We start from the raw sequence: 57671 nt of genomic DNA on the forward strand, positions 1-57671 counted from the left end.
GAATACCCAAGCAGGCTGGCGGGAAGAATGAGGTGGTTTACCGCCGACCAGAACACATCCATGTCACCGGCAAGCAGGCTGTCGATCAGCAGGAAACCTGTCCGCTCATCGACCAGACCGATATAGAACTGGTCCATACGGCCACTGCCGCCAACCAAGCCAAGATGGGCATAAAACACGATCAGCGCGATCATACCGGTCCAGAAAATCGGCATGGAATGGCCGAACAGACTGACGACACGCACGGCATGGTCCTGCCAGCGATCCTTGTTCACAGCCGCAAACACGCCAAGCGGCACACCAAGGCCTGCACCAATGATGATGGCAAAGGTTGCCAGCTCCATCGTCGCCGGCATGACATGCAGGATATCCTGGATGACCGGCTGACCGGTGCGAATAGACGTGCCGAAATTACCCGTCAGCACATCGCGCAGATATAAGAAGAACTGCTCCCACACGGGGCGGTCGAGACCGAGCGAACGAAAGACCTGCTCATAGGTCTCCCGTGTCGCATCTTCACCGACAATAGCCCGCACCGGGTCGGCGGGCATCATGCGGCCGATAAAGAAAGTAAGCATAAGCAAGCCGAGCAGGGTGACAGCTATGGTTCCAATCTGCTCGGCCCAACCATTAAATTGTACGCGACGTGATGACATGTTTCCTCCGTTTGCCAGCCGCGGGAAGCGCGCCTTAACAGGCTCCCGTCCTGTCTGACAAATTTTGACCAACCTGTCACAGGTTTATAAATATGTCAAGTTACATCGCTTACAGGAAATCGTCCCGGCGGGGTGTAAAGCAGTCGATTAACTCCCCCTCTTCCAGGCATTCACAGCCATGTTCAATGTTTCCAGGAATGACGAGACTGTCGCCAACCTTCAATTCATAGGCTGCGCCATCACGGAAAAACCGAAATTTTCCTTTGGAAACATAGGTGGATTGGACGTGTGGATGCTTGTGAAGCTTACCTTCTGCTCCAGTTTCGAAGCGGAATGAAACAACCATCAACTCTGGGGATTCGGAAAGGACCTGACGGAGAACGCCGGCGTCCGGTGAAACAACCGGGAACTTGGGAAGGGTCATATAGGCCTCCTTGATGACACTAAACATGTCATCATACATATATCTCAGCCTGTCTGACAATACGACTGTTTATGCCTGAGTGATTTCTTCACTTTCCTTGGCTTTTGAGCGCAACAACACTTTGTAGCGATCCAGACTGCCACGCAGATGTGCGCGCATGCGTTCTCGAGCCAGATCAGGATCGCCCTCAATGATCGCATCAACGATCAGGCCGTGTTCTTCTTGGAGGTGAAGATTGTAGTCTTTCGGCCGAGAGCCCGGAGCAGATCCCTGCAACTCGCCACGCGGGATGATGCCAGAGCGGATAAGCTGCAGAAACTCCGGGAAACGCCGGTTTTGGGTAGCCTCGGCAATGGCGAGGTGAAGATTGAAGTCGGCATCACGGGTCGGCATGCCCGTGGCAAGACACTCTCCAATATTCCGGTGAGCATCAAGAATCATTTCTATCTGCGCGGCAGAGCGTCGTGACGCCGCCAAACCGGCCGATTCGACCTCAAAAACAGTCCTCAGTTCAAGCAGTTCGATAACCGATGAAATGCGTTCAGTCGTCAGATCCTTGAAAGGCTTGTCCTGCTCCTGCGGCAATTCAAGCGCATATATTCCAGCACCTTTGCGAGCGTGCACAAGGCCATCCGCACGCAGGATGGCAACCGCTTCACGCACAACCGTGCGACTGACCGAATATTCGCGGCTCAGAGCGCTTTCGCTGGGGAGTCTGTCTCCCGGGCGGAAAACACCCTCCATCAGATCACGCCGCAGCGCAGAGCTGATTTTTGACGCCAGCGACTTACCGTGTTCTACGCCCGCTCTGCTTTCCACGTCCATTGCCGCCTCACCTGCACAAAATCTGTCTGGTATGTTACCGGGTACTTGGTCTATTGCAAGCAGATATGGAAAGTGCTGCCACTTTGCTGAGTGGCAGAAGACAAAATACAACAAATTTGTTGCGATTCCGCTGGAAACGACCAGACACACCGCAACAATGATCAATTAGAAATCGTTCTGGCGAAAAGTCCCGTCTGGTAAGAAGCAGAAAGACCCCGACGCATCACATCGGGGTCTTCATTGTGGCTGGGTTCTGCTTCGCTATCAGAACTCTTCCCAATCCGCCTTGAGCGCCGCATTGCCGACAAAGGCCGTTGCAAGCTTGTTCGTCAATGAACGAACGGGGGACGCGCTATATTTTGGCACATTTGCCGATGGTGCAGCCTGTACCGCGCTTGCTGCGTCCGACGTTGTCTTGAACTGGGCGAGCAACTGGTTGAGCGATGAAACCTCACGCGCAAGACCATGACTTGCAGCAGTGCTCTCCTCGACCATGGCCGCATTCTTCTGCGTGTCCTGGTCCATCTGGTTTACGGCAGTGTTGATCTGCTGCAAACCGGATGACTGCTCCTGGGAAGCGTCAACGATAGCAGAAACATGTCGATTGATTTCCTGAACTTCGGCAACGATGGTTTCGAGTGCCTTGCCTGTTTCATCAACAAGTTGAACACCCTCCTGAACCTGATCAGTCGACATCAGGATCAACGCTTTGATTTCCTTTGCTGCGGCAGCGGAACGCTGCGCCAGCTCACGCACCTCCTGTGCGACAACCGCAAAGCCCTTGCCTGCCTCACCGGCGCGCGCAGCTTCTACACCGGCATTCAATGCGAGAAGATTTGTCTGGAAGGCGATTTCATCGATCACACCGATGATATTGGAAATTTCCGTCGAGGATTTTTCGATCTTCTCCATGGCGATAACAGCACTGCGCACGACATCCCCGGATTTCTCTGCACCTGATTTGGCGCGAGCAACCAGTTGCCCGGCCTCATGTGCCCGCTTGCTGGAATCCTTGACGGCCGTGGTGATTTGTTCCAGTGCAGCAGCAGTCTCTTCAACAGCGGCCGCCTGTTGTTCCGTACGCTTGGCGAGATCGTCAGCGGCGGAACGGATTTCATTTGCGCCGGCATCGATCCCGCGCGCGTTGTTTGCGACGCGACCAAGCGCCAGCTGAAGCTTTTCAGCGGAGTTATTGAAGTCAATCCTGACGCCATCTAGTGTGGCGACAAAGGAGTGGTTGATACGGTAGGTCACGTCGCCATCCGACAGCCTGGACAGGCCAGTTGCCAGATTATCCACCGCGAACTTGACGTTGGCAGCATCTTCTGCGGCTTTGCGCTCCCGCTCCATACGTTCTTTTTCACTAAGTGAGCGATTGGCATCGGCCTCCGCTTCAAGCCGCAAGCGCTGGCGCGTATTTTCCAGGAAAACGACCACAGCTTTTGCCATGCTTCCAACTTCGTCTCGACGGTCTTCACCAGGAATACCGATTTCAACATTTCCGTCGGCCAATGTGCGCATGCGATGCTGCAATGCTGCAATCGGGCCACTGATGCCGCGAGACGCAACAACGAGCGAAGCGGTGATGACAAAAGCGAACAGTATCGCCAACAAACTTAATGTCGTTGTGATTGTAGATATGGTTTGCGCTGATAGGCTGTCAGATTCAGCAGCAATATTGGCGTCATTTTCTTCGTTTGCAGAGCGCAAGTCACTGCGTAGTTTAACGATAAGTGGATCGACTTGTTTAAGTGATTTGACGGCCTCGTCATTCATATCCTTGCTATCGAATGCGATCGCCTCATCAGTCAATTTGATAATGTCGTTTGCAAGGCGAATGTAGCCGTCGATAGCCCCCGACTGATTTTGCGACATCATCTTTGCATTGTCTAATCTGCTTGTCAGCAAAAGCTTATCAGCTTCGTATTGCTTCAAAGCAGCGATGGATTCCGCAGAACCTGTTTCGTAAAATCGGACTTGGTTGGCCGTATAGGCAATAGACATTGCTGCAATCGTTGAACGGTTCAGCGTGGTGGCAAGAACGACATCGCTGGCAAGCATATCGGAATAGGCCGCATCTGTTTTCATATACGTATAGGAGACCACAGACACTCCGCCGACTCCGAGAAGACTAAGCGGCAAAATTAGCGAAAGAATTTTGGTTTTGATCTTTGAATTTGCGAGGAAGGACATGAATTACCTCAAAATAACAAGTCCAACTTTCTCGTGCTGAAAGATTGCAAATCTGGACCATAAGCATGCACGTGCAGCAACCAATCATTGGCCACCTCATCTCCCCGGCGGCACACAGAAAGTAGTGTTGAGAAACGGCGAGAAGATATGTGAATCACTGAACTTTAGAGGTTCACGCGACACGTCATACTTTACAATAATCACAATCAGGACTGGTTTGGTAACCAGTTGTAAACCACAAACAACCTAGGGTATACCACCACAGATTTACTCTTTCGGTGAACCTTGAGGGCCGTGTCGGCCCAGAAGGGCTGCGGCTTGCACTTTACTGGCCACACCCAGCTTTTTGAGTATCTGCTCCATATGATACTCCACGCCACGCCGCGATAGACCTGTAATCGTCGCTATGTCGGCATTTGATTTCCCCGCCGCAGCCCATGTGAGAAGGTCAAGTTGCTGCGCTGTAAGTTTAGCGAGCAAAGGGCTATGGGGGCTCTCATCACCTTTTTGTATCTGCGGCGATTGATCCGCACAATCCGTTATTAGACCAATCCAGCTTTCAACCTGACCAGCACTGTCGAAACTTGGCTTAGCAGCACTGCGTACCTGTCGCCAATGCCCTGACACATCCCGAACCCGGAAGTTTGTCTCAAAAGGCAATTTTGACGGCAACCATTCCAGCCACTTTTTGCGGACTCGAATATGATCATCTGGGTGCATACGCCCGTACCAGTCCTTGATACGGTCCTCCATGCCAACACTTTCAGTCGCAGACAGCGTCGGCCCGAGATAGTCGATGGTCCCTGCACTGTTTGCCGCCCAGATGATATGAAGTCTTTCCTCCGTCGCCAACAACCGCGCATAACCCTCATCGGCTTTCAAGACTGCCTCAACCTGCCTGAGGCGACTAATGTCGGTTAACGCAAGTGAAAACCCGATGAAACCGCCATCGTCGTCGTTGACGCGTGTGCAATTCACGACGAAAGTTTTACCGGAGCGACGATCCTTGACTTCCTGCTGTCTGATCTCACGCCCACGCGCCATATGGGCCAAAATTTGCGTGATCCTAAAGGCGTTCTTTCTGTCAAAGTGCTGCGCAAAATGCGAACCGATTGATTGCTTTTCAACCAGACTCATGACGTGGGCGAATTGCTCATTCATTCGCAAAATCCGTCCATCCCCATCAAGAAGCGCTAGCGCGCACGGGCTGTTTTCATAGATGGCCTCAGAGTGGAATTTGCGTTGATAACGAGAGGCCCCGGAGGAACCTTTCGCACGGCCGCCGAAAGGATAACGAAGCTCTCTTGGCAACTTTCCCAATGTCGGGCGGCCAAGGTGATACCCTTGGCCCAAATTGCATCCCATCCGTTGCAGCAAAGCCAGTTGGTGTGGCGTTTCAATCCCCTCAGCAACAACTCTCATACCCAAACTTTGGCCAAGATCGATTACAGAGGCCACGATGCGTCGGCTCGCCGGGTTCTGGTCCATGCTGCCAACAAACTGCTTATCTATTTTCAGCGTGTTGAAAGGCAGGGAATGCAAGCGCGTGAGACTTGAAAAACCGGTCCCGAAATCATCCAGCGACAGCAGAAAACCTTCGTCTCTGAAACGTTTTGCAACCTGGTGAGCGGTTTCAATATCATCGAGAAGCGCATTTTCCGTCAGTTCGATTTCTATTTGAGATGGAAGCAGTCCCGCATTTGAGACAACCCCACCAATCAAGGAAACGATTTCGTCATTCCGGAACTGTACCGGAGACAGATTGAGAGCGAGCGTTAAATTTCGCGGCGCGCAGGAAAGCTCTCGGCATGCCTTCTCCAGTATCTGCAAAGTAATGGAGTTGATGGCACCGGCAGCTTCGGCTGTCGAGATGAATGCATCCGGATTTATCACACCGTGAGCAGGATGATCCCAGCGCGCCAGAACCTCAAAGCCGATCGTCTTTTGTGTTTCAAGATCGATAAATGGTTGGAATGCTGGCACAAACTGACTTCCTTCGACTGCAGCAAACAGATCGTCGATGGAAGGAAAAAATGTACTCGTCATAATCACTCAATAGCTCGGACGTGGTGGAGTTGTCTGACTTAGAGGTCGCTGGATAGGAAAGTATGAAAACCAGATCAATTATCACGCGTTTGTGAAAACCATCACCATCTTAGGTAGATCTGAATTAAGCCACCAAGCACTGTTGACCGCAGCGGGAAAAAACTAGCGCCCCCCCAGTGCGAAATTATCTCTGGCTGGCCTCGGCTGACATCTACCGACACTCGCTGTTCCGCATTTGCAAATATCGGCGTCAAAGATTTACGCGACTGCGAGGCCGCCATAAGGAACCGGCTGAGCGTATCCTGCTCGGTTTGAGTTTCGAAGATTACACGGCAGCCGTTGAAATCCTGTCTATTGCGTACTTCTCGAGGTTAGAGGTAAGAAAAAAGTGCCTCGAAATACCAAGGCATCATGGATGAAGTGCTGCGAATGCTGACCGACAGTCAAAGTTTCAAAGCGATCTATCGTCATAACGCTTTGATTACCTTGTATTTCGTTATGCTATCCCACCTCTACCTTGGCGATTGACTGGTGCTGATGCTGCAATAAAAGGCAGCCATTCGCATATTCAGGGTTGCATGCATGATTTCGCGCTTACTGTTTCCAGGCATGGTTATCGCTCTTACCGGATTAACCGGTTGCCAGACTGGAAAGCCACTTGCCATGAGCGTTGCCGCCACACCGACTGCCTCGGGCATACAGCACGGAGATATGCTAGCTCCTCAACGTGCAGCTGGCCAAGATATCCCTGCACTCAAAGGCAATGAAATTGTGACCATCCGTACATATGAATATGTGAACAAGGGTGGTGCGGAATTTAGTTCCCGTACGGAGATTGAGGGTGTTAGTTGCAAGCTGGAAAGCGACGGCTACAGCGCATCTATAAAAACTCCGGCCGAAGTGCGTGTTCCCGACTACGGCTATGCATCACGCCCGATTTCAGTGAGTTGCAACGCTGCGGGCTACAGGACCAGTTTCAGCAACGTGACTGCAATCAATAAGTCTGCCGAACAACGCATGGCTTCAGGTAGCAATGGTGGCCTGATAGGTGTTGTCATCATGGCGGCAGTAAACGCAGGTTCCGACCAGAAAAAAGATGATTTCGCATATCCCCCTGTCAACGTCACGATGAACCGTATCGGTTGCGAGAAGACTAAAGTTCGCTGCCGTTAAACTGGCTTGCCAACGGCCACCCAACTGCCGTTTAAGACTGTGCAAATACCATTTGCGCAGTTTTTCTTCACCGTCAGCAACATATGATGTGGCTCACATAGGCCTATCATCTGCTATGCGTCGTTCGACAGATTTTAGTATCCGTGAAAGATCCCGTTTTTTGCCGGCCGCAACCTCAATTGCTGCAACGACAAGATCGCCCGCGATGTAATCCGGCTTGTGTCCAAGATTGTGCACGACAAGCAGCTTCGAGCCTTTGATGGCGCGTGCCAGCTGTTTTGAGTGTATCTCCGGCGACACAACCTTATCAGCATCACCTGTGATGATAATTGTCCTCGCTTTTATCTCGGAATATTGGCGGGATGCCGTTTTGGCCCACGCATTCAAAGATGCGACTTCCAATGCGTTGTGACGGAAGGCAACCGGGCGCAAAGCCTGCAGTGCTTTGGTTTGGGCTATATAGTTTTGTGGTACGGGGTTTGGTGCAAACACTGACTTTGTCGCTGCGCCAATCGCCAACAGCCCTGCCGGTGGCGCAACAAGGGTGCTGAACAAAACACCGGTAATCGGGACACGCGCAGCGTCATAATACCACGAGACGCCGCCCGGCCAGTCATAAACCGCAGGCGACAGGAAAACCAGTCCCTTCACCTTCTCTGGATGACGCAAAGCAAGCGCAGCAGCAATTGCGCCGCCGTAAGAGTGACCAACCACGATTGCACTTTTGATGCCACGCTCGTCCATCAGACTTGCAATGGCATCCGCCTGTCCATCCGGCAAAATGTTGCCCTTGCCGCCGATCTGCGAACGACCATGACCAGGCCTGTCAACAAACAGCAGTGTGGCTCGCCCCTCCAAACTGGAGCGAAAGGCGAACAATGGATCATACAGGCTGGTGCTGGCACCGTGAATAAAGACAATCGGGGGCAAATCAGCCTTGTGTGCGGGTTCCAGCAAAAGGCTGTTCATCATGAACCCGCCAACATCAATAAGGCGTTCGTCCTCGACCGGATTTGCGGAAGTTGGAGCTTTCATCCCTGATGCTAACGTCATCATGAGAGCGCCGAGAACCACACAGAACACGCCCCGAACGACCATTTTTCTCCTGACATTCTCACTGATTGGCATTCATGTCGATTATAGTCATGACGTCAATCCAGCCTTGTCCATTGAACGCCCTTGCACAGCAAACCGGCAAGGACGCAGCCCTTGGTCGTCATGTTGTTGCCCTTCACATCAACGCTGATCTTGTAGGTAAGATCGCGCTGCGGATCGAAAGCGGTTCCGGAATATTTCCCATCTGAGGCAGGCGAAATGGTCATGACAAGCTTGTCACCGGTTTTTTCTTTCGGTGTACCCGGTTTTATCCACGTATTCGTCGCACAGATATTGGCTCCACACTGGTCGATCTTTACCCGGGCATTGCCATCACCGCGCGACCATTGCCCGAAAATATCCTCTGCCATTGCAGAGTTCGAGCCAAGGCAAAGGATGATTGAAACTGGTAATATCCATTTCATACCCTACACTCCTCTTCACGCTCCAATCGCATTGAACCGACTGGAGCAACAGGTCGCGGACAGCGACTGGTGCGAATTCACATATACAGAAGCAATACGAGTGACTGTTGGAAACGGTTCAGTTCCGCCAGGAATCTTTATTTGAATATTTTGCCCATTAAACGAAACCAGAATGCCGTCAGTTCCGTAGATAGGTGATGAAAGCAGTGTGACATTGCTGTTCAACAGGCGGTAGAAATGGATTTCAGTTTCCTCATTTTCGCAGCAGGTGGTCTTTCTCTTGCAATGATCGGTGCATGGGCCACGCAGCGCAGGACCGGCAACAGCGGCTGGATCGATACAATCTGGTCATTTGCGGTCGGACTTGGTGGCATTGCATCGGCAATTTGGGCTGATGGCGCAAGCGAACGCCGCATCATGATCTTCATCATCATCGCATTGTGGTCGTTGCGACTTGGAGCCCACATCGGGACGCGCTCAAAGGGCGCCAAGGAAGATCCCCGCTACGCCAAGTTCATTGAACAATGGGGAAAGGCAGCCTCGTTCAGATTATTCTGGTTCTTGCAGATACAAGCTGTCGCAGCATTTGTACTGGTTTTGGCAGTGTATCTAGCCGCCAGCAACGAAAGCCCGTTTCCTCGGATTGTTGATTTGATTGCACTTGGCATCGCCGTCATAGCTCTCGCAGGCGAAAGCCTTTCAGACGCTCAATTGGCGGGTTTCAGAAAAACACCAGAAGCCAAAACGGGTGTCTGTGAAATTGGATTGTGGCGTTACTCTCGCCACCCGAACTACTTTTTTGAATGGTTATTCTGGTGCACCTGGCCGTTGCTGGCAATCAACGCGAACGGTTGGAGCTGGTTGGCGTTGCTCGCGCCCGCCATGATGTACTGGCTGCTGGTTCATGTTTCCGGCATTCCACCGCTTGAAGAACATATGATGAGAAGTCGCGGTGAAAAATTTCGAGCCTTGCAGGCACGTGTCAACGCTTTCTTCCCCGGTCCACGCAAAACGAACTCCGCCACTGAACAAGGAGCAACACAATGAACATGCTGGCCTTTGCCATCAATGCCGCGGAGAGAATGCCATTATCAGACGGTATGACACTTGCTGGAATTGACTTCCTGTGTAACCGCACCAAACGCCGTCTGGAAACCATTCCCCATGGCCGGGAAATTGAATTTGTGTCTGAGATGGCTAAGTTTCCCGTTGCAACACATACGAGTGATGCCAACCGGCAACATTACGAAGTGCCTGCGGAGTTTTTTTCGCTGGTGCTCGGTCCGCGGCGAAAATATTCGTCCTGTTTTTATCCTGATCTAAACACCTCCCTTGCTGACGCGGAACGTGAGGCGCTGAGACAGACAGTCAAACATGCCGGAATTGAAGATGGCATGACAATCCTCGAACTCGGCTGCGGCTGGGGTTCACTTTCCCTCTGGATGGCCGAAAATTTCCCGCGCTCCTCGATCGTATCTGTCTCCAACTCGGCCTCTCAACGTGAATACATAAACGCCAAAGCCCAGGATAAGGGTTTGACAAACCTGAATGTTGTCACGGCCGACATGAATATTTTTGAAACCGAAAGAACGTTTGATCGGGTGGTTTCGGTGGAAATGTTCGAGCACATGTCAAACTGGCACACGCTTCTTGAACGCGTGCACGGATGGCTGAAACCGGACGGAAAATTGTTCCTGCATGTTTTCACGCACAAGAACCGCTCCTATCGTTTCGACCACCACAATCCTGCAGACTGGATTGCGCATCATTTCTTCACCGGCGGCATCATGCCCGCTTATGATCTGCCTTATCGCTTTGGGGAGAGCTTCACCGTTGAACAGGATTGGCGTTGGTCTGGCCAACATTATCAACAAACGGCTCTCGATTGGCTGGCAAATTTCGACCGCGAAATCAACCAGATAAAACCGTTGTTCAAAACCGTCTATGGCAAGGACGCTCATCTTTGGGAGCGTCGCTGGCGATTGTTCTTCCTCGCAACAGCCGGCCTCTTCGGTCACGACAATGGCGACGTCTGGGGGGTTGGTCACTACTTGCTTGCACCAACGCACCGGTGAATGCATTTAAAAAAACCAGATTTGAATGCTAGCTTTCGACGTGGGACGAGCGGACATCACAGTTGGTAGTACTGCCGGAACCAGGCGACAAATTTCTCAATTCCCTCCTCAATTGAGGTTTGCGGCTTAAAACCGATGTCGGTGACAAGATCATCCACATCGGCGAAGGTTTGAAAAACGTCACCCGGCTGAAGAGGCAACATGTTCTTTATAGCGGTTTTACCAACCGCTTTCTCAATGCATTCGATGAAGTAATTCAACTCTACCGAGGTGTTATTGCCGATATTGTAAAGCCGATACGGAGCCGTTGAACTGCTTGGGTCCGGGTTCATAGCGTCCCAAGTTTTGTTTGGGACGGGAATAGCATCCAATGTTCCAACTACGCCCTTGGCGATGTCATCGACGAACGTAAAGTCTCGCAAGTGATTGCCATAATTGAAAACATCGATTGGATCTCCAGCGAGTATTTTTTTCGTAAATAAAAATGGAGACATGTCCGGACGACCCCAAGGACCATAGACAGTAAAGAAACGAAGACCGGTCACGGGAAGCCGATACAAATGCGAATATGAATGAGCCATCAACTCATTCGATTTCTTCGTTGCCGCATACAGACTCAACGGGTGATCGACAGTATCGTGAGCACTGAAAGGCACTTTCAGATTGGCACCATATACCGAACTGGAAGACGCAAAAGTAAGATGCTCAATTGCGTGATGTCTACATCCCTCGAGGATATTGAGAAAACCCACAATATTGGAGTCGATATAGCTGTGTGGGTTTTGAGAACCGTACCGTACACCAGCTTGCGCCGCGAGGTTAATGACCCGCTGCGGTTTGAAGCCAGCAAATGAGTTATCTACGGCGTCTCGGTCTGAAAGATCGGCTTTGATGAACGAAAAATTCTTATAGTTTTTTAGCAGAGAGAGGCGGGATAGTTTCAAATTGACGTCGTAATATTCATTGAGGTTATCAATCCCAAGAACCTCATCACCCCGCTCCAGGAGAATGACAGCCGTATGGTAGCCAATAAAGCCGGCTGCACCCGTCAATAACACTCTCATCAATTATCCTTCGACCTGCTGAATAAACGCGCTCTTAGGTTTAGAGCCCTTGCCTCTATAACCACAACAATCCCTCGCCGTGAATAGCTCTACAGTAGGTCGCGTAAAAGTGTGCAGCAATTACGCAAAGCAGATATCAAAAACATCAATTGGCTGAATTTTTTGCCAGTTTTAAAACGACATAAGGGCAAGGCAGTCGCCAAATATAAGCGACTGCCTCTCAGCATCAGGCGGTAAAAGCGGCGTTCATCAGCGTTTGCGTGTACGTCTCTCGCGGTGCCTCGAAGATTGCATCTGTCGTGCCTTCCTCAACAACCTTGCCGTCCTTCATCACCATGACGTAGTCTGACATAGCCTTGATAACCGACAGGTCGTGGCTGATGAAAATGTAGGACAGACCATGCGTTTTCTGCAGGTTGCGCAACAGATCTATAACCTGCCCCTGAACCGAGCGGTCAAGGGCTGACGTCGGTTCATCAAGAATGACGACATCGGGCTTCAGGATAATGGCACGCGCAATTGCGATACGCTGTCGTTGGCCGCCTGAAAACTCATGCGGATAACGATTGCGGGCGTCGGGATCGAGTCCAACCTCCTGCAGCGCCTTGATGGCACGCTGGTCTCGCTCTGCCCGACTCAATTGTGGCTCATGCACGAACAGGCCTTCAGTGACAATTTCACCGACCGTCTGGCGCGGCGAAAGAGAACCGTATGGGTCCTGAAACACCAGCTGCAGTTTCTTGCGCAGGGGCCGCATGGCTTTTCGATCGAAACCGGAAATATCCGTCTTTTCGAATACGACCTTTCCCTTGGCTTCTACCAGCTTCAACAGGGCACGGCCGAGCGTGGATTTTCCGGAACCGGACTCCCCGACAACACCAATTGTTTGTCCCTGTCGCAACGTGACATCGACACCATTGACAGCACGGAACGCACTTTTTTTGCCCGACAGGAACCCGCCAGCAATCTGGTAATCGACGGTTACGGCTTGCCCGGACAGCACAACCTGCGCCTCATCGGCCACGTCCGGCTTGCGTCCGCTTGGTTCGGCATCCAGCAGCATTTTCGTGTAGTCCTGTTGAGGACGTTCAAAAATGTCCGATGTGGAACCAGCTTCAACAACCTCGCCCCGACGCATCACCGTGACACGATCAGCAAAGTGCTTCACCACTCCGAGATCGTGCGTAATCAACACGATGGCCATACCAAAACGCTGCTGCAAGGATTTAAGCAGGTCAAGGATCTGGGCCTGGATTGTCACGTCGAGTGCTGTTGTCGGCTCGTCGGCAATCAGAATGTCCGGCTCATTGGCCAGTGCCATTGCAATCATGACACGTTGACGTTGGCCACCAGAAAGCTCGTGCGGATAACTGTCGATGCGACGTGCCGGATCCGGAATACCAACCAGTTCCAGCAATTCCAGAACACGGGCGCGTGCCTCTTTGCGACTGCCTCCGCGGTGATGCAGGATAGGCTCGGCAATCTGCTTGCCGATCTTGTAGAGCGGATCAAGCGAGGTCATCGGCTCCTGGAAGATCATGGTGATCTTGGCGCCGCGGATGGTATTGAGCTCATCCGAACGCAAGCCGACAAGTTCATGGCCGCGATATTTGGCGGAACCCTGCACTTGGCCATTGGCTGCCAGAAGTCCCATTATACCCATCATGGTCTGGCTTTTTCCGGAACCGGATTCACCTACGACAGCGAGCGTTTCGCCTGCCCGGACGTCGAGGTCAATGCCCTTGACGGCATTGACCGTTCCGTCAGGCGTGGCGAAATCAACCTTCAGTCCACGAACGGCAAGAATGGTTTGTGATGTGTCATTCATGTCAGCGGTCCTTCGGATCGAGCGCATCGCGCAGGCCATCACCAACGAAGTTCAAAGAGAACAACGTCAGAACGAAGAAGGTGGCCGGGAAAATCAAAAGCCATGGTGCAGACTGGATATTGTTTGCGCCTTCTGAAATCAACGCTCCCCAACTTGTCAGCGGCGCCTGAACACCGAGACCAAGGAAGGACAGGAAGCTTTCAAGAAGAATGACCTTTGGAACAACAACGGTAACGAACACCACAACGGGGCCAATCGTGTTAGGGATAATGTGACGGCGAATGATCTGCCAATCCGTCAATCCCAACGCCTGCGCTGCACCGACAAACTCACGCCGCTTCAATGCAAGCGTCTGCCCGCGCACGATACGCGCCATATCCAGCCACTCGACCGCACCAATCACCAGAAAGATCAGGATGAAGCTGCGGCCGAAAAACACCACCAGCACCACAACGAGGAACACGAATGGCAGTGAATAGAGGATCTCGACAATACGCATCATGACGTTGTCGACACGTCCGCCGATGTAACCAGACGTCGCGCCGTAGATAACGCCAATGCCCAGTGACACAAGGCTCGCGAGAATGCCGACAGCAATCGAAATCTGACCACCGAGCATGACACGCACCAGAAGGTCACGGCCGTTGGAATCGGTACCGAAGAAGAAGTATTCGCGGTTAACATTGCCTTCCAACTTCAGCGTACGGCCATCGTCTTCGGTTGCTGTTACCTTGGTGTTTTCGAACTCATTGGCGCGATCGAAATAACGCGTGGTGCGCGGATCGATCTCGCTATCCGAGGTTACGGTCGCGGTAAAAGATTGTCCGCTGACCTCGAACTCTTCGAGATCAACGCGCGCACGCGAAGCAATTCCCTCAACAACACCCTGAAGATTGGTGACATCCGGACGTGGCTCAAGGCTCGGCGGGATGGACACATAGGATGGGAACACCTGGTCATAGGTGTGGTTCAGGAAATGTGGACCAATGAAGGAAAAAAGCGCAATCAGCGCCAGCATGATCGAGCCGGCCATTGCCGCACGGTTTCTACGGAACCGCAGAGCGGCAAGCTGGAAAAGGCTGCGACTTTTTGTAGACGGCAGCGGAGCCGTATTTGCAGACATATCAGTCATGGCGAACCCTCGGATCAAGAAGGCCGTAAAGGATGTCGACCACAAGATTGAAAACGATGACGAAGATCGCAATGAGAACAACGGTGCCCATAACAAGCGTATAATCACGGTTGATGGCACCGAGGACGAAGTAGCGCCCGACGCCTGGAATGGTGAAGATGGTTTCAACGACAGCCGAACCCGTCAGCAACGCTGCGGCGCAAGGCGCAAGGTAGGAAACAACCGGCAACATGGCGGCACGCATCGCATGGATGATGACAACCGTTCTTGCAGGAAGACCATAGGCCTTGACGGTGCGAATGTGGTCCATCCTCAGTGCTTCGATCATCGAACCACGCGTCAGACGGGCAATCACCGCCAACTGAGGCAGGGCAAGTGCAATCATCGGCAGGATGAGATAACGCAGCGATCCGTCGCCCCAGCTACCGGCTGGCAACCAACCGAGCAGAACGGCAAAAACCAGTGTCAGCACAGGACCGACAACGAAGTTCGGTACGGTAATACCAACGGTCGAAACCGACATCAGTGAAAAATCAAAGGTACTGTTCTGCCTCAAGGCAGCCAATGTACCAGCCAATACGCCGCCGACGAGTGCCAACAGCAGCGCGTAAAAGCCGAGTTCGAGCGAATACGGCAGACCTTTTCCGATCAACTCGGCGACAGTGTTGTCCTTGTAGATATAGCTCGGCCCGAAATCACCGGTCACGGCATTCGTGATGTAGTGAATGTACTGGCGCCACAATGGCTGATCCAGCTGATAGGTCCTCATCAGATTTTCCATCGTCTGAGGCGGTAACGGACGTTCAAGGTTGAAAGGTCCACCCGGCGCAAAGCGCATCAGGAAAAACGAAATGGTGACGACAATAAACAGTGTCGGCACCGCGCTCGCCAATCGGCGCAGAATAAATGATAACATGGTACGTTAACTCCGGTATGGCACGGCGGGGACGCCGCCGTGCCACTTATTGTTACTCAGAGATGCTCAGGAAACGGCTCAAGTGCTCGTTTGCGGCATTATCTTCCCAGCCCTTTACGCGGCTGGAAACGAGCCAAAGATCAGCCTGAGTCAGAAGCGGAGCAACCGGCTGCTCGCGAGACAGGATAGCCTCTGCTTCGTGCAGGATTTTTGCACGCGCAGTCATGTCGGCCTCTTCATACGACTTCTTCATCAAGGCATCATATTCATCATTCTTGAACTTGCCGTAGTTGAACGTCGTATTTGTGGAAACCGAAAGCGCAAGGAAGTTTTCAGCGTCGGCATAGTCAGCAACCCAGCCAGCACGGGCTACGTTGAACTTGCCACCTTCCTGCAGGTAAGCGTAGTGCGAGGACACGTCGAGGTTAACCAGGGAAACCTTGGCACCGAATGTGTTTTTCCACATATCCGCGATAGCGGTTGCCACACGCTCGTGGTTCGGGTTGGTGTTGTAGCGGATTTCGATTTCCAGCGGCTTTGCGCCTTCACCGTAACCGGCTTCCTTCATCAGTTCGATAGCCTTGTCTTCGCGATCAAGCTGTGAGAGCGAAGCAAAGTCGGCCTTTGATGGCTCACCATAGCTGTCGATACCAGGAGGAACCATGGAGTAGGCAGGAACCTGCGAACCGCTGTAGATTTCCTTGGCAAGGAAGTCACGGTCAACGGCCATGGACAGGGCCTGACGCACGCGAACATCGCTATAAGGCTCCTGGCGGGTGTCGAAAGCGTAATAATAGGTGGCCAGCGTCGGCGAAACGTGAACCTGATCGCCATAGGCCTTTGTCAGGCGGTCGATCTGATCTGCCGAGAAGTTGTAGGCCAGATCCATTTCCTTGGCTTCAAAACGGCGAACCGATGCAGCTTGGTCCTCGATCGGGTAGAAAACGACCTTATCGATCTTTACGTTTTCTGCGTCCCAGAAATTCTCGTTCTTAACAACAGTCAGGCTGTCGTTTGGAACGTGTGCCTGAAGTTTGTAAGCGCCGTTGGACACCATCACGCCGGGCTTAACAAAGTCCTTGCCGTTCTTTTCAATGCTTGCCTGCGAAACCGGCAATGCAGTCTGGTGAGCCAGAAGCTCGAGGAAGAATGGCGTCGCACGCTCAAGCGTGATTTCGAGCGTCTTTTCGTCCACGGCCTTTACCCCAAGTTCGTCAACAGGCGCTTCACCCTTGTTGACCTTCTCGGCATTCTTGATCGGATAAAGAATATTCGCGTATTTCGCTGCAGTCGCCGGGTCTTCAACGCGTTTGTAGGAGAAAACGAAGTCCTGCGCGGTTACAGGCGTTCCATCCGACCACTTTGCGTTGGCACGCAGCTTGAAAGTGTAAACGGTGCCATCATCAGAAACGGTCCAGCTTTCTGCCGCACCAGGGATGATCTTGCCGTGAGCATCGTAAATCGTCAAACCTTCATAGAGGTCTTTGACAATGAACGCTTCGATATTGATCGAAGTCTGCGCCTGATCGAGGGTCTGTGGCTCACCCGAGTTGCCACGATGAAGAACGGTCTCAGCCAAGGCTGAACTTGCGCCAATGAGGAGGGAACCGAGCAGAACAGCTGCTCTTGTTGTTGTTTTGAATGAGTTCATTTTTTATCTCCCAGATTTTTCGAGGAATGGGCAAGGAATGACAGTTTTGAATGGAAAGCAAGATACTTCCCATCGAATGACATCAATTCAGCGCTGAACCCGCAGCATTTAATCCCTCATAGGTTGCATAAGTGTATGGTCATTTATTTGAAGGCAATTTATACAAAGCGCCTGAGTGGATAACACCGACGACGAAAACAGCCGTGACGCGCAACAAAAATTCAAACGCCCACTAGAGTTCGCAACAATAGGCGATTCACCCGGGCGCTCTTGAAACATTCATACCCACTGCAACGTTTCAGTCAACGAGACACAAATGACAACAGGCCTGAAATACAGTTTTGGATTGTACTGTGCTCGCAAAATCGGCCGTACAGTTTTCCACAATTCGGTACGCATTTTTTCCGCCCCCGGACCAAAAAATGCGCCAAAGCCCACTGCACAGCAGAGATGAGACGATGCCTGCCTGACAAATCGCAGCATCGAACAAAAAAATCGAGCAGCGCATGGAACGAAAATACGCTCCACGCGTTATTTTGGGTCGCATTAGGTGAAACGGGCAAGGACATGAGACGAACAACACTTCATTAGATAACCACGCAACATTCTTGACAGAAGTGTGATACGTCCCTCCCTCATATCGACCCTCCCCTTGCCTCTAGATATTTGAGGCACTCACCCGACCCGGATTTTTCATGGCACGAATCACAAACTTTGCACGATCAACCCTGCTCATGCTGGTCGCAGGCATTGCTCTGCTTATCGTTATGGTTGGTTCATCGTTATGGCTCGTTAACGCCAACAATGATTATTCCCGGGAAATTCTTCAGCTTCGCACCATCCGCGCGCACGTTCTTAACATGCTGACATCCATGCAAGACGCTGAAACTGGCCAGCGGGGTTATTTACTTTCGCGTGATGAAAAATATCTCGAACCATACAACGAAGCAATGGCGCGACTGCCGGATATCAGGCCGAAGCTGCGGGAAAGCCTTTCCGACAACCCGGTACTTGCCGCAAAGCTGCCAGAACTGGACAAGCTTACAGACGCAAAAATTGAAGAGACAAACCGCACGCTTGCCCTGGCCGAGAACGGCGATTTTGACGGCGCTATCTCGCTACTCAGGACGGATTCTGGTCTCCGGTACATGGATGAAATTCGCGATATCCTCTCCACCTACCAAACCACGGTAGACGACAGGTTACGCATCATTGTTTCTGAGCAGATTGATATCGCGCGAATATTGCAATGGCTAACAATAACAGCTGCTATTGCCATACTGGGCGTTGTTGGTGGTGCGCTTGCGATCATCGTCCAGCACATTCGTGCTCTTTCAAGCGCTCAGGAGGAACTGGCATATCTTAACAAGGGGCTGGAAGAACGCGTGAACGAACGCACCGAAGACCTTATTCGCGCCAATCAGGAAATCCAGCGTTTCGCCTATATCGTTACCCATGACCTGCGTGCGCCACTTGTCAATATCATGGGATTTTTGAGCGAGTTTGAAAGTTCGGTCAAACACCTCACCGCCTATGTTCTGGCGGATGAAAAAAAGCCTGACGAGCAGGACATTCGCAATGCTCGCCTTGCCGTAGAAGAAGACCTGCCGGAGGCAATCACCTTCATTCGTTCATCGACGCGCAAGATGGATCAGTTGATCAATGCCATCCTGAAGATATCCCGCGACGGACGCCGCAAACTAACCCCTGAAAAGATAGACCTTCAGTCCTTGTTGGATACGGCATCAGCCAGCGTCCATCACCAGGTCACCAGTTCAGGTGGCGATATCTCCATTTCGATGGACGTGCGTCACGTTATCAGCGATCGCATTTCGCTAGACCAAATCTTTGGCAACCTGTTCGACAACGCAGTTAAATATCAGCAACCTGGTCGACCCTTGCAGCTTTCCGTCAGAAGTTACAGCAATGGACATGGCCGTGTGCGCATTGACATCAAAGACAATGGTCGCGGGATCGGACGTCAGGACCTGGAACGCATCTTCGAACTGTTCCGGCGTGCGGGTGAGCAGGACCAACCAGGCGAAGGAATTGGACTTGCCCACGTCCGGTCACTAATAAGAAATTTAGGAGGAGACATTACGGTGGATTCTGAACCAGGCAAAGGCAGCACTTTTAGGCTGATTTTGCCTTCAGATTTGACCAAAATCCCAAGGAGTAACGAGCTATGAAAGCTTCTGGCCAGGAAGTCACTATCGTCATGATCGAGGACGATGAGGGACACGCCCGTCTTATCGAGAAAAATGTCCGCCGCGCCGGCGTCAATAACGAGATCGTCCCCTTCACCCTGGGCAAGAAGGCGCTCGACTACATCTTGGGCGAAAACCGTGATGGTCTGCCGAGCAAGGACCGCTATCTGCTCATTCTGTTGGATTTGAACCTGCCGGACATGTCAGGCATCGATATCCTTGAACAGATCAAGACAAATGAACACACGCGCCGGCTTCCGGTCGTGGTGTTGACAACAACTGACGACGAACGTGAAATCCAAAAATGTTATGACCTTGGCGCAAACGTCTATATTACCAAACCGGTCGATTATGATGGATTCGCGACCGCCATCCGCAATCTGGGCCTGTTTTTCTCCGTTATTCAGGTGCCTTGAGGAATTCAATGCCGGCTCGCATTTTATACATTGACGACGATCCGGCATTGGCAAGGCTGGCGCAGCGTATTCTTGGCCGCTACGATTACAGTGTAACTCATGCAGCCTCCGTTGCAGCCGGCATTGAGGCCTTCATGGCCGACACCTATGACGCCGTTGTCCTGGACCATTATTTTCAGGACAAGACTGGCTTACATTTTCTAGAGGAAATTGGGTGTAAATCTACACTGGTTCCCATTCTCTATGTAACAGGGTCCAGCGATGCGCAGATTGCAATTAACGCGCTTAAGGGCGGCGCTGCGGACTACGTGATCAAAACGGTAACCGACGACTTTTTCCCGCTCTTGGCCAGTGCCATCGATCAGGCACTGAACAATGCCAGACTACGACGGGAAAAGGACGAGGCCGACCGGTTGCTGATCGTTGCGAAGGAACGGGCAGAACTGATGGTGGCTGAGATGAACCACCGTGTAGCCAATAGTTTGTCACTTGTTTCGGCCATGATCCGCTTGCAGACCAACACCGTCATCAGTGATGAAGCCAAGAACGCGCTTCAGGAAACCCAAAGTCGCATTGCAGCGATCGCTGGCGTTCATCGCAGTCTTTACACCTCGGAAAATGTCGGCGCTGTCGCCCTCGATGTCTATCTCGGCGCTTTGATCGACGACCTGCAACGCACCGGTGGCGCATCCCCTGAGATCATTGTTACCACCGACCTGAGGGCAGTGTTTGTCACCGCCGATCAGGCCGTGGCGCTGGGTGTGATCGTGACCGAACTGGTCTCCAACGCCCTCAAATATGCCTACCCGGAAGGCAAGGGACAGATTGGAGTCACGTTACGCCAGACGGAGGACAACCAACTTCAGCTGTGTGTCGATGATGACGGGATCGGTTTCAATCCGTCGGAACCTCCCAAAGGCACCGGTCTTGGTACCAAGCTTATCAAGGCAATGTGCAAGACACTGGATGCGACACTGGATTACGATGAGAGTGCACCCGGCGGGCATGTTCGCCTGACCTGGGCAGTACCGGTCGTAATCTAGCGACACAGGTTTCATCCCGAAAACAGAAAAGGCGCGTGGTAACACGCGCCTTTCTTTGCCTTTGGGAGGATAAGGCGGGATCAACGATCCTTGCTGATGCTTTCAAAACGCGAAAGCCAAGGGCTGACAATCATACCTTTCACGTCACTGCGGAAAGCAGCGGTATCAACGACTTCCGAGAACGGCTGGATCGACATGACGATTTCATCCATGTAGGTCTGAATGTCCTCGTAGAGCTTGCCCTGCTTGGCGATATCACGCTCAAGCAACGCATCTTCGATCATCTTGTTCAGCTTCTCGTCGTAAAAGCTGGTGCGCCATCCCTGATAGTTGGTCAGCTTTGCATCGTCTGCGTTATTCGGGTTGTAGGCGATAGAACGCAGATTGTTGTCAGGGTGTGGCTGCTGACCGCCACCACCGCGACCAAGCAGCAGTTCAAACTTACGCTCACGCATCGCACCGTAAATCTGGTCGCCGGAACCGCTGATGATTTCAGCCTGAATACCGGCCTGTGCCAGTGTGTTCTGGATGGCTGTTGCGGCTTTCATGAACGGATCTTCGGAGAGAACACGCAGTGTGGTCTTGAAACCGTTCGGGAAACCACCCTCGGCCAACAGAGCCTTGGCCTTTTCGATATCCAGCTTGTAACCTTCATCCGGTAACGAGCCGAGGAAACCGGTGCTGATCGGGCGCTGATGCAGTTTGCCGTAATACGGCATGATTGCCTTGTCGAGACCTTCGTAATCGATCAGGTAACGCAGTGCTTCGCGCACTTTCTTATTGGCGAAACGTTCGTCTTTCATCGAGACGCTGAGGTAATAGAAGCCCGAACCGGGCGTCGATTCAATGGCGATATCCTTGTCTGCTTCAAGCGAACGCAGGTCAGGTGCCTGCAAGGAATACGCGACGTCGATATCGCCCTTTTCAAGCATCAGGCGCTGGGATTGTGATTCCGGCAGATGGCGCATGAGAACGCGCTTCATCGCTGGCTTCTCACCCCAGTAGTCGTCATTGCGGGTAAGAATGATAAATTCGTTCGACTTCCACTGTGTCAGTTTGAATGGTCCCGAACCCGCCGAATTCAGTGTCAGCCAACCAGCGCCAAGATCGCCGTCTTTTTCATTGGCCAGAGCTGTCTTGCTGTCGATGATGGAGCCTGGACCGTTCTGGGCAAGGATCATCAGCAGCAGGCTCGGGTCATCCGGCTGCGGCAGGTTGAGGACAAATGTGGTGTCATTTTCAGCAACAAACAGCTTGTCAGCGTTCTCAACCTTGTAACCACGGGTCTTGAGGAACGAAGACTGCGCAAGATTGCGAACAAGCAGACGCTTCAGGCTCCAGGCAACGTCCTGTGCAGTCACGGCATTGCCGGATTCAAACTTGGCATCGCTGCGCAGATGGAAGCGAATGGACATGCGGTCTTCGGCGACTTCCCAACGCTCTGCGAGACGCGGCTGGATGCTGCGGTCTTCTGGCGACAGAATGACCAGAGTGTCATAGGTATTGTTGAGAACCTGAACGGTTTCACGGCCGGTGATTGCGGCGGGATCAAGCGTCAGGATATTGCTCATTGTTGTCGCAACGACGAGCTGATCCTTGGGTGTTTCGGCAAACGAATTGATTGGCAAAGCACCGATCAAAAGCGCGCCGAGGGCCGCGGTAGCAAGAAAGTGTCTCATATTTCCTCCCAATTTGCCGTTTCCTTTGGAATGACGGCTCTCCAAGTTTTCAATATACAGACCGGCCTGTTCCTCCACAGGCCCGGATGGATCAGCGAAGGATCTCACCAACAGGTGCTGCCAGTGCTTTTCCTATCTTTGCAGTTTCGTCAGCCTCCAGATGAACACCATCAACCGGGGATGACTTTGCTACAGAACCAGCATCGAAGAAGAAATGGCCAAGTTCTGCGGCAAGTTTGCGATAAAGGGGGCCAAGACGCTGCGATTCCGCGATATCGCGACCAGCGGCGGGAACGCCGCTCGCACCGGCAACACAGGCAGGTGGCGCAACGATCATCAACTTCGGTTTTGCATCACGCGGCTTGTAAGGAAACGTATCAACGATCTGCGCAAGCCGGCGGATGCCGGTCACGGCGGGCTCGGCACGCCCGCCATGGGTTGGCTTGATATCATTTGTGCCAAGCATGATGATGACGAGGTCCAGCGGCATATGGCTTGCCAGCGCAACTTCCAGCGCCTTGGCACCATTGCGGCAGGCCGGCCCGGCATGGTCATCATAACATGTGGTGCGGCCGCCAAGCCCTTCTGAAAGGATCTTCGCCTGGCCACCCAGTTCTTTTTCCAGCACATCCGGCCAGCGATAGTCGGCCGGATGGCGCAGGCCGGTCGTTGGGTCGGCACCCCATGTAAGACTGTCTCCGAATGCAAGAACCGACTTCATGATGCGATCACCGAACCCTGTTGTTCTCAATGAAGTTGAAGTCGATGTCTTCACCGAGACCCGGACGATCCGGCACATGGACGTAACCGTCACTATCCATCGGGTCTGACAGCGACTTCAGATAATCGTGACCGTCGTCATATTCGAGGAATGGATGCAGCAGGCCACGCTCGTACCAGCGGCAATTCTTGGTCGCGGCGACCACATGCAGGTTCATGGCGGTATTGCCGTGCACTTCGCATTCAACGCCGAATGCTTCCGCCAGATGCATGGTCTTCAATGCTGGCGTAATACCCCCGACATCGTTGACACCCGTTCTGAGAATGTCGCAAGCACCTGCCTTCAGCCACTCAGCGCGATGCCAATGTTTGCCGGCTGCACTTTCTGGCCCGACAACCGGAATATCGAGATTATCGGCAAGCCACTTGTAGGACGACATGGATTGCTCATCCATTGGTTCTTCAATCCAGTCGAAACCAAGCTTTTCAAGTCCGCGGCCCAGCGCCAGCGCATCGGTGCGCGAATACCAGTGAAACGCATCGATCATCAGGCGAATATCAGGACCAACAGCTTCGCGAACTGCAGCGCACGCCTTCAGGTCCATTTTCACGTCAGGCGCCCAGCTGACAGGCGGCATCCAGGTGTGCAGCTTGATGCCCTTGTAGCCACGCTTGACCAGCGTTTCGCCAAACCGACCGTAATCTTCCGGAGTCGCCAGTCCACCTTCAAGTTCGTCACCACACATGATCGAACCATAGGCGAGAACCTTGTCGCGATAACCGCCGATCAACTTGTATACAGGTGTGTTCAAAGCCCGGCCGGCAAGATCCCACAATGCGCAGTCCACGACCGCCAGAGTGCGATCTGTCAGCTGCGCGGCAGAGCCGCGCTGCCAGTGCGCAAGGTCTTGCCACAAGCGTTCACGATCACGGTAGTCCTGACCGATCAGTACCTTTTTCACGAATTTTTCGATGACATGCGGGCGCACAATTTCAGGCGCCGTAAATGAGTGGCCTTCCAGACCATCCTCGGTGCGAATGGTGAGCATGGCCTGCTCCACCTTATGCGCGGGTCCGGGATGTGCATGACCGGCACTATCCGAATGGCGACGGGTCGTCGTTTGGAAAACGCGCACTTCGACGTCGGTGATGATCATAATTCCTCCCGTATGCAAGCATGGGCGCAGCACGCCCTCATCATTCTGCCTGACATAATTAGACAGAAATATCAGATTTTGTCAAATCTGTACGACAGATTTTTTATTCTGGATGACAGGTTGGTCTACATCATTGGAAAACCTTAAAAAAACCTCCAACCTCGCCCGGACAGCTGCAAACAAGTCTGGAAAAATCATCTGCAAACGGTGACGTAATTGGCTTTGGACAAGCCTTCACATGCGATAACGTTGACAGGTCGCAGTGTGGCATCACCATATTGCGCGGCAAGAATCATCGCAGTGACGCCACCGCTGCGACACCAACGTCCGACAAAACCATAAGTGAGATTTCAATGAAGCCTGTTTCCACCGACGCCGCACCAGCCGCCATTGGCCCATATTCACAAGCTATCGCCGTGAACGGACTGCTTTTTGTCTCAGGACAGATCCCAATCGACCCGGCCACCGGTGAATTTTCGTCCAACGACCCGGTTGAACAGACCCGCCAGTGCCTGCGCAATCTCGCAGCCATTGCAGAGGCCGCTGGTACGGATCTTTCCAGAACCGTCAAGACAACAGTGCTGGTACGCGACCTGTCGCGCTTTGCAGACATTAACGCCGCCTACGCAGAATTCTTCAAGGCGCCCTTCCCTGCCCGCGCGACCTTCGAGGTTTCGGCGCTGCCAAAGGGTGCCCAGATCGAAATCGAAGCTGTCATCGCCCTCAAGGACGCCTGACATGACTGACATGTGTTGCGAACATCACTTTGAACTGCCGATAGCAGCGGCTGACCGCGAATGGACGCGACGCGCATTGAATATTCTGCAGGGCGATGGACATCGCTCTGCAGACACGCACCTCGTCAAACCGATTTTTCCCGGCCTGAAAAACATCAGCGTATACCTGAAGGACGAAAGCACACACCCGACGGGCAGCCTCAAGCACCGTCTGGCACGCTCTCTTTTCCTTTACGGGATTTGTAACGGCAGAATCGGTCCGGGCACAACGCTTGTTGAGGCATCTTCCGGCTCGACCGCAGTCTCAGAGGCCTATTTTGCGAACCTGCTGGATCTCCCCTTCATCGCCGTCATGCCGCGCTCCACCAGCCCGCAGAAAGTTGAGGCGATCGAGCGCTTCGGCGGCAAGTGCCATTTCGTAGACCATGCTGGCGACGTCTATTCCGTGGCGCAGAAACTCGCCACTGAATCTGGCGGCCATTATCTGGACCAGTTCACCAATGCCGAAAGAGCAACGGACTGGCGCGGTAACAACAACATTGCCCAGAGCGTGTTCGAACAGATGCAATATGAGGGTCATCCCGTCCCGGACTGGGTAGTGATGAGCGCTGGCACAGGCGGGACATCGGCAACGATTGGTCGGTTCATCCGCTACAAGAACCTCGAAACGCGCCTCGCGGTCGTCGATGTTGAGGGTTCTGCCTTCTATGATGCCTGGGCAAGTGGCGACATGGAAAAAACTGCTCCGGGCAGTCGCATTGAAGGCATTGGCCGACCACGCGTCGAGCCTTCCTTCGTACCCGGCGTGATCGACCATATGATCCGCGTGCCGGATGTCGCTTCAATTGCTGCCGCCCACGTCCTGTCCGACCGGCTTTTCCGTCGTGTTGGTGGTTCAACCGGCACAAACTTCTTCGGTCTTTTGTGCATTGCCAGCGAAATGATGCGCCAAGGCAAGGACGGATCACTCGTATCCCTGATCTGTGATAGCGGAGACCGTTACTCCGCAACCTATTACAATCCGAAATGGATTGAAGAGCAGAAGCTGGACATCAAGCCGTGGCGTGAGCGCATTGAGGCATTCATCGACCACGGCACACCACTAAAGTATTCCACACAGCAATCTGAGCCCAGTACATGAGAAAACGGCCCAAAGGGAAAGTCGCGAAGTTTCTCTTTGGGTCGCTATCAACCTCGTTGGAAGTTGGCTGTTTTCTAAGGTTGCTGATCAACACAGAACGACCGACGACGAAATCATTGCCGCCAGCCTTGACACCCGTAAATGTGAGAATAGCCGGGTACGGATAAAGGCAAATCCTCCACAAACAGAACTCGTCCTTTCGAGGGCTTTGGAACGTCCTCTTCACCACAAAGTGTCATGTTATTGCGTCACTAACGAAGGACGGCAGCGCAGGTGACTTGTCTTTACGCCCGCGGGCTCTTTTTTTGAGCCAAAAGGACCAGTCCCGCTATGAGCACGGTTCCCACAATGAACAGCAATGCTGCAGCAGCAATTGCAGGGCTGATGTTTTCCCTGATTGTCGAAAACATCTGGCGGGCAACAGTGCGCTGATTGGGGCCCGCGACGAACAGCGTTAGAACAACTTCGTCCAGGGATGTGGCGAAGGCGAAAACAGCACCCGACACAATACCCGGCATGGCAAGCGGCAAGGTCACTTTCTGAAGGACGACAACTGGCGATGCGCCAAGGCTTGCTGCGGCATTCTCAAGCCGTCGATCAATGCCTTGCAGCGCCGCAGTAACGTTGACCACGACGAATGGGATAGCAATAACAGTGTGCGCGATGATAACCCCAACATATGTGTTGGCGAGACCATACTGAGCAAACATCAATTGCATACCCACCCCCAACACGACTGCCGGAACAACCATTGGTAGGAGGAACAAAGTCCGGAAGAAACTAAACAACAGCGAAACTGATTTTCCTCGCAATCCAAGAGCTGCAACAGTTCCCATGATGGTCGCTAAAATAGTCGTTCCGCTTCCAATCAAAAGACTATTGATTATGGACCGACGCCACGCGTCAGCCGTGAACAACTCATGGAACCACCTGAATGAAAACCCAGGGATGGGATAGTTGAGAAATATGCTGTCTGTAAAAGCGAGCGGAAGAATTGCGAACAGCGGTGCCATAAGGAAGAAAATTACGGTCGATCCGAATACGGCTTTGCTGGCGGTAAGCGTTTTCATGTGCGCGCCTCCTCGGAGGAAAGGCGAAGGTATACAACATAGAGGATCATCGTTGCTGCCAAAAGAACCATACCGAGAGCGCCAGCCATGCCCCAGTTTGCCGCGCCAGTCGCGTAATAGGCGATAACCGAGCTTATCATCTGATCTTGTGCTCCACCGATAAGCGCAGGCGTGATGTAATAGCCGAGAGCACTCATGAAGACGAGCAGCGCGCCTGATACGACACCGCGAAGGCTGAGCGGAAGTAAAACCAACAGGAATGCGCGGATAGGTGAAGCGCCTAATGAGGCTGCCGCTGGCATAAGGTTCTTGGGAATACCGATAAGAACGCTAAAAATTGGTAGGACCATGAAAGGTAGGAGCACATGGGTCATCGCAATAACAACGCCGAGCCGGTTGAAGATCAGAGGAACAGGCCCGCTCGTCAATCCAAGCGTTTGAAGAGTCAAGTTGATGAGACCGTTGTCCTGAAGGATAATGTACCAGGCGGCAGTGCGCACCAACAATGAAGTCCAGAGTGGAAGAAGTACAGCTCCCAGAAGCAGTTGGCGTTTCCACCCGGTCGTTGATGCAGCAACCATTGCGAACGGCAAGCCCACGGCGATGCAGCAGATTGTCACGATGCCAGCCATGATCAATGTACGGATCAGCGTAGTGCGATTGGCCGAGGTACCCTCTGGAGCGTTCGCAATGTTGCCGCTGGCGTCTCGTTGCAGATCGACAGCTGCCAGCAGGTTTCTGTCTGTAAGGGAAGCGCTCGCGGCGTCTTGGACGGCGATCCAGAATGCCGGGTCGCTCCACCGCGCATCAACGGACACCAAGTCGGTAACTGTCTGGTCAGCTACAGCATTACGTGTCTTGGTCATCAGAGTGCGGAAACCGGACTTAGCACTGTTCAGTCGACGGACGAGATCACCAAATAACTGATCGTCACTGATATTACGTATATCAGCGGCCAGCGACGCTTGTGCCTCTGAAGAAGGTGTCGATGACCGATCCCAACCTTCCAACGCCTCTGAAACCGTAGGAAGAGCATTTGACGCGACCGGATCAGAAACAGCGGACTTCATCATCGTGAAGAGAGGCGCCACGAAGAAGAAAACTAGAAAAATTGCGAGTGGTGCAATGAGCGCAAACGACTTGGTTTGTTTGGAGAGCCACGATGTTTGCGTCATGTGACGATCCAACATTGTTCGGGGCTGAACGACGCTACAATGTCTTGCCCAATCTCTGGAGCCACTGCCTTTCGATTGGCTTTGACGACAAGCCTCCGACCACCAGCATTGACCTCCACTTGAAGATGGTCTCCGTGGTAGACAATGTCAGTCACTCTCACCTTGAGCTCGTTTTGGCCCTCACCGACCGCGCCGAGCTCAATACGTTCTGGGCGCACCGATACCTTAACGTGCTTTCCAGGTTCATAAGTTGCGGTAGAAGCTACCTTTATCGGCTGACTGCCTTCCAACGTAACGTTAAGAAGGCCGTTAGATGAAGACGTCACCTTTCCAGAGAGAAGATTTGTTTCTCCAATAAACTCGGCGACGAACTGAGTTCTTGGCCTGTCGTATATTTCCGACGGACCTCCGATTTGCTCAATTTTTCCATGATTGAAGATAGCAATCCGATCCGACATTGTCAGTGCTTCTGTCTGGTCGTGCGTAACGAAGACAATGGTAAGCCCCAAGCGGTGATGAAGATCGCGAATGTCCATTTGCATCTGCTCGCGAAGCTTTTTGTCGAGAGCGCCCAATGGCTCGTCCATCAAGACGACCTCTGGTTCGAAAACCAATGCGCGGGCCAAAGCAACGCGCTGCTGTTGCCCACCGGACAGTTGTATGGGCTTGCGTTCCTGAAACGCACCGAGCTGAACCATGTCGAGCGCCTTCGTCACCCGTTCAACGATCTCACTCCTGGAGGCGCCACGCATTCTCAACGGAAACGCCACATTCTCAGCAACGGTCATGTGGGGAAAGAGTGCATAGTTCTGAAAAACGACACCCATATTTCGCTTATGGGGTGGAAGGGAATCGACGCGCTTACCAGCTACGGAGATCGCACCGCTGGTCGGGCTCTCAAACCCTGCCAGCATCATGAGAAGCGTCGTCTTTCCAGACCCGGAAGGCCCAAGCATACTGACGAACTCGCCCTTGCCGATAGACAAGTCTAGATTATCAACGACAGTCATGATGCCGAACGCTTTGCTGACTTTGTCGAAATTTATAAACGCGTCGCTCATCATAACCTACGCTCGTATTGGATAACGCAACCTCCCTCCTCTCTCTGATGAGGGAAGGTCCGTTGCCCTTTTTCGGGCAACGGATATCAGGACATGAAAAGGCTGGCGCTTACTGCGCGAGCCAGGCGTTGAAGCGTTGCGTCAGCTCCTCCGCGTTGTCGGTCCAAAAGTCTACATCAAGCGGGATTGCGTCACTAATGTTTGCCTCAGTCGTCGGAAGTTCTTCCTGGAACTGCTGAGGGACCAACTTGGTCGCTCCCAGGTTGGGCAGACCATAAGCAATATACTCGGGCAGCTTGGCCTGATTTTCGGCCTTGCTCGCATAGCTAATGAAATCCATGCCTGCGTCCTTGTTTGGGCTGTCTTTCAAAATCACCCAGCTGTCGATAGCGTAGATGCTACCCGGGAACACAAAGCCGAACTTCTTGCCTTCCGAGCGGTTGATACCGCTGATACGGCCATTGTAGGCCGTGGTCATGACCACTTGTCCCGACGACAGGAGCTGCAGTGGCTGAGCGCCTGCATCCCACCAAATGATGTCGGCCTTCAATTCATCGAGCTTTTTAAATGCGCGATCAACACCACCTTCACCACTGAGAACGTCGTAGACCTCTTTGGCAGGTACACCATCAGCCATCAGAGCGAACTCGAGAGCGTATTTCGGACCCTTGCGGAAGCCGCGCTTGCCAGGAAACTTCTTGGTATCCCAGAAGTCTGCCCAGGTCTTTGGGGCTTCCTTCAGTTTTTCTCCGTCATAAGAGAGACCAGTCGACCATACGATGTTGCCAACGCCGCAGTCACTGACCGCGGCAGCAAGGTAGGCGTCCTTACCGCCAAGTTTTTCCCAGTCGATTTTTTCATATATGCCATCGGCGCAACCCAGCGCCAGTTCTTCAGCCTCAACTTCGACGACATCCCAGTTGGGCACGCCAGCCTTGACCTTGGCCTGCAAAACGCCGTAGCCACCATCCCAACTTTCGTCGAGAACCGGCTTACCAGTTTCGGCTGCATAGGGTTCGAAGAAGATTTTACGCTGAGCATCCTGAAAGTTTCCACCCCAAGACACGACTGTCAGATCACGTGCCTGCGCACTCAAACTGCCTGCCATCAGGATGGTGGATGCAATGATTGTAGCTTTAAAGATTTTCATCGGACGCTCCCCTTTGTGTTATCGACCGGCCAATAGGAAAGCACGTTTCCAAACTTTGAAAAGCGGGGTTAACCACCTTGTTCACTATACTCACCACCCTTCTGCAGGTTTGAACATCAGTAAGTCGGTGGTGTAATAGCGCTCAGGATTTCGCTAGGCCCTTCATCAACATTGCGGAAGCGATGGGGAAGCCTGCTATCAAAATAATATCCGTCCCCAGGCTTCAGGACCTTTTTAACATTGCCCACAGTGATCTCAACCATTCCCGACAGCACCATGCCCGCTTCCTGGGCTGCGTGAGTGAATTCCTCGCCGGTGTCTGCACCAGGCGCGTAGCGCTCATGCAACATCAGGAGTTGCCGGTTGGGATGGTCCAGTCCGATAACGCGATATGAAATTGTATCAACCTTTCCAATCTCCACGAGGTCTGCGGACGAGTAGAAGGGTGAATACGGCAGACTGGATTGCAGATCAGAGAAAAAACCGGGAAGTGTTGTACCAAGTGCATCCAGAACCGCACCAAGCGTATCTATAGACGGGCTCATCCGGTCACGCTCGATCAAGGAAATCGTCGAATGCGATATTCCCGAGCGCGCTGCCAGCTCCCTAACGCCCAAGTCTCGGCGGCGGCGGAGCTCTCGAAGTTTACTCCCAATTTTAGGCATCAGTCAGACCCTTCTGTTTCAGCATGCGGACGACCATGACACCCCAAGCCCGGGTGAGATACCCAGCCCCAGCAAATACACTTCATGTGGTGAATATAATGAACAAGTGGTTTAGGGGCAATTGCCGGAAAGCTCGTCGTGGAAGATGCTCACGTCAATCATACCACATAGGAGGTTTCGATGACGTCGCGTCTCAATGCGCTGAAAGGCAAATTTATAAAGATTAAAGAACCCACGCGAGACGCTGTCTCCGACACGGCTCCCGTTGAAAAAACGGTGAAGGACATTATCGCTAATGTCCGCGAGCGTGGCGACGCAGCGGTTCGTGAATACTCGCTCGCTTTCGACAAAGCCGATGTCGCTACCTTTGAAGTCACAGAGGAAGAGAAGCAGAAGGCTGTTGCTGATCTTGACCCACAGACACGCGAAGACACCGAGTTTGCCATAGCAAACGTCCGCCGCTTCGCAGAGGCTCAGCTCGGCACCATTCTTCCGCTCGAAATCGAGAGTCTTCCGGGCCTGCACTTGGGGCACCGCGTTATTCCCATTGAGATCGTCGGTTGCTATGTGCCAGGTGGACGCTATCCACTTCTTTCGGCACCGGTTATGACGATAGTCCCCGCTAAGGTAGCTGGCTGCGACCAGGTGATTGCTTGCCTACCCCCAAATGCACATCCTGCCATGATTGCTGGCTGCCACCTCGCTGGCGCAGACCGTATCTTCCGAGTGGGCGGTGCACAGGCTATTGCAGCAATGGCTTACGGGACCGAGACCATTCCTGCCGTCGATAAAATCGTCGGCCCGGGCAACGCATTTGTCAACGAAGCGAAGCGTCAGGTCTTTGGTCAAGTCGGTATTGACCAGTTGGCGGGACCGAGTGAAATCTTCATCGTTGCCGATGAAACTGCCAACCCAGCAACACTCGCGACCGACATGCTGGCCCAGGCCGAACACGATGTGCGTACTCGTGTTGGTCTTGTAACGACCAGCCGTGAGATCGCAGATGAGACCATAAAGGAAGTCGAGAAGCAGCTCGAAACACTGTCGACGGCTGCTGTTGCCGGTGTCGCGTGGAAGGACTACGGCGAAGTTACCCTCGTAGAGGACGAGGAAACGATGATCGCCTATTCCGATTACATCGCAACTGAGCACCTTCAGGTCCACACGCGCGACGCGAAGGCAACAGCGAAGAAGCTGCGCAACTATGGTTCCATCTTTATCGGTGAACTCGCAAGCGTTGTATACTCAGATAAGTGCTGCGGAACCAACCACACGCTGCCAACGATGGCCGCGGGTCGTTATACTGGAGGCCTTTGGGTTGGTTCGTATGTAAAGATCGCCACCCACCAGTGGCTGGATGAGCGTGGCGTTGCTGCGGTTGCTCCTGCCGCTGTTCGCCAGAGCGCGACAGAACAGCTTGAAGGTCACCGCCGCGCTGCGGCGTTGCGCCTGAGCCCTAAGCAGCTTGCAGCAGAATGATCTGATCCCGCCGAAAGTCTGAAGCTAAGGAAAACCGTCGAAAAATTTCGGCGGTTTTCTGCCTAAAAAAACATGATTGTGGCGTCGACTAGTCGTATCCGCCAAAACAAATTCCGGCCATAAATAGACAACGACAAAACGCCGTGACAGCGATATGTCACGGCGTTTGTTTTTGGTGAACTCTATCACCGCACCTATTGCTGTATCACCACTCAGCGACGCTGCCATCTTCATGGCGCCAGACGGGGTTGCGCCAGCGATGCCCTTCCTTGGCGCGCTCAATCACATAGGCTTCATCAACCTCAACACCGAGGCCAGGTCCCTGCGGAATGCCAACAAAACCATCGGCATACTGAAACACGTCCTTGTTGGAGATGTAATCAAGGATATCGTTGGACTTGTTGTAGTGAATGCCGAGGCTCTGCTCCTGAATGAAGGCATTGTAGCTCACGGCATCAACCTGCAGGCAGGCAGCAAGAGCGATTGGACCAAGCGGGCAATGCGGAGCAAGCGCCACGTCATAGGCCTCCGCCATCGTCGCGATCTTTCGGCACTCGGTAATGCCGCCAGCATGGGACAAATCCGGCTGTAAAATATCGACATAACCGTCAGATAGAACAGACTTGAAGTCCCAACGTGAATAGAGACGTTCACCAAGCGCAATCGGCGTCGAGCAATGGTTGGCGATTTCCTTCAGCGCTTCCCGGTTTTCAGACAGCACGGGCTCTTCAATGAACAGCAGGTTATAGGGCTGCAATTCCTTGGCCAGGACCTTGGCCATCGGCCGGTGCACACGGCCATGGAAATCAACGCCAATGCCGATATGCGGGCCAACGGCCTCGCGAATTATCGCGATGGTTTCAACGGCCTTTTCAACCTTTTCCCAGGTATCAACGATCTGCATTTCCTCGCAGCCATTGAGCTTGATTGCCTTGAAACCACGGGCAACCACATCACGGGCATTGTTGGCCACATCGCTCGGCCGGTCACCCCCGATCCAGGAATAAACCTTGATCCGATCACGAACCTGTCCACCCAGCAAAGCGTGAATGGGCTGGCCCAGCGCCTTGCCCTTGATGTCCCAAAGCGCCTGATCGATACCGGCAAGCGCACTCATGTGGATGGCACCACCGCGATAGAAACCACCGCGGTACATGACCTGCCAATGGTCTTCGATCATCATTGGATCTTTGCCAACGAGATAATCGGCCAGTTCATGCACAGCTGCTTCAACGGTCAGCGCACGGCCTTCGACAACCGGCTCACCCCACCCGACAATTCCCTCATCCGTTTCTATCTTCAGGAACATCCAGCGCGGAGGGACAATGTAGGTCGTCAGTTTCGTAATTTTCATGAAGCTTCACTCATCTAGCAATAAAGTCCGGAAGGGAAATCCGCGATCAGACGGGACAGTGATCGGGATGTTTGCGCACAGCGATTGCAAGATCGCGCGCTGCAATTTCGAGCATGTGGTTGGCGCATGTCCGTGCCGCATTGGCATCACGCAAACGCAAGGCTTCAACAAGCTGATAGTGCACATCCAGCGCCTCGACCCGGGTATCCACTGCCTCGTTGGAGGCGTGCAGGGAAAACTCCAGCGCGGCGCTAATAATGCTCGAAAGCTGCATGAAAACCTGATTGTGACTGGCTTTGAGCAAAGCGGCATGGAAGGCAACATCCGCCTGCGTGAATTTCTCCACATCACCTTCAGAATCACGCATCTGCTGCCAAGCCTGCTCTATCTCGGCAATCTCCTGCATGCTGGCGCGTTGCGCGGCAAGTTCGGCGGCAAATGGTTCGATTGCCCGGCGGGCATCGAGCACGCATTGCAAAAGATCCAGTTCAAAAATGCGCGGACCGATCCACTCCAGAACCTGCTGATCGAGGATGTTCCAGTCTTCCTTGACGCAGACCTGCGTGCCGATACGGGAACGTCCACGTACCAGGCCTTTGGATTCGAGAATCTTCAACGATTCCCGGATCACTGTCCGGCTGACGGAATATTGCGTGCACAGCTCGTTTTCTGTGGGCAGCATGCTTCCTGCGGGAAACACATCGGCAAAGATATCAGTCGCAATCGCTCGCGTTACATTTTTCTGGACACGAGGGCGTTTGACGCTCCCGGCACCATTGGCTGGCACAGCCTGTTCCTGCCGTTCTTGCAACGCCACTCTTAACCTCCCGCTTGCTTCGCCACATGTCGCGATCCTTATCGCAGTTTCACTCACATGGCGATGCCGTGTCGCATATCACGACCGCGATATGTCATATACTGACTTTTTATTCATCATACAAATGTAATTGACGAATATGATGAAAGAAACTAAACAACATACACTGCAAAGGCAGTCACCTAGGGAGAGAGACAATGGGCTTTGTTAAAACAGCCATTCTGGCTGGCACTGTCGCCGTATTCGCCGCGACCTCCGCATTCGCCGCCGACGTCAAGATCGGCTTCATCGTCAAGCAGCCGGAAGAACCGTGGTTCCAGGACGAATGGAAATTCGCTGACATCGCCGCAAAGGAAAAGGGTTTTACCCTTGTCAAGATTGGCGCTGAAGATGGTGAAAAAGTACAATCAGCCATCGACAACCTAGGCGCACAGGGCGCGCAGGGCTTCATCATCTGCACACCCGACGTGAAGCTCGGCCCTGGCATCGTTGCGAAGGCGGCAGCCAACGACCTCAAGATCATGACTGTTGATGACCGCCTGGTAAATGCAGATGGCAGCCCGATTGAAGATGTGCCGCATATGGGCATTTCTGCCGCAAAGATTGGCGAAGCAGCTGGCCAGACAATCGTTGATGAAATCAAGAAGCGTGGCTGGGACATGAACGAAGTGGGCGCAATCCGCGTCTCCTACGACCAGCTGCCAACCGCAGTTGACCGCGTAAACGGTGCGCTTGACGCCCTGAAAGCTGCAGGCTTCCCTGAAGCCAACATCTTTGATGCGCCGCAGGCAAAAACTGATACGGAAGCCGCTCTCAACGCAGCAACTGTCGTTCTCAACAAGAACGCCAAGATCAAGAAGTGGGTTGCCGTCGGCCTGAATGACGAAGCCGTCCTCGGTGCGGTCCGCGCAACGGAAAGCGTTGGCATTACGGCTGACAACATGATCGGTGTTGGAATCGGCGGCGCAGAATCCGCGATCAACGAGTTCAAGAAGGCTGACGCGACCGGTTTCTTCGGTACCGTCATCATTTCCCCGAAGCGCCACGGTTATGAAACCGCTCTCAACATGTATGAGTGGATTGCCAACGACAAGGAGCCGGAAAAGCTTATTCTGACGGCTGGTCAGGTCGCGCTGCGCGATAACTACGAGGCAGTTCGTGCCGACCTCGGCATTGAATAACCACTGATCCGAAAAGCAATGACCGGCCGCGTAAGGCGGCCGGATTTCCTGTCGGAGTGCACTATGCAAGATTTTCTGGAATTCAGGTCGATATCCAAAGGATATCCCGGCGTGCAGGCGCTCGCTGACATTTCTCTTGGCGTACGCAAAGGTTGCGTGCACGGCCTTATGGGTGAAAACGGGGCGGGAAAATCGACTCTCATCCGTATTCTGTCGGGCGATCAGACGGCTGATGAGGGGCAAATCCTTATCGATGGTGCCGTTCAAAATTATCGATCGGTGCGTGATGCATTCGATGCCGGCGTCATCGTCATCCATCAGGAACTGCAACTCGTTCCTGAGTTGACAGTGGCGGAAAACCTCTGGCTTGGCCGGTTTCCGGGCAAGGCTGGTGTTATCAACCGCCGCGAAATGATCAACGTCGTCAAACAGAAGCTCGTCGAAATCGGCATCGATATCGACCCCTCCGACAAGGTTGCTTCATTATCGATTGGCGCACGCCAGATGGTGGAAATTGCCAAGGCGATCATGGCGGATGCACGCGTCATAGCGCTCGATGAACCCACCTCATCGCTCTCATCCCGTGAAAGCGAAATCCTGTTTGCACTGATTGAGAAACTCAAATCTCAGGGCATCGTCATCCTTTACGTGTCCCATCGACTGGATGAGATTTTCCGCCTCTGCGACAGCATGACAGTGCTGCGTGACGGCAAACTTGCCGCACATCATCCTCATATTGCAGATGTCACACGCGAGCAGATCATTTCAGAGATGGTTGGCCGCGAAATCAAGAACATCTGGGGCTGGCGTGACCGTCCAAAAGGCGAAGTTCGCCTTGATGTGAAAGACCTCAGTGGCCATAAGTTACCCAAGCCGATCAGTTTCTCCGTCCGTCAGGGAGAAATTCTTGGTTTCTTCGGTCTGATTGGTGCCGGCCGCAGCGAAATGTCGCGCCTGGTTTATGGTGCAGACACCCGTTCGCGAGGTAAAGTCACTGTCGACGGACAAGCCGTAGCGGCTGACAGCCCTCCCCACTCCATACGGGCCGGCATTGTTCTTTGCCCTGAAGACCGCAAGTTCGACGGCATTATTCAGGGCCGCAACATCGAGGAAAACATTTCAATTTCCTCGCGGCGCCATTTCTCGCCATTTGGCGTGTTGAAGCCGAAAAAAGAAGCGGAACTGGCTGACACCTTCATCGCAAAGCTGCGTGTGCGCACGCCGTCACGTCAGCAGGACATCATCAACCTGTCGGGCGGCAACCAGCAGAAGGTCATCCTGGCACGCTGGCTGTCCGAACAGGGCGTCAAAGTCCTGATTATCGACGAACCCACGCGTGGCATTGATGTCGGCGCCAAGGCCGAAATTTACGAAATCCTCTATGAACTGGCTGCGCAGGGCATGGCGATTGTCGTCATTTCCAGTGAATTGCCTGAGATCATGGGCATTTCCGACCGCATCCTGGTGATGTGTGAAGGTCGTGTCGCAGTCGATGTGGAACGGCCAGACTTCAACGAACACCGCATATTGGCGGCGGCACTGCCTGATGTGTCCAACGCCAGCGAACTTCCAACTCAACAGGTACAAGCACGATGACCTCTCTGAAAAAACTCCTTCTCGGCGAACAGGGGCTCGTCGTTCTTTTTGCCATCGCCTTCGTGATCGTGTCGTTGACCGTTCCGAACTTCCTGACCGAGCGCAACATGCTTGGCCTGCTGCAATCCGTCGTGACGATCGGCATCGTTGCCTGCACCATGATGTTCTGCCTGGCTTCACGTGACTTTGACCTCTCGGTCGGCTCAACCGTTGCCTTTTCAGGCATGGTGGCAGTCATGGCGTCCAACGCCAGCGGCTCCATCATTCTCGGCCTGATCGCGGCGCTGCTGTGCGGTGGCGCCGTTGGCCTCATCAATGGTCTGGTGATTGCGAAATTCCGCATCAATGCGCTGATCACCACACTTGCGACCATGCAGATTGTCCGTGGTTTTGCGCTTATCGCGTCGGATGGTCGCGCCGTGGGCATTAATGATCCGAGCTTTTACCAGCTGGCCTTGTCCAAATTCCTGGGCATTCCCACACCGATCTGGGTCATGGCTGCTATGTTTATTGCCTTCGGATTTCTGCTGAACCGCACCGTATTCGGCAAGAACACACTGGCAATTGGCGGCAACCCGGAAGCCTCGCGTCTTGCCGGCGTCAACGTCGTCAACATGCGTGTCTGGATCTTCATGTTGCAGGGGCTGGTCTGCGCCGTCGCCGGTGTGCTGCTTGCGTCCAGAATTACCTCTGGCCAGCCCAATGCCGCGACCGGCCTTGAACTGTCGGTTATCTCGGCTTGCGTTCTTGGGGGCGTGTCCCTGGCAGGTGGTCGTGCGGCCATTAGCGGCGTTATCGTTGGTGTCCTCATTATGGGGATTGCCGAAAACGTCATGAACCTCCTGAACATTCAGGCTTTCTACCAATATGTGGTGCGTGGCCTGATCTTGTTGTTGGCCGTGTTGCTCGACAATCTGCGCTCCTCTGCAGCCGGTCGCCGCCAGTGACAGAACAGACAGGACATCATCTGCACGACGGACAGCTGGACGTGTGGGTTTCAACAAAGGGCGGTAGCGTAAGCGCCGCCTTTTTTGAAGGAACACCTGTCTTTGTGGCGGCTGGCGGACCAGACAGCCAGGCTGCATGTTTTCCTCTGGTGCCATTTGGCAATCGGGTAGAATTCAACAGCTTCAATGTTGGAGATGAGGTCTATCGCTTTCAGCCGAACAGCAGTGATCCACTCTATGTGCACGGCGATGGCTGGCTGGAAGACTGGACAATCACCGATAGCAACTCACAGACGATTGAACTGTCGCTGCGTCATTGCGCCAATGATATAACGCCGTATGACTATTTGGCGCGTCAAAAGATCTTTGTCTTCGAAGGGCGCCTGACAATGGAACTGTCGGTGCAGAATGAAGCGGCCAAGCCTATGCCATTTGGCGTTGGTTTTCATCCGTTTTTTGCCCGCACCGGAGCTGTTACGGTAAAGGCGGCAGTTCAAACCTTCTGGACAGAACGCCAAAAGCATCTACCGGGACCGACCGCTGCTATTCCTGCAGATATCAATCTTTCTGATGGTACCACCCTGCCCGCCCGTTTTATCAACAATGCGTTTTCGGGATGGGATGGCCGCGCTCAAATCGTCTGGCCGGAACTCAGCATAAGCGCAGACCTTGAGGCAACGCCCAACAACGACGTCGTCATGTTTTACACACCGACCGAACGCCGCGACTTCTTTTGTTTCGAGCCGATGACACATCTTCCCAATGGTCATCATTTGGCTGATTTTGGAGGTCTGGTCCTCCTTGAAAACGGCCAGCAACTTCAGTCCGGTTTCAGCATCCAATTCAGGAAATCATCAAATGACTAGCAGATTAAACGGCAAACGCATCATGATCACGGGTGCCGCGCAAGGTATCGGCCTTGCTATCGCGGAAGCATTCGCGCGCGAGGGTGCCGATCTGCTGCTGGTTGACCTCGATGGCGATCTGCTGGCTGAAACGGCACAGCGTTTGAAACAGTCCGGCAACAAGATCGCCTATCGCACCGATGACATCTCCAATGCCATTGGCATGGCTGAGGCCGTAGCCTATGCAAAGGACGAAATTGGAACACTCAACGCATTGGTGAACAATGCCGGCGTCAACGTGTTTTCCGATCCACTGTCGACCACCGATGAAGAATGGACGCGTTGCTTTGATATCAATCTCAAGGGCGCCTGGAATTGCTGCCGCGCGGTTTTGCCAGATATGATCGCAACAGGTGGCGGCGTTGTCCTCAATATTGCTTCGACCCATGCATTCACCATTATTCCGCACACATTCCCGTACCCACTGGCCAAGCACGCGCTGCTGGGACTGACGAAGTCGCTCGGTCTTGAATATGCGGGACAAAATGTGCGGGTCAACGCGCTGGCACCTGGTTATGTCTCGACCCAGAAAGTCATCGACTACTGGAACAGTTTCCCGGACCCCGAAGCCGCCAAGGCCGAAACCATGAAACTGCACCCAACGGGCCGCATCGCCACGCCAGAAGAAATCGCCATGGCGGCGGTGTTCATGATTTCGGACGAGTGCCCGTTCATGAATGCCACATGCCTGACCGTCGACGGCGGACTAAGCGTACAGCAACATCCGGCTTAAACCGGCAGCACGCGCTCTGATAAAAACAAAGAGCGACCTCATCTTGTCGTATGAGGTCGCCCTTATTTTATAAAGCGGTCGTGGCTGTTCAGGATGTTGCGACGATATCCTGCCAGGCCTCATAGGCCGAAAGTACCGTTTCCATCTGCGCGGTATGACCGGCAACGAAGTCATCACCATAGATGGTTTCATCAGGATATTCGGTAATCAGCGTCATTGGCACTGTGTGGCGATCATCAACCGATGCCAGGCACGGGAAACCATTGATGACACGGAAACCGGTTTCTCCTGCATGAATTTCATAGAGCGCAACCTGCCGCTCATTATAGGCCAGCAGGCCCGGTATCGCACTGAGGTGCCGTGTGACACGGTCCAGTAGACGTTCGGCCTGCGGTTCCCAACCGGCGTGGTAACGCGCCACCAGGAAAAAGCCCTTCGGCAACGTCCACATCGCAAAATTGCGCGGCACGTAACCCGAAAGCGGCCGCGTCCATTCATGGGAGGGGTAACCGTGCAGATTGACGTGCAACAATGCGCCGCTCAATTGCTGCGCATCAAAGCGGATCTGCTTCTCGTTGATATGACCAGCTGCGGTTTCTTCGGTGCGATACTCGAGATCGTCACCAAGTGCCGTGTAGCGCGCAGCATGATGCATATGGCGCGGGTTATCGACACAAAGGCGCTGGTGTAGTGCGTAACCGTCCGGGTTCTCCAGCGGAGAAATCGTAAAATGTGCGCCCGGCCGTTGCACGAGCTGTTTTGCGGCCCTGACCGCGCCGCAAATGCCAGTGGTCTCATTGGGATGTTGACCACCGCTGATCATCACTGCAGCGTCGGTACCATTGATGTAACGGGCATGCAGCACACGTCCTGCTCTGGAGCGCGCCTCGAAGGCCTCGCCACCCACCTCGGAAAGTGCGGCAACGATCTGCTGCGTGGCTAGCGGGCGTGTCGCTGTATCGAGATCCTGGACCTCACCATCAAGGTAGCCGGTCGTCAGCGGGCGCACAGAAACGCAAACCGAGACGGCATTTCCGTCCCTGACGATCTCAGGAACAATCTGGCCCGGTTTCAAGCCGCGATCGCCGATGGGACGGCCGGACTTTTTCTGGAAAAATTCCAGAAGCGAAAAGTAGAAATCTTCGTGGAGCGCTTCACGCAGGCTTATCGCCTCGTCGCCAACCGCAATCCGCTCATCGTCGGCAGGAAATGCAACACGAATATTGAGCTCTTCGAAGTAAGGCTCATCCATGCCCCAGTCGTAAGTGGCAACAGCATCGATTGCTGAGGCAAACAGCGATTCATAATCGGTTTCCAATCGCACACCTGGCTCGTCGTCACGCTGTACCCAGCCGGTCGGAGACAGATTGGTTTCGTCCGCCGCATCAACATGCACACGGTTGGGAGCAAGGACCTTGATGGTCTCTGTCCGACCCATTCGATGTAGGACAACGTCATAATGCAGGTTCGCGTCCTTGCGAGCGGTGAAGCTTATCGCGCGCGCTCCGACCATTTCTGCAAGGGGATAGGCCTCGAGACGAAACCTGTTTTCCGGTGCATTGGGATGCACTGGATAAAACACTTCAATGCTTTCAACGCCGTCGAGATTAATTTCTTCCAAAAAAGCATAAAGCAGCGGCTTGTAGGCGCTGCGCAGCCGCGCCGTAACGCCTTTTTCAGCAAAAGCGCGCTCGGCGGTACGGCGGCTTGCCCGGTCGTCGAAAGTCCAGGCCTGCAATGTGCTGCCAGGCAACGCTTCTGCAAGCAAAGTATCAAGCGTGCGCGTCGAACGGCGGTCGAATAGAATTGTCATGGCAATTTACCTCGAAGTGCGGCCGGTCGGGTCGAGACTGTCACGCAGCCAGTCACCCAGAAGGTTTAGGCCAAGAACGGTCAACAGAATGGCCAGACCGGGGAAGACGCTGACCCACCAGGCCGTTTGCAGATAGGTACGGCCGTCTGCCAGCATGCCGCCCCAACTCGGGATTGTCGGATCAACGCCAAGGCCCAGGAATGTCAGGCTGCTTTCCAGCAGAATATTGTTGGCAACGTTCAGGGTCATCAACACGATTACCGGACCAATCAGGTTCGGCAGAAGGTGCTGGAAGATGATGCGCCAGTCTTTGACACCAATCGCTCGCGCCGACAGAATGAATTCGCGCTCACGCAATGTCAGCACCGAGCCACGCACCAGACGGGCGTACTGCACCCATTGCGATACGATCAGCAGAATGATGGTGTTGGTCAGGCTGCCACCAACGATGGCAATGAAGGTGATCGCCAACAGGATGAACGGCATGGCAAGCTGCAGGTCGGCAAAGCGCATGACCAGCATGTCCCAGAAGCCACGGTAATAACCGGCAACCAGTCCGACCACGACGCCAAACACGACGGCACCGAGAACAGACGAAAAGCCGACAAGCAGCGAAATCTTGCCGCCGGCAACAACACGCGCCAGCACATCACGTCCAAGTGGATCAGTGCCAAACGGGTGTGCAGCACTTGCAAAGGGTCTTGCCAGACGGGCCATAAGGTCGATCTTTTCTGCCCCGCCTGGGAACAGGAAATCGGAAAATAGCACTGCAAGGCAGATAACAACGGTCAGGCAAGCGCCAAGCACAAATTCAAGACTTGCAAAGCGGGAAGCGCGTGAGGAATTGGCAGCCATCAGCGATTACTCCGTGCGAATGCGCGGATCGACCAGCCCATAGGCAATATCGACCAGCAGGTTAATGCCGACAATCAGCAGGGAAAGAACGGTGATGACACCCTGCAGCACAGGATAGTCGCGCGCGGCGACCGCATCAAAAGCAAGCGTACCCAGGCCCGGCCAGTTGAAGACACGTTCAATGACCACGATACCACCGAGAAGGCCGCCGAACTGCAGGCCGAAATAGGTAATGAGTGGAATGGCGCAATTGCGCAGCGCATGTTTGTAGAGCACCTTGCTTTCGCTCAAGCCCTTGGCGCGAGCAACCATCACATATTGCGACTGCAGAGTGTCCAGCATGGCTGTGCGCACAAGACGAACATTGGTCGCGGTCAGGATGACGCCCATGGTCAATGCGGGCATGACGTAGCTGGACATGCCAACCATGCCGCTTGGCGGCAACCAGCCAAGCGTTATGGCAAACAGCAGCACCAGCATGGTCGCCAGCCAGAAATTCGGGAAGGAAAGACCAATCAGCGAGAAGATGCGGATGGCCTGGTCGGCAGCCTTGCCACGCGATGTTGCAGCCTTGATGCCGAGCGGAATGGAAAGGGCGATCGACACGAACATCGAGATAAAGGCCAGCAGCAACGTAGCCGGAAGCGCATCGCCAACAAGACGGGAAACGGAGGTGCCGCCGGTAAAGCTGCGTCCGAGGTCGAACGTGACGAGCCCTTTGAGGAAGCTCACATATTGCACGAAGAACGGCCGGTCAGTGCCCAGTGCTTCACGTATACGCGCCAGATCATCTTCCGTCATGCTTCCGCCGCCGCCCTGAAACATCATCAGGGCCGGGTCGCCAGTCAGGCGCACGGCAAAAGACACAAGAAGCGTAATGGCAATGACGACAAAAAGCGCCTGCAACAATCGTTTGATGAGGAAACCGGCCACGTTTTTTCCCTTCGCAAGTCAGAGGCGCCGCCCGTCAGGCAGACGGCGCCGTTTCGTCGGATTACTCGACGGTTACCTCGTTCAGCTTCAAGCGGTTGTCAGGAGGAGCGACAAAGCCCTTCACGCGCTTGTTGATGCCGAAGATGGCGTTGGAGTTGTAGAGCGGCAGTTCGAGTGCCTTGTCGGCAACATACTGGCCAACTTCGCGAAGGATCTTTTCACGCTCTGCACGGTCGGTCAGCGGACGCTGCGATTCCAGCAGCTTGTCCAGCGTCTCGTCCTTTTCATACGGGTTCCACTTTTCACCCGAGTGGTACATGGCATAGGCCGTGTTATCGAAGTCGAATGTCCAACCGCCCCACTTCTGCTGGAACATCGCGCCGGTTTTGCCCTGCGGGATGATATCGTTGACCAGCACGTTGGTCTCATAAGGCTTGATGGTTGCATTCAGGCCGACCTGCTGAAGGTAGCTGGCAATAACCTGTACCACTTCATTCATGGTGGAATCTGCACCGCGAACGTCGATCTGCAAAGGCGTTCCAGCCTTGACGCCAGCGTCAGCAAGAAGCTTCTTTGCACCGGCAGGATCGTAAGGCAGCGGCTTCAGTTCGGGATCATAACCAAAGGACAGCGCGCTCTGGAAGCTTGCGATCTCCGATGCCTGACCAGCCAGAATGGACTGGACGATGGTGGAACGATCGACAGCCATGATGATGGCCTTGCGAACACGCGGATCGGCAGTGATGCCATCACGGGTGTTGAAACGCAGCGCATCTACGGTTGGGCCGGGAACGCTGACAATCTCCAGCTTGGAATCGCCGGTGATGACAGGGATCATGCCAATCGGAATGGTTGGCGGAATAACGATGTCGACACGACCGGCCTGAAGTTCGGCAACGGCTGTGGCCGGCTCGGCGATAAAGCGGTACTCAAGCTCGGAGATCTTCGGTGCACCACCCCAGTAGTCCGGGTTGGCTTCCAGCTTGATGTCAACCTTCGGAGCATAGGACGAGAACTTGAACGCGCCGGTACCGACCGGGTTGACGTTGAAGTTGTCCTCACCCTTTTCCTGAATGTATTTTGGCGGAACGATCATCGCGCCATAACCGGCCAGCTTGGTCAGCAGAACCGGGTCCGGCGACTTGAGTTTCATCTCAACCGTGTAGTCGTCTATAACATCAACGCTTTCGATAACGGTGTAGTTGGAACGTTGTGGACCCTTGGCGCCTTCATCTCCCAGAAGACGGTCAAAGGTGAACTTGACGGCAGCAGCATTGAAGTCTTCACCGTTATGGAATTTGACATTCTGGCGCAGCTTGAAGCGCAGCAGTTTGCCGTCATTCAGCTCTTCCCAGGATTCAGCAAGTCCCGGAACAACTTTAAGGTCAGGACCACGGTAAGTCAGACCATCGAAAATGTTGGTAGAAACGGAAGCCCATGCCACCAGAAACGTGTCGATCGGGTCCCAGCTTCCCGGATCCTGTTGCAAGGAAACCGTCAGTTTCCCGGCGGCAGCGGCTGGCTGTGCCGAAGCAAGAGCCAGCGCCATGAAAGTAGCACTTATTCCCCATTTGATTATTTTCATGTACCTCTTCCTTTTAGTGATACGCGATTAATCGCTATTTTCAGGCACTTTTTGCTACGAAGTGACCCGGATTTATTTCCTCACGTTCGAGAATTTTTGGTTCGTTGCCCACAGCACGAATAGGACTTGGGATTTCGCCTTCCAGCAGCGCCGTATTGCGGGCACGGGTCGGATCGGCAACCGGCACAGCTGACAGGAGACGGCGGGTATAGTCATGCGCAGGCGTTTCAAACACTTGCTGGCGGCTGCCCATTTCCATGATCTGACCAAGATAAAGCACGGCAACGCGGTGGCTCATTTTCTCCACCACTGCCATGTCATGGCTGATGAACAGATAGGCCAACCCGCGCTCTGCCTGAAGGTCCATGAACAGATTGATGATCTGCGCCTGAATGGACACATCGAGAGCCGAAAGCGCCTCATCGGCAATAATCAGTTGCGGATCGGATGCCAGTGCACGGGCAATGCAGACACGCTGACGCTGACCGCCGGAAAACTCGTGCGGATAGCGGCTGGCGAATGAGCTATCGAGACCGACGCGCTCCAGCAACTCATCGACCCGGCGACGCACCTCTTTGGTCCCCAGGATCAGACCATGGGTATTGATCGGCTCGGCAATCGAAAAGCCCACGGTCTTGCGCGGATCGAGTGACGCGAACGGGTCCTGAAAGATGTACTGCACCTTTTGACGCATGGAGAAACGCTCGGCTGCCGACATATCGCTGTAGCGTTTTCCGGCAAAGGAGATTTCGCCAGCACGTGACGCCTGCAGCTGCTGGATCGTGCGGCCGATTGTCGATTTGCCGGAGCCGGATTCACCGACAAGCGCCAGTGTTTCACCCGGACGGATATCAAACGATACTTTGGAAACGGCACTGCAGCGATGCGTCACCTTGCCGTACCAGTTCTTTTTGATATCGAAGCGCACAAACAGATCCCGCACCGACAGCAGAGGTTCACCCTCTTGGCGAACCGTGTTCTGAACACGTTCCTCGCCAACTGTCTTTGGCTCACCGTCCTCAAGCACCGTCAATGGCTTGCGGATCGGGAACTCTTCGCCTGCCATGCTGCCGAGACGTGGCACAGCCGACAGCAGGGAGCGTGTATAAGGGTGTTTCGGGTTAGCGAAAATCTCGGCAACCGGGCCTTCTTCAACCTTCTTGCCCTTCCACATGACAACAACATCGTCTGCCATTTCGGCGACAACTCCCATGTCGTGGGTAATGAAGATCATGCCCATGCCGAGCTTCTGCTGCAGGTCACGCATGATGTTGAGGATTTGCGCCTGAATGGTTACGTCTAGCGCCGTCGTTGGTTCATCGGCGATCAACAGCCGGGGACGACAGGCCAATGCAATGGCAATCATCACACGCTGGCGCATGCCACCGGACAGCTGGTGCGGATAACGGTCCAGAAGCTCTCCGGCATCCGGCAGGCGCACCATTTCCAGCAGTTCCTGGGCTTTTTTTCGTGCTTCAGCCTTGCCGATCTTTTCGTGCAGGATCAGCACTTCACATACCTGGTCACCGATGGTGAAAACCGGGTTCAGGGAGGTCATCGGCTCCTGGAAGATCATGGCAATTTCCTTGCCACGGATGGAGCGCATTTCCTTCTGGGTCAGTTTCAGCAGATCTCTGTCGTCAAACAGAATGCTACCGGTGTCGAACTTCGCACCCATCATGTCGGCCAATCGCATGGTCGACAAAGAGGTTACGGATTTACCGGAGCCGGACTCACCCACAACAGCAACCGTGCGGCCCGCTTCCACCTTGAATGAAAGGTCATCAACGACCCGGCGTCCGCCAAAGCTGACACTTAAGTTGTTGACTGCAAGCAGCGGTCGCTGAGTGTTCGGGGAATTGGTCATGCCTTTGCCTCCGGCTTGGCCTGTCCGGCGTTATGGGAAGATGTGCCCGTTTCAATCGGGTCGATGCGCGCAATGACAGTTGCCGCCTGCTGGAATGTACCGGCTTCGGCGAGCAGCGTGATGACGCCAGAACGATGTGCAGAGATGGCCGTTTCCATTTTCATGGCATCCATCATCGCAACAACCTGGCCTTTTTCGACTTCAGCACCGTTTTCAATGCGCCAGTGGGCAAGCATTCCAGCGAGTGGCGCACGCAATGCGTTTTCATCTGCCGCGACGTCCGCTGTGGCGTCTGCCGGTGTCATGTGAGCCTGCCCGAAAAGTCGCAAGAAACTCTCCGGCAGGCCAATCTCGACACGCTTGCCGTCAATCTCGGCAACACCGCGCAGCAGGGCAGCGTTACCCTGCTGTGCCGGGCGTGCAGCCTGTTCAAGCACAGCTGCGAAATCAGTCTCGATCCAGCGAGTATGAACCTTAAAGTCGGCGCCCGCAAAGTCATTTTCCTGCATGACTGCACGGTGGAACGGCAGGGTCGATGGCACACCTTCGATGACGAACTCACCAAGTGCGCGACGCGCACGCAGAATTGCCTGCTCACGATCTCTGCCCCAGACGATGAGTTTTGCCACAAGGGAATCGAACATTGGCGGCACATCGCATCCATTGTTCACGCCGCTGTCCAGACGGACACCCGGACCGGCAGGCGCTTCAAAACGGGTGATACGACCGGCGGATGGTAAGAAGCCACGACCAGGGTCTTCCACGTTGATACGAAACTCGATGGCGTGACCACGCGGTTCTGGTGTCTGTGTAAACGACAGCGTTTTGCCTTCAGCAATGCGGAACTGCTCGATGACAAGATCAATTCCGGTTGTTTCTTCGGTAACCGGATGTTCCACCTGAAGACGGGTATTGACCTCAAGGAAAGAAATGACACCGTCGACGCTCAGCAGGAACTCCACAGTTCCGGCACCGGTGTAACCCGCCTCTGCACAGATATCTCGGGCAGCTTTATGGATGGCCTGACGCTGCGCGTCGGAAAGGAACGGTGCAGGCGCTTCCTCGACCAGCTTCTGGTTGCGGCGCTGCAGAGAACAATCGCGTGTGCCGACGACGACCACATTGCCGCTGCGATCGGCAAGAATTTGTGCCTCGATATGGCGCGGCTTGTCCAGAAAGCGTTCGATGAAACACTCACCACGGCCAAATGCCGCCACCGCTTCACGCGTGGCTGACTCAAACAGTTCTTCGACTTCGTCCAGATGGCGAGCGATTTTCAGACCGCGTCCGCCGCCGCCATGGGCGGCCTTTATGGCAATTGGAACACCATGTTGTTTGGCAAAAGCAAGCGCCTCAGACGCCGTTTCAATTGCACCATCACTGCCAGCAACCAGCGGCGCCCCCACACTTTGTGCGATACGGCGCGCCGAAAGCTTGTCGCCAAGCACTTCGATGACCTCAGGATCGGGGCCAATCCAGATCAGGCCTGCATCGATAACTGCGCGGGCAAATTCGGAACGCTCCGAGAGAAAACCATACCCTGGGTGTACGGCATCGGCACCGCTACGCTTTGCGACATTAATCAGCTTGGTGATATCGAGATAGGTCTCGGCGGCCGTCACACCTTTCAGCGCATAGGCTTCATCGGCTTTTTTGACAAAACATGCGTCAGCATCCGCATCGGCATAAACAGCCACCGAGCTAAGACCGTAATCCCTGCAGGCACGAATGACGCGAACAGCAATTTCACCGCGATTGGCAATCAGGACTTTTTTCATCGGGGATCACTCGCAACGAAATCGATATGCGTAAAAGCATTCAGGGCATTAAAACGGATATGAGCGCCAACAGGTATCTGACCTGCCAGATCAAGGTGATGAGCTGCAACATTAGCTATGACGGGATAACCGCCCGTCAGCGGATGATCGGACAGGAAAAGCACCGGCTGCCCGCTGGCAGGCACCTGCAATGCACCGCGAAGTGTTGCTTCGCTCGGCAATTCATTGCGGTTTAGGCGCTCAAGCGGTTCGCCCGACAGACGAATACCGACGCGGCTGGATTGTGGTGTCACCTGCCAGCTCTGCGAAAGGAAACTTTCCACCGCCTCATTGGTAAACCAGTCGGTGCGTGGCCCCAGATAAATATCCAGCGTCACGATCTCGTCGGCTTTCGGCATGGCAAAAGCGGATTGCTCACCCGGCAGCACTGGGGTTTTTACGTTTTGAGAATTAACAGCCACCTGTGTACCGGCATCAAGTGCCAAAGGGCCAATCTGCGCCAGCGTATCGGTTGCCACACTGCCCAGCACAGGCTCGACGACAAAGCCGCCACGCATCGCAAGATAAGAGCGCGTACCACTTAGCGGAGACTGAAGAGCAACCACATCGCCATCATCCAGCGCAACGGGCGTATTGAAATCTACGTAGGCAACAGCGCCGTTTGCACTGGTCACAGACGTAGCAGCCGGTGCGCCCGTAAAGGCCATGACACCGCGTCCAACCGCCTTGAAGGAGAAGCCGGCCGGTGCGATTTCCAGTGCCGGTGTGCCGGGACGATTGCCAACAATGCGGTTTGCGAGCTTGAAATTTCCATGATCAAGCGCTCCGGACAGGCTGACCCCCTGCGCTGCCATATGGGCCCGCCCCAAATCTTGCACCAGAACCGGCAGACCGGAGCTCAAGATTTCGATGCCGTTTCGAATATCGGACGAAACACGTGCGACAGGCTCCGCAACAACAGCTGGCGTTTCAACCGCGTGCATGCTGGAGCGAGCAATGTCGTGGAAACGAACACGCAGGCCAGGACGCAAAAGCGTTGCGGGGTCACGGGCAAGATCGAACATCGCCAGTGGTGTTCTACCAATCAACTGCCAGCCACCGGGGCTAGCCTTGGGGTAAACACCGCTGAATTCACCGGCAAGGCCGACGGAACCGGCGGGCACGACTGTGCGGGGTGACTTGCGACGGGGAACGGCAAGCTCTGCACCGGGCGCGGAAAGATAGGCAAAACCCGGCGCAAAGCCGGTAAAGGCAACGGTATATTCCGCTTCAGTGTGGCGCCTGATGAGTTCAGACGCGGAGCATCCCAGCAGCTCGGCAACATCAGCGATATCTTCGCCATCATAATGGACGGGGATATCGACTGTTTCGGCCACTCCAATACTGCGCTTTTTGCCCAACCGCGCGGCAACGGCTTGCAGCAACTCGGCCTGGTCGAGGCTGAGTGGATCGAATGCGATCATCAGGGTCCGCGCAGCGGGCACGATTTCCAGAACACCTGGCACAGGTGATTGCTGAAAGGCATCATAAAGCGACAGCGTTTCGTCCAGCCCAACCAACTCCAACAGCAACGCACCGGGACGCAACGGCAAAACCCGTAGCGACGGCACGGTAACAGCAGAAGATGAGGCTGCGAGTGTCATATCAGGCGTGTCCTTCTGCGACGAAGGACCGGATGGATACGCCTTCTTCCGCAAACACGGCACGCAGGCGGGCTGCCATCGAGACTGCATCCGGGCTATCGCCGTGCACGCAGATCGACTGCGCCTCGACCCGAGCGTCAGTTCCAGTGATGGACTGAACAACACCCTCACGCACCAGTCGCAACATGCGTTGCGCCACCACGTCAGGATCATGCAGGACGGCACCTTTTTCACGGCGCGACACAAGCTTTCCGTCGGCAGTATAGGCACGATCGGCAAAAGCTTCAGCGACAACGCGAAGGCCCGCGACACGCGCCTGCTCGATCAAGGGGGAGCCAGCAAGCGCCATCAACACAAGTTCGGGATCAACACTAAGAATTGCCTTGATCACATCAGCCGCCTGACGTTCATCAAAGGCAATCGTGTTATAAAGCGCGCCGTGTGGCTTTACATAATCGACACGGGTACCGGCGGCGGTCGAAAGGCCCTTCAACGCACCAATCTGATAGATGACATCGCCAACCAGTTCTTCGCTTGTCGGATCCATATTGCGTCGACCAAAACCTGCGAGGTCGCGGTAACCGACGTGAGCGCCGATCACGACGCCTTTGGCTTTCGCCTGTTGCAACGTCCGCAAAATTCCGGCCGGATCACCGGCATGGAAGCCGCAGGCGACATTGGCGCTGCTGACAATGTCCAGCATCGCCACGTCATCTCCCATCGCCCAGGGACCAAAACTTTCACCGAGATCGCTGTTCAGATCGAATGTCAGCATCAATAACCCATCGAGAGCGGAGAATGGCAAAAAGCCGACCACCTGCGGGGTCAACCATCAGCAAAATCTAGCAAAGGGCAACAATCATGTCCATACTGTTGAACAATCTTTCATTATCAACCTACAAAAAATAAAATTATGCACATAAAATAAGCACTTATTTTGTGTTGCAGGTTATTTTTTCTTGTCTTAGCAGCCATTATAGCACTTATCTCGCTTGAAGCCTCGCACCACGGCGCATAGATTGCGCGCGCTTCATCAATATCGTTGCCGTCACAGCCGGCCCTTTCCTGAAGCGCAGAAAGACACCAGCATGTTGGGAACGCAGATGAAGAAGGCGAAATCCGTGAGCACAACGGCGGCCTCGACTGAGCCGGTGCAAACGCTCGCGGAAACCACAGCTTCCCGCATACGCGAACGCGTTGTATCCGGCACCCTGCCCCCCGGCAGCCATCTTTCGGAAATTGCGCTGGGCGAGGAGCTGCAGGTGTCGCGCAACACCTTGCGCGAGGTTTTCAGACTGCTGACCAAAGAAGGCCTACTGCGTTATGAAGCCAACCGCGGCGTATTCGTTTCAACACCCAGCATGGCGACAATTATCGACATTTACCGCGTCAGACGTTTTATCGAGTGCCCGGCATTGGCGCAGGCCCATCCGCGCCACCCCAGCGTTTCAGTCATGCGCGAAGCCGTCGAAACCGCCAAACGCCACCGTGAAGCGGGTGAATGGCTGGGCGTCGGCAGCGCCGACATTGCTTTTCACTCAGCAATCGTGCAATTGGCAGACAGCCCGCGCCTGACCGCATTTTATGGCCAGATATCGCTGGAGCTGCGCCTGGTCTTTGGCTTGTTGCGTGATCCTGAGTATTTGCACGGACCCTATATCGACCAGAATCAGACGATCCTTAGCCAATTGGAGCGCGGAGCCGCGGCCACCGCAGCTGAGAGCCTGGAAAAATATCTCCTCCAGGCTGAACGTTTCATCCTCGCAGCCTATGCCCGCATTTATGCGGAAAACGGCGAGCGGGCCTGAGACACAGCGATCAGGCTGGAGTCTTTACATCAAGATTGTGCATCAGCCGTGCCAGCCAGTCGACGAATACCCTTACCTTGTTCGTCACATGGCGTGTCTGTGGATAGACGATATAAATCGGCAAGCTTTCATGTTCCCAATCGGACAAGACGGGCAAAAGCTCACCGCGCTTTATGGCATCATCGGCCATGAAGGGTGCAAGCTGTGCCACACCCATTCCGGCAACCGCGGCATTGAGATAGGTTCGACTGTCATTGACGGACATGATGTAGTTGGGCGCGATCTCAAGTTTCTGGCCGTCTTTTTCGAAATCCATGGTCATGATCTGCCCGGACACTGCGTTCAGATAGCCGATACAAAAATGTTTATCTTCAAGCTCTTGCGGATGCTGCGGCGATCCGAATTTTTCCAGATAGCGTGGTGCAACGTAAGAGGCCAGCCTCAGTTCTGAAACCTTGCGCGCGATCAGCGACTGGTCTCGCGGCGTACCGACCCGCAAAGCGCAATCAACGTTTTCGGCGATGTAGTCCACCAATCGGTCGCCGACACCCAGATCCAACTTGATCAGCGGGTATTTCTCGTGAAAGGAGCAGACGTTGGGAATAACCACAAGGTCGGCAAAGGCCCCTGCCATTTCGACGCGCAACCGCCCGGAGGGTTGGACCTGCGCGTTGGAAAGGCTGCCGTCGAGTTCGTCAATTTCCGAGATGATCTGAATGGCGCGTTCATAATAGAGTGCACCATCCGTCGTCAGCATCACCCGTCGCGTCGTGCGGTTCAGCAGCGTTGTACGCAGATGCGCTTCCAACCCCTGCACCATGTTCGTGACCGTGGTTTTGGGCATATTAAGCGAATCCGCAGCACGGGAAAAGTTGCCGGTCTCAACAACTCGCACAAATACACGCATCGCCGACAACTGATCCACGCCGACATCCTTTCATTTTCGCCCTATTGTTCCGAATTTTGGAATAGTGTTTTCAATTATGCATGCTTGATCGATTTTATCCGAACAATAATATGCATTTCATGATTTATGGCAAGTGGCGTGCGAGTCACTACCGAAACCGGACAAAACACGATGAAGACGTATTGGAAAAACATTGAGATTGGCGGGGCTGATACCCCCTGTCTCTCTGTGCGTCTTTATCAAAATGAGACTGTCTCACGCACACCGCCGCTGATCCTTTACCTGCGTGGCGGTTCGTTTCAGGAACAAAGCGGTCAATGTCCGGAACTGCCTGTCGCGAGAGCGTTGGCCGAAACGGGTGCGATCGTTGTCGAGGCGGATTATATTACACCGTCGAACAATGAGTTTCCTCAGGCCATTGATTGCGCATTTGAGGCATTGAACTGTCTTTACAACCACCGGAAACAATATGGCGGTGCAAAGTCTCAGCTGTTTGTGGCTGGTGAAGAGGCCGGCGGCAATGTCGCAGCAGGACTAGCGCTCAAGGCACGTGACCGCATGCCCGGAGAACTGACAGGTCAGATCCTGCTCTCTCCTATGATTGATCCGATGATGGCAACAGCGTCATTCCGCAATGCCGACAGCATAGGCATGCGACAACGCTGGGCTGATGGGTGGAGTCACTATCTGGCAAAAGCGTGTGGCTTTTTCCATCCTTATGCTGCTCCTTGCCAGTGCACACGGCTCAGCAAGGTCGCGCCAGCGCTGGTGTTCACTGCCGAGGACGACCCGCTACGTGATGAGACCGTCAATTATGCCGACAGGCTGCGTGACGCGGGCACTTTTGTAAGACAACATGTATTCCCCGCTGGCGAAGGCTGGACGGAACTTTATCGCGGAGGAGGAGGTCAGTGGTTGCCAACCGTCTGTACCGAATTCAACGCCTTTATTGCAGAACTGAAACATTAAAACAGCATTTTCATATCACTGATCGGCCCTGACGCAGGGCCAAGGAGAAACCCATGACGCTGAAAAACAAGCGCTGGGCCCTGACGGGTGCCGGCATAAGCCTTGCTGTGTCCGTTGCAGCCGCAGCTTTACTTTTTGAAATGAGCACGCAGACCAATGCAACTGCGGCCTCGACACCTGCCGAAGCACCAGCAATTCCGGTGACAGTGGCAACGGTACAAAGCCGTGATGTCATGCGGTGGGAAGAATTTTCCGGACGTTTGGAAGCGGTAGAACGTGTGCAGATACGCTCACGCGTCGCCGGTCAGGTGCAATCGGTTCATTTCCGCGAAGGTGCCCTCGTCAAGGCGGGCGATGCCCTCTTCACTATCGATCCGGCACCATTCCAGGCAACTCTGGCGGGCGCAGAAGCACAGGTTGCAGCAGCCGAGGCAAAGATTGGTCTGGCTCGTACAGAACTCGAACGTGGTCGCAGACTGTCGGATAACCGCACCATTTCACAAAGTGACATGGACCAGCGTCAGGGCGCATTCGCCGAAGCCGAAGCGCAACTGCGCGCCGCTCGTGCTGCATTGACGACCGCGCAAATTGACCTCGGTTACACCGAAATCCGCGCGCCTGTTTCCGGCAAGGTCGGCAAACTTGAAATCACCGTTGGCAACCTGGTTGCTGCCGGTTCTGCTGCACCGGCCTTGACCACACTGGTATCCGTCGATCCGATCTATGCCAGCTTTAATGCCAGCGAAGAAATGGTCGCAAAGGCGCTGTCGCAACTGCCTGTTTCCGCTTCGGCAATCCCTGCGCTTGAACAAATCCCCGTCGAGGCCGGTACGCTCGCCGATGAGGGAACACCGATCAAGGGTACACTGCACCTCGTTGATAACCAGGTCGATGCAGCCAGTGGCACAATTGGTGTGCGCGCCATCTTCGACAATCCCGATGGTCGCCTGATCCCCGGCCAGTTCGTTCGTGTCCGCATGGGTCAGCCAAAGGCTGAAAACCATATCGTCATCAGCGACCGCGCCATCGGAACAGATCAGGACAAGAAGTTCGTCTTCATTGTCGACGGTGAAAACAAGGTCAGCTACCGCCAGGTCAAGCCGGGTGGGGCAGCCGAAGGCGCACGCATCATCGAAAGCGGTCTTTCCGCCGGTGACACGATCGTCGTGAATGGCCTGCAGCGGATTCGCCCCGGCGCCACCATTGCGCCACAGGCCGAAGAGACCGTCGCAGCATCACAATAACCAAAGGGCAAAGGCGGGCCTGACCCGCCTCGCCCAATCATCCCAAAAAATTCGCCATTTGGTGGTCCGGTGCCACCGAAACGGCTCTCTGTATCCAGAATTTAACCGGAGAGGACTTTGTTATGAACATCTCCAGATTTTTTGTCGATCGACCGGTCTTCGCCGCCGTTCTGTCGGTACTGATCGTGGTTGCGGGCCTACTTGGTATGCGCGCTCTGCCAATTTCCGAATATCCGGAAGTCGTGCCACCATCGATCGTCGTGCGCGCCACCTACCCTGGCGCCAATCCCAAGGTCATTGCCGAAACGGTGGCAACACCGCTTGAAGAACAGATCAACGGCGTCGAAGACATGCTATACATGTCCAGCCAGGCCACGTCTGACGGCGTGATGACGCTGACAGTCACCTTCAAGCTAGGCACCGATCCCGACAAGGCACAACAGTTGGTGCAGAACCGTGTTTCGCAGGCTGAACCCCGCTTGCCTTCAGAGGTACGCAGCCTTGGCGTAACAACCGTCAAAAGCTCTCCCGATCTGATGATGGTGATCCACCTGGTTTCGCCAGGTGATCGTTACGACCTGACGTACCTGCGTAACTATGCCGTTTTGAACATCAAGGACCGGCTGGCACGCATCGAAGGTGTTGGTCAGGTACAGATCTTCGGCGCGGGCGACTACTCCATGCGCATCTGGCTCGACCCGCAAAAGGCAGCAGAACATGGTCTTGCCGCCGCCGACATCACCAATGCCATCCGTTCCCAGAACGTGCAGGCAGCCGCTGGTATTATCGGCGCTTCACCCAACCTGTCTGGCATCGACATGCAGCTCAATGTCAATGCACAGGGCCGTCTGAGCACGCCGGAAGAATTTGGCAATATCATCGTCAAGAGCGGCTCAAACGGTGCGATCACCCGTCTGCGGGATGTTGCTCGCGTTGAACTCGGTGCTTCCGACTATTCACTGCGCTCATTGCTGGACGGTGAATCTGCCGTTGCCATTCCGGTTTTCCAGGCTCCCGGCTCCAACGCCATTGCCATTTCCGACAGCGTTTCTGCCACCATGACAGAACTGCAAAAGGCAATGCCTGACGGCGTGAAGTACGAAATCGTCTACGACACCACACAGTTTGTCCGCTCGTCCATCGACAAGGTTATTGATACGCTGCTGGAAGCCGTTGCGCTTGTGGTGGTGGTCGTGATCCTGTTCCTGCAGACATGGCGCGCCTCGATCATCCCGCTGATTGCCGTTCCGGTTTCGATCATCGGTACATTTGCGGTCATGTATGTCTTTGGCTTCTCGATTAACGCACTCAGTCTGTTCGGGCTTGTGCTGGCAATCGGCATTGTGGTGGACGATGCCATCGTTGTGGTCGAAAACGTCGAACGCAACATCGAAAACGGACTGTCTCCACGCGAGGCAACCTACCGCGCCATGAAGGAAGTGTCCGGTCCGATCATCGCGATTGCACTGGTTCTCGTTGCGGTGTTTGTGCCACTGGCGTTTATCTCTGGTCTTTCTGGCCAGTTCTATCGCC

49 protein-coding genes (1 of these 49 running past the window's edge) are annotated in these 57671 nt (G+C 54.1%); 18 read left to right on the top strand and 31 right to left on the bottom strand.

Annotation, left to right across the window (positions count from 1 at the left end; translation table 11 throughout):
- The 5 genes from M2418_RS24990 to M2418_RS25010 form a co-directional block, all read right to left on the bottom strand.
- Window positions 1–656, bottom strand: a 656-nt coding sequence (locus tag M2418_RS24990) for an ABC transporter permease (protein ID WP_259149750.1), incomplete at its 3' end; no start/stop codon positions are given.
- A 109-nt stretch (window positions 657–765) separates the two neighbouring features.
- Complete coding sequence (locus M2418_RS24995; protein WP_405049487.1) at window positions 766–1119, bottom strand: cupin domain-containing protein; 354 nt, start codon at window positions 1117–1119, stop codon at window positions 766–768.
- A 30-nt stretch (window positions 1120–1149) separates the two neighbouring features.
- Entirely contained in the window at window positions 1150–1905 is a 756-nt protein-coding gene (locus M2418_RS25000; protein WP_250985732.1) for a FadR/GntR family transcriptional regulator, read from the bottom strand.
- 264 nt (window positions 1906–2169) lie between these two features.
- Complete coding sequence (locus M2418_RS25005) at window positions 2170–4098, bottom strand: HAMP domain-containing methyl-accepting chemotaxis protein (protein ID WP_259149754.1); 1929 nt, start codon at window positions 4096–4098, stop codon at window positions 2170–2172.
- Window positions 4099–4365: 267 nt separating this feature from the next.
- Window positions 4366–6144: an EAL domain-containing protein gene (locus tag M2418_RS25010; protein ID WP_259149756.1), complete on the bottom strand. Its 1779-nt coding sequence runs from the start codon at window positions 6142–6144 to the stop codon at window positions 4366–4368.
- 582 nt (window positions 6145–6726) lie between these two features.
- Here M2418_RS25010 and M2418_RS25015 point away from each other — a divergent pair.
- Complete coding sequence (locus M2418_RS25015) at window positions 6727–7317, top strand: hypothetical protein (RefSeq protein WP_250985729.1); 591 nt, start codon at window positions 6727–6729, stop codon at window positions 7315–7317.
- A gap of 93 nt (window positions 7318–7410) precedes the next feature.
- Here M2418_RS25015 and M2418_RS25020 read toward each other — a convergent pair whose 3' ends face one another.
- On the bottom strand, window positions 7411–8352 hold the full coding sequence (locus M2418_RS25020; RefSeq protein WP_259149760.1) for an alpha/beta fold hydrolase: 942 nt from the start codon (window positions 8350–8352) through the stop codon (window positions 7411–7413).
- A 116-nt stretch (window positions 8353–8468) separates the two neighbouring features.
- The gene (locus M2418_RS25025; protein WP_250985728.1) at window positions 8469–8837 is read right to left on the bottom strand and encodes a DUF2147 domain-containing protein; all 369 of its coding nucleotides are present in this window, start codon (window positions 8835–8837) and stop codon (window positions 8469–8471) included.
- Between the two features lie 237 nt (window positions 8838–9074).
- On the opposite strand from M2418_RS25025, the gene M2418_RS25030 reads away from it, so the two are divergent.
- Window positions 9075–9884, top strand: a complete 810-nt coding sequence (locus M2418_RS25030) for a DUF1295 domain-containing protein (protein WP_250985727.1) — start codon at window positions 9075–9077, stop codon at window positions 9882–9884.
- Entirely contained in the window at window positions 9881–10912 is a 1032-nt protein-coding gene (locus tag M2418_RS25035; protein WP_259149761.1) for a cyclopropane-fatty-acyl-phospholipid synthase family protein, read from the top strand. The genes M2418_RS25030 and M2418_RS25035 overlap by 4 nt, the downstream gene beginning before the upstream one ends.
- A gap of 56 nt (window positions 10913–10968) precedes the next feature.
- Here the strand turns inward: M2418_RS25035 and M2418_RS25040 are convergent, their stop codons facing one another.
- The 5 genes from M2418_RS25040 to M2418_RS25060 all read right to left on the bottom strand — a co-directional run bounded on the left by M2418_RS25040 (window position 10969) and on the right by M2418_RS25060 (window position 17503).
- Complete coding sequence (locus M2418_RS25040) at window positions 10969–11976, bottom strand: NAD-dependent epimerase (RefSeq protein ID WP_250985725.1); 1008 nt, start codon at window positions 11974–11976, stop codon at window positions 10969–10971.
- A 226-nt stretch (window positions 11977–12202) separates the two neighbouring features.
- Entirely contained in the window at window positions 12203–13804 is a 1602-nt protein-coding gene (locus M2418_RS25045) for an ABC transporter ATP-binding protein (protein WP_250985724.1), read from the bottom strand.
- 1 nt (window position 13805) lies between these two features.
- On the bottom strand, window positions 13806–14936 hold the full coding sequence (locus tag M2418_RS25050; protein ID WP_259149762.1) for an ABC transporter permease: 1131 nt from the start codon (window positions 14934–14936) through the stop codon (window positions 13806–13808).
- Entirely contained in the window at window positions 14929–15852 is a 924-nt protein-coding gene (gene oppB, locus M2418_RS25055) for an oligopeptide ABC transporter permease OppB (protein ID WP_192489336.1), read from the bottom strand. Before oppB ends, M2418_RS25050 begins: the two co-directional genes overlap by 8 nt.
- Window positions 15853–15904: 52 nt before the next feature.
- Window positions 15905–17503, bottom strand: a complete 1599-nt coding sequence (locus M2418_RS25060; RefSeq protein ID WP_192489337.1) for a peptide ABC transporter substrate-binding protein — start codon at window positions 17501–17503, stop codon at window positions 15905–15907.
- A gap of 695 nt (window positions 17504–18198) precedes the next feature.
- Between M2418_RS25060 and M2418_RS25065 the strand changes: the two genes are divergently transcribed.
- Genes M2418_RS25065 through M2418_RS25075 form a run of 3 tightly spaced genes read left to right on the top strand, consistent with a single transcriptional unit; the run spans window position 18199 to window position 21169 of the window.
- Entirely contained in the window at window positions 18199–19692 is a 1494-nt protein-coding gene (locus M2418_RS25065) for a CHASE3 domain-containing protein (protein WP_250985722.1), read from the top strand.
- Window positions 19689–20126: a response regulator gene (locus M2418_RS25070; RefSeq protein WP_192489338.1), complete on the top strand. Its 438-nt coding sequence runs from the start codon at window positions 19689–19691 to the stop codon at window positions 20124–20126. The genes M2418_RS25065 and M2418_RS25070 overlap by 4 nt, the downstream gene beginning before the upstream one ends.
- 8 nt (window positions 20127–20134) lie before the next feature.
- Window positions 20135–21169: a sensor histidine kinase gene (locus tag M2418_RS25075; RefSeq protein WP_259149763.1), complete on the top strand. Its 1035-nt coding sequence runs from the start codon at window positions 20135–20137 to the stop codon at window positions 21167–21169.
- Window positions 21170–21249: 80 nt separating this feature from the next.
- On the opposite strand, the gene M2418_RS25080 is transcribed toward M2418_RS25075, so the two are convergent.
- The 3 genes from M2418_RS25080 to M2418_RS25090 all read right to left on the bottom strand — a co-directional run bounded on the left by M2418_RS25080 (window position 21250) and on the right by M2418_RS25090 (window position 24725).
- Window positions 21250–22848 (bottom strand): ABC transporter substrate-binding protein, encoded by a 1599-nt coding sequence (locus tag M2418_RS25080; RefSeq protein WP_259149764.1) that lies wholly within the window; start codon window positions 22846–22848, stop codon window positions 21250–21252.
- Window positions 22849–22939: 91 nt separating this feature from the next.
- Window positions 22940–23569, bottom strand: coding sequence for an SGNH/GDSL hydrolase family protein (locus M2418_RS25085; RefSeq protein WP_259149765.1), 630 nt, complete (start codon window positions 23567–23569; stop codon window positions 22940–22942).
- A gap of 7 nt (window positions 23570–23576) precedes the next feature.
- Complete coding sequence (locus tag M2418_RS25090; protein ID WP_192489342.1) at window positions 23577–24725, bottom strand: mandelate racemase family protein; 1149 nt, start codon at window positions 24723–24725, stop codon at window positions 23577–23579.
- A gap of 353 nt (window positions 24726–25078) precedes the next feature.
- On the opposite strand from M2418_RS25090, the gene M2418_RS25095 reads away from it, so the two are divergent.
- Both M2418_RS25095 and M2418_RS25100 read left to right on the top strand, forming a co-directional pair.
- Window positions 25079–25462 carry a RidA family protein gene (locus M2418_RS25095; RefSeq protein ID WP_250985717.1) on the top strand — a complete coding sequence of 128 codons (384 nt, stop codon included), beginning with the start codon at window positions 25079–25081 and terminating at the stop codon, window positions 25460–25462.
- Between the two features lies 1 nt (window position 25463).
- A complete protein-coding gene (locus M2418_RS25100) occupies window positions 25464–26603 on the top strand; it encodes a PLP-dependent cysteine synthase family protein (RefSeq protein WP_275642476.1) in 1140 nt (379 codons plus the stop codon).
- Window positions 26604–26887: 284 nt separating this feature from the next.
- Here M2418_RS25100 and M2418_RS25105 read toward each other — a convergent pair whose 3' ends face one another.
- The 5 genes from M2418_RS25105 to M2418_RS25125 all read right to left on the bottom strand — a co-directional run bounded on the left by M2418_RS25105 (window position 26888) and on the right by M2418_RS25125 (window position 31724).
- Entirely contained in the window at window positions 26888–27673 is a 786-nt protein-coding gene (locus M2418_RS25105; RefSeq protein WP_250985716.1) for an ABC transporter permease, read from the bottom strand.
- Window positions 27670–28848 carry an ABC transporter permease gene (locus M2418_RS25110; RefSeq protein ID WP_259149766.1) on the bottom strand — a complete coding sequence of 393 codons (1179 nt, stop codon included), beginning with the start codon at window positions 28846–28848 and terminating at the stop codon, window positions 27670–27672. The genes M2418_RS25105 and M2418_RS25110 overlap by 4 nt, the downstream gene beginning before the upstream one ends.
- Window positions 28845–29909, bottom strand: coding sequence for an ABC transporter ATP-binding protein (locus M2418_RS25115; RefSeq protein ID WP_259149816.1), 1065 nt, complete (start codon window positions 29907–29909; stop codon window positions 28845–28847). Before M2418_RS25115 ends, M2418_RS25110 begins: the two co-directional genes overlap by 4 nt.
- A 109-nt stretch (window positions 29910–30018) precedes the next feature.
- The gene (locus M2418_RS25120) at window positions 30019–31059 is read right to left on the bottom strand and encodes an ABC transporter substrate-binding protein (protein WP_250985714.1); all 1041 of its coding nucleotides are present in this window, start codon (window positions 31057–31059) and stop codon (window positions 30019–30021) included.
- A gap of 116 nt (window positions 31060–31175) precedes the next feature.
- Window positions 31176–31724, bottom strand: a complete 549-nt coding sequence (locus tag M2418_RS25125) for a cupin domain-containing protein (protein WP_192489347.1) — start codon at window positions 31722–31724, stop codon at window positions 31176–31178.
- A gap of 180 nt (window positions 31725–31904) precedes the next feature.
- On the opposite strand from M2418_RS25125, the gene hisD reads away from it, so the two are divergent.
- Window positions 31905–33203: a histidinol dehydrogenase gene (gene hisD / locus M2418_RS25130; RefSeq protein ID WP_250985713.1), complete on the top strand. Its 1299-nt coding sequence runs from the start codon at window positions 31905–31907 to the stop codon at window positions 33201–33203.
- Window positions 33204–33408: 205 nt separating this feature from the next.
- Here the strand turns inward: hisD and dgoD are convergent, their stop codons facing one another.
- Complete coding sequence (gene dgoD / locus M2418_RS25135) at window positions 33409–34557, bottom strand: galactonate dehydratase (RefSeq protein ID WP_259149767.1); 1149 nt, start codon at window positions 34555–34557, stop codon at window positions 33409–33411.
- Window positions 34558–34603: 46 nt separating this feature from the next.
- Window positions 34604–35368: a FadR/GntR family transcriptional regulator gene (locus M2418_RS25140; RefSeq protein WP_259149817.1), complete on the bottom strand. Its 765-nt coding sequence runs from the start codon at window positions 35366–35368 to the stop codon at window positions 34604–34606.
- A gap of 203 nt (window positions 35369–35571) precedes the next feature.
- Between M2418_RS25140 and M2418_RS25145 the strand changes: the two genes are divergently transcribed.
- The 5 genes from M2418_RS25145 to M2418_RS25165 all read left to right on the top strand — a co-directional run bounded on the left by M2418_RS25145 (window position 35572) and on the right by M2418_RS25165 (window position 40736).
- Window positions 35572–36555, top strand: a complete 984-nt coding sequence (locus M2418_RS25145; RefSeq protein ID WP_250985711.1) for an arabinose ABC transporter substrate-binding protein — start codon at window positions 35572–35574, stop codon at window positions 36553–36555.
- 63 nt (window positions 36556–36618) lie between these two features.
- Window positions 36619–38151: an L-arabinose ABC transporter ATP-binding protein AraG gene (araG, locus tag M2418_RS25150; RefSeq protein ID WP_259149768.1), complete on the top strand. Its 1533-nt coding sequence runs from the start codon at window positions 36619–36621 to the stop codon at window positions 38149–38151.
- The gene (araH, locus tag M2418_RS25155; protein WP_259149769.1) at window positions 38148–39098 is read left to right on the top strand and encodes an L-arabinose ABC transporter permease AraH; all 951 of its coding nucleotides are present in this window, start codon (window positions 38148–38150) and stop codon (window positions 39096–39098) included. Before araG ends, araH begins: the two co-directional genes overlap by 4 nt.
- Window positions 39095–39964: an aldose 1-epimerase gene (locus M2418_RS25160; RefSeq protein ID WP_259149770.1), complete on the top strand. Its 870-nt coding sequence runs from the start codon at window positions 39095–39097 to the stop codon at window positions 39962–39964. Before araH ends, M2418_RS25160 begins: the two co-directional genes overlap by 4 nt.
- Window positions 39957–40736: an SDR family oxidoreductase gene (locus M2418_RS25165; RefSeq protein ID WP_259149771.1), complete on the top strand. Its 780-nt coding sequence runs from the start codon at window positions 39957–39959 to the stop codon at window positions 40734–40736. Before M2418_RS25160 ends, M2418_RS25165 begins: the two co-directional genes overlap by 8 nt.
- A gap of 88 nt (window positions 40737–40824) precedes the next feature.
- Here the strand turns inward: M2418_RS25165 and M2418_RS25170 are convergent, their stop codons facing one another.
- From M2418_RS25170 to M2418_RS25205, 8 genes are all read right to left on the bottom strand, one after another.
- The gene (locus tag M2418_RS25170) at window positions 40825–42549 is read right to left on the bottom strand and encodes a M14 family metallopeptidase (protein WP_259149772.1); all 1725 of its coding nucleotides are present in this window, start codon (window positions 42547–42549) and stop codon (window positions 40825–40827) included.
- A gap of 6 nt (window positions 42550–42555) precedes the next feature.
- Complete coding sequence (locus tag M2418_RS25175; protein WP_250985705.1) at window positions 42556–43404, bottom strand: ABC transporter permease; 849 nt, start codon at window positions 43402–43404, stop codon at window positions 42556–42558.
- 6 nt (window positions 43405–43410) lie between these two features.
- The gene (locus tag M2418_RS25180; RefSeq protein WP_192489357.1) at window positions 43411–44337 is read right to left on the bottom strand and encodes an ABC transporter permease; all 927 of its coding nucleotides are present in this window, start codon (window positions 44335–44337) and stop codon (window positions 43411–43413) included.
- A gap of 61 nt (window positions 44338–44398) precedes the next feature.
- Window positions 44399–45922: an ABC transporter substrate-binding protein gene (locus M2418_RS25185; protein WP_259149774.1), complete on the bottom strand. Its 1524-nt coding sequence runs from the start codon at window positions 45920–45922 to the stop codon at window positions 44399–44401.
- 40 nt (window positions 45923–45962) lie between these two features.
- Window positions 45963–47789, bottom strand: coding sequence for an ABC transporter ATP-binding protein (locus M2418_RS25190; protein ID WP_259149775.1), 1827 nt, complete (start codon window positions 47787–47789; stop codon window positions 45963–45965).
- Entirely contained in the window at window positions 47786–49567 is a 1782-nt protein-coding gene (locus M2418_RS25195; RefSeq protein WP_259149776.1) for a biotin carboxylase N-terminal domain-containing protein, read from the bottom strand. The genes M2418_RS25190 and M2418_RS25195 overlap by 4 nt, the downstream gene beginning before the upstream one ends.
- Window positions 49564–51210: a 5-oxoprolinase subunit PxpB gene (pxpB, locus tag M2418_RS25200; protein ID WP_259149777.1), complete on the bottom strand. Its 1647-nt coding sequence runs from the start codon at window positions 51208–51210 to the stop codon at window positions 49564–49566. The genes M2418_RS25195 and pxpB overlap by 4 nt, the downstream gene beginning before the upstream one ends.
- A gap of 1 nt (window position 51211) precedes the next feature.
- Window positions 51212–51985 carry a LamB/YcsF family protein gene (locus tag M2418_RS25205; protein ID WP_259149778.1) on the bottom strand — a complete coding sequence of 258 codons (774 nt, stop codon included), beginning with the start codon at window positions 51983–51985 and terminating at the stop codon, window positions 51212–51214.
- A 328-nt stretch (window positions 51986–52313) separates the two neighbouring features.
- Between M2418_RS25205 and M2418_RS25210 the strand changes: the two genes are divergently transcribed.
- Window positions 52314–53018: a GntR family transcriptional regulator gene (locus M2418_RS25210; RefSeq protein ID WP_259149779.1), complete on the top strand. Its 705-nt coding sequence runs from the start codon at window positions 52314–52316 to the stop codon at window positions 53016–53018.
- A 10-nt stretch (window positions 53019–53028) separates the two neighbouring features.
- Here the strand turns inward: M2418_RS25210 and M2418_RS25215 are convergent, their stop codons facing one another.
- Complete coding sequence (locus tag M2418_RS25215; RefSeq protein WP_259149780.1) at window positions 53029–53943, bottom strand: LysR family transcriptional regulator; 915 nt, start codon at window positions 53941–53943, stop codon at window positions 53029–53031.
- A gap of 153 nt (window positions 53944–54096) precedes the next feature.
- Between M2418_RS25215 and M2418_RS25220 the strand changes: the two genes are divergently transcribed.
- The 3 genes from M2418_RS25220 to M2418_RS25230 all read left to right on the top strand — a co-directional run.
- Window positions 54097–54894, top strand: coding sequence for an alpha/beta hydrolase fold domain-containing protein (locus tag M2418_RS25220; RefSeq protein ID WP_250985697.1), 798 nt, complete (start codon window positions 54097–54099; stop codon window positions 54892–54894).
- Between the two features lie 53 nt (window positions 54895–54947).
- The gene (locus M2418_RS25225) at window positions 54948–56138 is read left to right on the top strand and encodes an efflux RND transporter periplasmic adaptor subunit (RefSeq protein WP_259149781.1); all 1191 of its coding nucleotides are present in this window, start codon (window positions 54948–54950) and stop codon (window positions 56136–56138) included.
- A gap of 122 nt (window positions 56139–56260) precedes the next feature.
- On the top strand, window positions 56261–57671 hold the 5' portion of the coding sequence (locus tag M2418_RS25230; RefSeq protein ID WP_259149782.1) for an efflux RND transporter permease subunit. The gene runs 1808 nt beyond the window's last position; the window shows 1411 of its 3219 coding nt (coding positions 1–1411); its start codon is at window positions 56261–56263; its stop codon lies off the right edge, out of view.

Origin of the sequence: Rhizobium sp. BIGb0125 (assembly GCF_024810055.1) — a bacterium.
Taxonomy (GTDB): domain Bacteria; phylum Pseudomonadota; class Alphaproteobacteria; order Rhizobiales; family Rhizobiaceae; genus Agrobacterium.

Coding starts and splice junctions, on each gene's coding strand:
- M2418_RS25165 (WP_259149771.1), top strand. CDS start 39,957: ATGACTAGCAGATTAAACGGCAAACGCATCATGATCACGGGTGCCGCG.
- M2418_RS25065 (WP_250985722.1), top strand. CDS start 18,199: ATGGCACGAATCACAAACTTTGCACGATCAACCCTGCTCATGCTGGTC.
- M2418_RS25075 (WP_259149763.1), top strand. CDS start 20,135: ATGCCGGCTCGCATTTTATACATTGACGACGATCCGGCATTGGCAAGG.
- M2418_RS25025 (WP_250985728.1), bottom strand. CDS start 8,837: ATGAAATGGATATTACCAGTTTCAATCATCCTTTGCCTTGGCTCGAAC.
- pxpB (WP_259149777.1), bottom strand. CDS start 51,210: ATGACACTCGCAGCCTCATCTTCTGCTGTTACCGTGCCGTCGCTACGG.
- araG (WP_259149768.1), top strand. CDS start 36,619: ATGCAAGATTTTCTGGAATTCAGGTCGATATCCAAAGGATATCCCGGC.
- M2418_RS25210 (WP_259149779.1), top strand. CDS start 52,314: ATGAAGAAGGCGAAATCCGTGAGCACAACGGCGGCCTCGACTGAGCCG.
- M2418_RS25170 (WP_259149772.1), bottom strand. CDS start 42,549: ATGACAATTCTATTCGACCGCCGTTCGACGCGCACGCTTGATACTTTG.
- M2418_RS25010 (WP_259149756.1), bottom strand. CDS start 6,144: ATGACGAGTACATTTTTTCCTTCCATCGACGATCTGTTTGCTGCAGTC.
- M2418_RS25195 (WP_259149776.1), bottom strand. CDS start 49,567: ATGAAAAAAGTCCTGATTGCCAATCGCGGTGAAATTGCTGTTCGCGTC.
- M2418_RS25190 (WP_259149775.1), bottom strand. CDS start 47,789: ATGACCAATTCCCCGAACACTCAGCGACCGCTGCTTGCAGTCAACAAC.
- M2418_RS25080 (WP_259149764.1), bottom strand. CDS start 22,848: ATGAGACACTTTCTTGCTACCGCGGCCCTCGGCGCGCTTTTGATCGGT.
- M2418_RS25220 (WP_250985697.1), top strand. CDS start 54,097: ATGAAGACGTATTGGAAAAACATTGAGATTGGCGGGGCTGATACCCCC.
- M2418_RS25050 (WP_259149762.1), bottom strand. CDS start 14,936: ATGACTGATATGTCTGCAAATACGGCTCCGCTGCCGTCTACAAAAAGT.
- M2418_RS25100 (WP_275642476.1), top strand. CDS start 25,464: ATGACTGACATGTGTTGCGAACATCACTTTGAACTGCCGATAGCAGCG.
- M2418_RS25105 (WP_250985716.1), bottom strand. CDS start 27,673: ATGAAAACGCTTACCGCCAGCAAAGCCGTATTCGGATCGACCGTAATT.
- M2418_RS25015 (WP_250985729.1), top strand. CDS start 6,727: ATGATTTCGCGCTTACTGTTTCCAGGCATGGTTATCGCTCTTACCGGA.
- M2418_RS25085 (WP_259149765.1), bottom strand. CDS start 23,569: ATGAAGTCGGTTCTTGCATTCGGAGACAGTCTTACATGGGGTGCCGAC.
- M2418_RS25045 (WP_250985724.1), bottom strand. CDS start 13,804: ATGAATGACACATCACAAACCATTCTTGCCGTTCGTGGACTGAAGGTT.
- M2418_RS25185 (WP_259149774.1), bottom strand. CDS start 45,922: ATGAAAATAATCAAATGGGGAATAAGTGCTACTTTCATGGCGCTGGCT.
- M2418_RS25110 (WP_259149766.1), bottom strand. CDS start 28,848: ATGACGCAAACATCGTGGCTCTCCAAACAAACCAAGTCGTTTGCGCTC.
- M2418_RS25000 (WP_250985732.1), bottom strand. CDS start 1,905: ATGGACGTGGAAAGCAGAGCGGGCGTAGAACACGGTAAGTCGCTGGCG.
- M2418_RS25070 (WP_192489338.1), top strand. CDS start 19,689: ATGAAAGCTTCTGGCCAGGAAGTCACTATCGTCATGATCGAGGACGAT.
- dgoD (WP_259149767.1), bottom strand. CDS start 34,557: ATGAAAATTACGAAACTGACGACCTACATTGTCCCTCCGCGCTGGATG.
- oppB (WP_192489336.1), bottom strand. CDS start 15,852: ATGTTATCATTTATTCTGCGCCGATTGGCGAGCGCGGTGCCGACACTG.
- M2418_RS25205 (WP_259149778.1), bottom strand. CDS start 51,985: ATGCTGACATTCGATCTGAACAGCGATCTCGGTGAAAGTTTTGGTCCC.
- M2418_RS25120 (WP_250985714.1), bottom strand. CDS start 31,059: ATGAAAATCTTTAAAGCTACAATCATTGCATCCACCATCCTGATGGCA.
- M2418_RS25125 (WP_192489347.1), bottom strand. CDS start 31,724: ATGCCTAAAATTGGGAGTAAACTTCGAGAGCTCCGCCGCCGCCGAGAC.
- M2418_RS25145 (WP_250985711.1), top strand. CDS start 35,572: ATGGGCTTTGTTAAAACAGCCATTCTGGCTGGCACTGTCGCCGTATTC.
- M2418_RS25020 (WP_259149760.1), bottom strand. CDS start 8,352: ATGAAAGCTCCAACTTCCGCAAATCCGGTCGAGGACGAACGCCTTATT.
- M2418_RS25005 (WP_259149754.1), bottom strand. CDS start 4,098: ATGTCCTTCCTCGCAAATTCAAAGATCAAAACCAAAATTCTTTCGCTA.
- M2418_RS25095 (WP_250985717.1), top strand. CDS start 25,079: ATGAAGCCTGTTTCCACCGACGCCGCACCAGCCGCCATTGGCCCATAT.
- M2418_RS25115 (WP_259149816.1), bottom strand. CDS start 29,909: ATGAGCGACGCGTTTATAAATTTCGACAAAGTCAGCAAAGCGTTCGGC.
- M2418_RS25030 (WP_250985727.1), top strand. CDS start 9,075: ATGGATTTCAGTTTCCTCATTTTCGCAGCAGGTGGTCTTTCTCTTGCA.
- M2418_RS25035 (WP_259149761.1), top strand. CDS start 9,881: ATGAACATGCTGGCCTTTGCCATCAATGCCGCGGAGAGAATGCCATTA.
- M2418_RS25090 (WP_192489342.1), bottom strand. CDS start 24,725: ATGATCATCACCGACGTCGAAGTGCGCGTTTTCCAAACGACGACCCGT.
- M2418_RS25175 (WP_250985705.1), bottom strand. CDS start 43,404: ATGGCTGCCAATTCCTCACGCGCTTCCCGCTTTGCAAGTCTTGAATTT.
- hisD (WP_250985713.1), top strand. CDS start 31,905: ATGACGTCGCGTCTCAATGCGCTGAAAGGCAAATTTATAAAGATTAAA.
- M2418_RS25225 (WP_259149781.1), top strand. CDS start 54,948: ATGACGCTGAAAAACAAGCGCTGGGCCCTGACGGGTGCCGGCATAAGC.
- M2418_RS25060 (WP_192489337.1), bottom strand. CDS start 17,503: ATGAACTCATTCAAAACAACAACAAGAGCAGCTGTTCTGCTCGGTTCC.
- M2418_RS24995 (WP_405049487.1), bottom strand. CDS start 1,119: ATGTATGATGACATGTTTAGTGTCATCAAGGAGGCCTATATGACCCTT.
- M2418_RS25040 (WP_250985725.1), bottom strand. CDS start 11,976: ATGAGAGTGTTATTGACGGGTGCAGCCGGCTTTATTGGCTACCATACG.
- araH (WP_259149769.1), top strand. CDS start 38,148: ATGACCTCTCTGAAAAAACTCCTTCTCGGCGAACAGGGGCTCGTCGTT.